General features: G+C 71.6%; 47 protein-coding genes and 1 pseudogene. 20 read left to right on the top strand and 28 right to left on the bottom strand.

Translation table 11 applies throughout. From position 1 onward, the window contains the following. The first annotated feature begins 51 nt into the window (after positions 1-51). Positions 52-417, top strand: a complete 366-nt coding sequence (locus ABZU99_RS31320; protein ID WP_356048257.1) for a DsrE family protein — start codon at positions 52-54, stop codon at positions 415-417. Positions 418-440: 23 nt separating this feature from the next. Here ABZU99_RS31320 and ABZU99_RS31325 read toward each other — a convergent pair whose 3' ends face one another. The 7 genes from ABZU99_RS31325 to ABZU99_RS31355 form a co-directional block, all read right to left on the bottom strand. Next, positions 441-698, bottom strand: a complete 258-nt coding sequence (locus tag ABZU99_RS31325) for a DUF3099 domain-containing protein (protein ID WP_355949622.1) — start codon at positions 696-698, stop codon at positions 441-443. Positions 699-886: 188 nt separating this feature from the next. Beyond that, positions 887-1,174 carry a DUF1416 domain-containing protein gene (locus ABZU99_RS31330; RefSeq protein WP_355949625.1) on the bottom strand — a complete coding sequence of 96 codons (288 nt, stop codon included), beginning with the start codon at positions 1,172-1,174 and terminating at the stop codon, positions 887-889. A gap of 38 nt (positions 1,175-1,212) precedes the next feature. After that, complete coding sequence (locus ABZU99_RS31335; protein ID WP_355949628.1) at positions 1,213-2,052, bottom strand: sulfurtransferase; 840 nt, start codon at positions 2,050-2,052, stop codon at positions 1,213-1,215. Positions 2,053-2,210: 158 nt separating this feature from the next. After that, entirely contained in the window at positions 2,211-2,291 is an 81-nt protein-coding gene (locus tag ABZU99_RS31340; protein WP_350203226.1) for a putative leader peptide, read from the bottom strand. A gap of 197 nt (positions 2,292-2,488) precedes the next feature. Continuing rightward, positions 2,489-3,175: a DUF2993 domain-containing protein gene (locus tag ABZU99_RS31345; protein ID WP_355949631.1), complete on the bottom strand. Its 687-nt coding sequence runs from the start codon at positions 3,173-3,175 to the stop codon at positions 2,489-2,491. A gap of 85 nt (positions 3,176-3,260) precedes the next feature. Continuing rightward, a complete protein-coding gene (locus ABZU99_RS31350; RefSeq protein ID WP_356048260.1) occupies positions 3,261-4,493 on the bottom strand; it encodes a hypothetical protein in 1,233 nt (410 codons plus the stop codon). A 10-nt stretch (positions 4,494-4,503) separates the two neighbouring features. Further along, a complete protein-coding gene (locus ABZU99_RS31355; RefSeq protein ID WP_355949636.1) occupies positions 4,504-4,779 on the bottom strand; it encodes a MoaD/ThiS family protein in 276 nt (91 codons plus the stop codon). A 122-nt stretch (positions 4,780-4,901) separates the two neighbouring features. Between ABZU99_RS31355 and ABZU99_RS31360 the strand changes: the two genes are divergently transcribed. Then, on the top strand, positions 4,902-6,644 hold the full coding sequence (locus ABZU99_RS31360; protein ID WP_355949639.1) for an ABC transporter ATP-binding protein: 1,743 nt from the start codon (positions 4,902-4,904) through the stop codon (positions 6,642-6,644). A 49-nt stretch (positions 6,645-6,693) separates the two neighbouring features. After that, positions 6,694-8,649 carry an ABC transporter ATP-binding protein gene (locus ABZU99_RS31365; protein WP_356048263.1) on the top strand — a complete coding sequence of 652 codons (1,956 nt, stop codon included), beginning with the start codon at positions 6,694-6,696 and terminating at the stop codon, positions 8,647-8,649. Between the two features lie 77 nt (positions 8,650-8,726). Here the strand turns inward: ABZU99_RS31365 and ABZU99_RS31370 are convergent, their stop codons facing one another. After that, positions 8,727-9,590 (bottom strand): alpha/beta fold hydrolase, encoded by an 864-nt coding sequence (locus ABZU99_RS31370; RefSeq protein ID WP_355949644.1) that lies wholly within the window; start codon positions 9,588-9,590, stop codon positions 8,727-8,729. 308 nt (positions 9,591-9,898) lie between these two features. On the opposite strand from ABZU99_RS31370, the gene ABZU99_RS31375 reads away from it, so the two are divergent. The 5 genes from ABZU99_RS31375 to ABZU99_RS31395 all read left to right on the top strand — a co-directional run bounded on the left by ABZU99_RS31375 (position 9,899) and on the right by ABZU99_RS31395 (position 15,422). Continuing rightward, complete coding sequence (locus ABZU99_RS31375) at positions 9,899-10,708, top strand: response regulator transcription factor (protein ID WP_355949646.1); 810 nt, start codon at positions 9,899-9,901, stop codon at positions 10,706-10,708. Between the two features lie 24 nt (positions 10,709-10,732). Beyond that, positions 10,733-11,755, top strand: coding sequence for a LacI family DNA-binding transcriptional regulator (locus ABZU99_RS31380; RefSeq protein ID WP_355949649.1), 1,023 nt, complete (start codon positions 10,733-10,735; stop codon positions 11,753-11,755). Positions 11,756-12,189: 434 nt separating this feature from the next. After that, entirely contained in the window at positions 12,190-13,191 is a 1,002-nt protein-coding gene (locus ABZU99_RS31385) for a trypsin-like peptidase domain-containing protein (protein WP_355949651.1), read from the top strand. An 84-nt stretch (positions 13,192-13,275) separates the two neighbouring features. Then, positions 13,276-14,019 carry a response regulator transcription factor gene (locus ABZU99_RS31390; protein ID WP_355949654.1) on the top strand — a complete coding sequence of 248 codons (744 nt, stop codon included), beginning with the start codon at positions 13,276-13,278 and terminating at the stop codon, positions 14,017-14,019. Further along, positions 14,016-15,422 (top strand): HAMP domain-containing sensor histidine kinase, encoded by a 1,407-nt coding sequence (locus ABZU99_RS31395; RefSeq protein WP_355949656.1) that lies wholly within the window; start codon positions 14,016-14,018, stop codon positions 15,420-15,422. The genes ABZU99_RS31390 and ABZU99_RS31395 overlap by 4 nt, the downstream gene beginning before the upstream one ends. Positions 15,423-15,632: 210 nt before the next feature. On the opposite strand, the gene ABZU99_RS31400 is transcribed toward ABZU99_RS31395, so the two are convergent. The 7 genes from ABZU99_RS31400 to ABZU99_RS31430 all read right to left on the bottom strand — a co-directional run bounded on the left by ABZU99_RS31400 (position 15,633) and on the right by ABZU99_RS31430 (position 21,671). Further along, positions 15,633-17,600: an ABC transporter ATP-binding protein gene (locus ABZU99_RS31400; RefSeq protein WP_355949742.1), complete on the bottom strand. Its 1,968-nt coding sequence runs from the start codon at positions 17,598-17,600 to the stop codon at positions 15,633-15,635. 109 nt (positions 17,601-17,709) lie between these two features. Further along, positions 17,710-17,838: a hypothetical protein gene (locus tag ABZU99_RS31405; protein WP_355949659.1), complete on the bottom strand. Its 129-nt coding sequence runs from the start codon at positions 17,836-17,838 to the stop codon at positions 17,710-17,712. A gap of 182 nt (positions 17,839-18,020) precedes the next feature. After that, the gene (locus tag ABZU99_RS31410) at positions 18,021-19,322 is read right to left on the bottom strand and encodes a DUF2993 domain-containing protein (RefSeq protein WP_355949661.1); all 1,302 of its coding nucleotides are present in this window, start codon (positions 19,320-19,322) and stop codon (positions 18,021-18,023) included. A gap of 77 nt (positions 19,323-19,399) precedes the next feature. Further along, positions 19,400-19,660 carry an RNA-binding protein gene (locus ABZU99_RS31415; protein ID WP_355949663.1) on the bottom strand — a complete coding sequence of 87 codons (261 nt, stop codon included), beginning with the start codon at positions 19,658-19,660 and terminating at the stop codon, positions 19,400-19,402. Between the two features lie 147 nt (positions 19,661-19,807). Further along, positions 19,808-20,314, bottom strand: coding sequence for a DinB family protein (locus ABZU99_RS31420; protein WP_355949666.1), 507 nt, complete (start codon positions 20,312-20,314; stop codon positions 19,808-19,810). After that, on the bottom strand, positions 20,304-20,510 hold the full coding sequence (locus ABZU99_RS31425) for a DUF397 domain-containing protein (RefSeq protein ID WP_355949667.1): 207 nt from the start codon (positions 20,508-20,510) through the stop codon (positions 20,304-20,306). Before ABZU99_RS31425 ends, ABZU99_RS31420 begins: the two co-directional genes overlap by 11 nt. A gap of 12 nt (positions 20,511-20,522) precedes the next feature. Further along, positions 20,523-21,671: a helix-turn-helix transcriptional regulator gene (locus ABZU99_RS31430; RefSeq protein WP_356048269.1), complete on the bottom strand. Its 1,149-nt coding sequence runs from the start codon at positions 21,669-21,671 to the stop codon at positions 20,523-20,525. Between the two features lie 333 nt (positions 21,672-22,004). Here ABZU99_RS31430 and ABZU99_RS31435 point away from each other — a divergent pair, with 333 nt between their 5' ends. Continuing rightward, entirely contained in the window at positions 22,005-22,598 is a 594-nt protein-coding gene (locus ABZU99_RS31435; protein WP_355949676.1) for a M23 family metallopeptidase, read from the top strand. Position 22,599: 1 nt separating this feature from the next. Here the strand turns inward: ABZU99_RS31435 and ABZU99_RS31440 are convergent, their stop codons facing one another. Next, positions 22,600-23,181, bottom strand: coding sequence for a helix-turn-helix domain-containing protein (locus ABZU99_RS31440; RefSeq protein WP_355949679.1), 582 nt, complete (start codon positions 23,179-23,181; stop codon positions 22,600-22,602). A 159-nt stretch (positions 23,182-23,340) separates the two neighbouring features. Between ABZU99_RS31440 and ABZU99_RS31445 the strand changes: the two genes are divergently transcribed. Next, the gene (locus tag ABZU99_RS31445) at positions 23,341-24,948 is read left to right on the top strand and encodes an MDR family MFS transporter (RefSeq protein WP_355949682.1); all 1,608 of its coding nucleotides are present in this window, start codon (positions 23,341-23,343) and stop codon (positions 24,946-24,948) included. A 180-nt stretch (positions 24,949-25,128) separates the two neighbouring features. Continuing rightward, positions 25,129-25,293, top strand: a pseudogene (locus ABZU99_RS31450) (AraC family transcriptional regulator); the annotation flags it as partial. An 18-nt stretch (positions 25,294-25,311) separates the two neighbouring features. On the opposite strand, the gene cseC reads toward ABZU99_RS31450, so the two are convergent. The 5 genes from cseC to ABZU99_RS31475 all read right to left on the bottom strand — a co-directional run bounded on the left by cseC (position 25,312) and on the right by ABZU99_RS31475 (position 29,820). Beyond that, entirely contained in the window at positions 25,312-26,610 is a 1,299-nt protein-coding gene (cseC, locus tag ABZU99_RS31455; RefSeq protein WP_355949685.1) for a two-component system sensor histidine kinase CseC, read from the bottom strand. A gap of 7 nt (positions 26,611-26,617) precedes the next feature. Next, entirely contained in the window at positions 26,618-27,325 is a 708-nt protein-coding gene (gene cseB, locus ABZU99_RS31460) for a two-component system response regulator CseB (protein WP_355949687.1), read from the bottom strand. 9 nt (positions 27,326-27,334) lie between these two features. Next, positions 27,335-28,051, bottom strand: coding sequence for a hypothetical protein (locus tag ABZU99_RS31465; protein WP_355949690.1), 717 nt, complete (start codon positions 28,049-28,051; stop codon positions 27,335-27,337). Beyond that, the gene (locus ABZU99_RS31470; protein ID WP_355949744.1) at positions 28,039-28,650 is read right to left on the bottom strand and encodes a SigE family RNA polymerase sigma factor; all 612 of its coding nucleotides are present in this window, start codon (positions 28,648-28,650) and stop codon (positions 28,039-28,041) included. Before ABZU99_RS31470 ends, ABZU99_RS31465 begins: the two co-directional genes overlap by 13 nt. Positions 28,651-28,899: 249 nt before the next feature. Continuing rightward, entirely contained in the window at positions 28,900-29,820 is a 921-nt protein-coding gene (locus ABZU99_RS31475; protein WP_355949692.1) for an A/G-specific adenine glycosylase, read from the bottom strand. A 239-nt stretch (positions 29,821-30,059) separates the two neighbouring features. On the opposite strand from ABZU99_RS31475, the gene ABZU99_RS31480 reads away from it, so the two are divergent. Further along, positions 30,060-30,917: a hypothetical protein gene (locus ABZU99_RS31480; protein ID WP_355949695.1), complete on the top strand. Its 858-nt coding sequence runs from the start codon at positions 30,060-30,062 to the stop codon at positions 30,915-30,917. A gap of 147 nt (positions 30,918-31,064) precedes the next feature. Here ABZU99_RS31480 and disA read toward each other — a convergent pair whose 3' ends face one another. Together disA and radA are read right to left on the bottom strand one after the other, a co-directional pair. Continuing rightward, positions 31,065-32,123, bottom strand: a complete 1,059-nt coding sequence (gene disA, locus ABZU99_RS31485; RefSeq protein ID WP_355949747.1) for a DNA integrity scanning diadenylate cyclase DisA — start codon at positions 32,121-32,123, stop codon at positions 31,065-31,067. A 257-nt stretch (positions 32,124-32,380) separates the two neighbouring features. Next, on the bottom strand, positions 32,381-33,802 hold the full coding sequence (gene radA / locus ABZU99_RS31490; protein ID WP_355949697.1) for a DNA repair protein RadA: 1,422 nt from the start codon (positions 33,800-33,802) through the stop codon (positions 32,381-32,383). Positions 33,803-34,014: 212 nt separating this feature from the next. Here radA and ABZU99_RS31495 point away from each other — a divergent pair, with 212 nt between their 5' ends. Beyond that, complete coding sequence (locus ABZU99_RS31495) at positions 34,015-35,916, top strand: sigma-70 family RNA polymerase sigma factor (protein ID WP_355949750.1); 1,902 nt, start codon at positions 34,015-34,017, stop codon at positions 35,914-35,916. Between the two features lie 112 nt (positions 35,917-36,028). On the opposite strand, the gene ABZU99_RS31500 is transcribed toward ABZU99_RS31495, so the two are convergent. Beyond that, positions 36,029-36,868, bottom strand: a complete 840-nt coding sequence (locus ABZU99_RS31500; protein ID WP_355949700.1) for a hypothetical protein — start codon at positions 36,866-36,868, stop codon at positions 36,029-36,031. Between the two features lie 83 nt (positions 36,869-36,951). Here ABZU99_RS31500 and ABZU99_RS31505 point away from each other — a divergent pair, with 83 nt between their 5' ends. The 4 genes from ABZU99_RS31505 to ilvD all read left to right on the top strand — a co-directional run bounded on the left by ABZU99_RS31505 (position 36,952) and on the right by ilvD (position 41,457). Beyond that, positions 36,952-37,881 carry a Ppx/GppA phosphatase family protein gene (locus tag ABZU99_RS31505; protein WP_355949703.1) on the top strand — a complete coding sequence of 310 codons (930 nt, stop codon included), beginning with the start codon at positions 36,952-36,954 and terminating at the stop codon, positions 37,879-37,881. A gap of 68 nt (positions 37,882-37,949) precedes the next feature. Next, on the top strand, positions 37,950-38,795 hold the full coding sequence (locus tag ABZU99_RS31510) for a sugar phosphate isomerase/epimerase (RefSeq protein WP_355949705.1): 846 nt from the start codon (positions 37,950-37,952) through the stop codon (positions 38,793-38,795). Next, entirely contained in the window at positions 38,792-39,427 is a 636-nt protein-coding gene (locus ABZU99_RS31515; protein ID WP_355949708.1) for a TetR family transcriptional regulator, read from the top strand. The genes ABZU99_RS31510 and ABZU99_RS31515 overlap by 4 nt, the downstream gene beginning before the upstream one ends. A 179-nt stretch (positions 39,428-39,606) precedes the next feature. Next, a complete protein-coding gene (gene ilvD, locus ABZU99_RS31520; protein WP_355949710.1) occupies positions 39,607-41,457 on the top strand; it encodes a dihydroxy-acid dehydratase in 1,851 nt (616 codons plus the stop codon). A 196-nt stretch (positions 41,458-41,653) separates the two neighbouring features. On the opposite strand, the gene ABZU99_RS31525 is transcribed toward ilvD, so the two are convergent. After that, positions 41,654-43,891, bottom strand: a complete 2,238-nt coding sequence (locus tag ABZU99_RS31525) for a protein kinase (protein WP_355949753.1) — start codon at positions 43,889-43,891, stop codon at positions 41,654-41,656. Between the two features lie 145 nt (positions 43,892-44,036). Here ABZU99_RS31525 and ABZU99_RS31530 point away from each other — a divergent pair, with 145 nt between their 5' ends. Then, on the top strand, positions 44,037-44,381 hold the full coding sequence (locus ABZU99_RS31530) for an SH3 domain-containing protein (RefSeq protein ID WP_355949712.1): 345 nt from the start codon (positions 44,037-44,039) through the stop codon (positions 44,379-44,381). 57 nt (positions 44,382-44,438) lie between these two features. Here the strand turns inward: ABZU99_RS31530 and ABZU99_RS31535 are convergent, their stop codons facing one another. Next, entirely contained in the window at positions 44,439-46,712 is a 2,274-nt protein-coding gene (locus ABZU99_RS31535) for a protein kinase (RefSeq protein ID WP_355949715.1), read from the bottom strand. A 265-nt stretch (positions 46,713-46,977) separates the two neighbouring features. On the opposite strand from ABZU99_RS31535, the gene ABZU99_RS31540 reads away from it, so the two are divergent. Continuing rightward, the gene (locus ABZU99_RS31540; protein WP_355949756.1) at positions 46,978-47,160 is read left to right on the top strand and encodes a hypothetical protein; all 183 of its coding nucleotides are present in this window, start codon (positions 46,978-46,980) and stop codon (positions 47,158-47,160) included. A gap of 169 nt (positions 47,161-47,329) precedes the next feature. Here the strand turns inward: ABZU99_RS31540 and ABZU99_RS31545 are convergent, their stop codons facing one another. After that, on the bottom strand, positions 47,330-48,892 hold the full coding sequence (locus tag ABZU99_RS31545; protein WP_355949718.1) for a SulP family inorganic anion transporter: 1,563 nt from the start codon (positions 48,890-48,892) through the stop codon (positions 47,330-47,332). Between the two features lie 850 nt (positions 48,893-49,742). Between ABZU99_RS31545 and proC the strand changes: the two genes are divergently transcribed. Next, positions 49,743-50,552 (top strand): pyrroline-5-carboxylate reductase, encoded by an 810-nt coding sequence (gene proC / locus ABZU99_RS31550; protein ID WP_355949722.1) that lies wholly within the window; start codon positions 49,743-49,745, stop codon positions 50,550-50,552. 144 nt (positions 50,553-50,696) lie between these two features. Here proC and trpS read toward each other — a convergent pair whose 3' ends face one another. Beyond that, the gene (gene trpS / locus ABZU99_RS31555) at positions 50,697-51,716 is read right to left on the bottom strand and encodes a tryptophan--tRNA ligase (RefSeq protein ID WP_356048277.1); all 1,020 of its coding nucleotides are present in this window, start codon (positions 51,714-51,716) and stop codon (positions 50,697-50,699) included. Positions 51,717-52,314: the final 598 nt, after the last annotated feature.

The following is a 52,314-nucleotide window of genomic DNA, read 5'->3' on the forward strand; positions in this document are numbered from 1 at the left end:
GGCGGGCGGCGCCGCGAGGTGGTGTGATGAACCCCGCCTACCCTTGGCCGCATGGCGAAGAAGCTGGTGATCAAGGTGACGGCGGGCGCGGACGCGCCCGAGCGGTGCTCTCAGGCGTTCACGGTGGCGGCGGTGGCGGTGGCCAGCGGGGTGGCGGTCTCGCTGTGGCTGACCGGGGAGTCCTCCTGGTTCGCGCTGCCGGGGCGGGCGGCGGAGTTCGAGCTGCCGCACGCGGCGCCGCTGCCGGAGCTGATCGAGGGCATCCTCGCGGGCGGCGGCGCGATCACGGTGTGCACCCAGTGCGCGGCGCGTCGGGACATCGAGGAGCAGGATCTGATCGAGGGGGCGCGGATCGCGGGTGCGCAGGTCTTCGTGAGCGAGATCATGCCGGACGAGGTGCAGGCGCTCGTCTACTGATCCGGCGCCGGTGGCCCCGCGGGTCAGTGGCGGTGGTTGTGCTCGTCAAGCTCCCGCCACCAGCGGTCGGACTCCTCGTCCCCCGACTCGTCCCACCAGCGGTCGTCGGGGCCCCGGCGATTGGCCACGATGGCCGCGAGGGGCGGGATCACCATGGCGATGATGCACATCACGACCGCGGCCGGCACGGACCACAGACGGACAAAGGCCCATGCCGAGATGAAGAGCGTCAGACACGCGCCCATCAGGAAAAAGTAGGCGTGGCGGCGTCGCGCGTACATGTGTCCAGCGTACGTCCGGGTCCGCCGCGCGGACAGACGGCGGCGCGGACAGCAGATGGCGGCGCGGACGACAGACGGAGGCGCGGACGACAGACGGAGGCGCGGACAACAGACGGAGGGCCGCACCCCGAGGCGTCCAACCCCGGGGTGCGGCCCTCCGGCCGTGTGTCACGACGCGTCGTGTGGCGTCAGACGGTGATGGCGACCTCCGCCAGCCCGCCCTTCTGGGCGACGACCGTGCGGTCCGCGGTGGCGCCGGGGACCAGGGCGCGCAGCGTCCAGGTGCCCTCGGCGGCGTAGAAGCGGAACTGTCCGGTCGCGGAGGTGGGGACCTCGGCGGTGAACTCGCCGGTGCTGTCCAGGAGGCGGACGTAACCGGTGACGGGCTCACCGTCGCGGGTCACCGAACCCTGGATGGTGGTCTCACCGGGCTTGATGGTCGAGGCGTCGGGGCCGCCGGCCTTGGCTCCACACATGTATGTCAGTCCTTTGCGTTCGGGGGAGGAGAGTGCGGTCAGCTGCCCGAGCCGAGCTCGACGGGCACGCCTACCAGGGAGCCGTACTCGGTCCACGAGCCGTCGTAGTTCTTCACGTTCGGCTGGCCGAGCAGCTCGCGCAGCACGAACCAGGTGAGCGAGGAGCGCTCGCCGATCCGGCACAGGGCGATGGTGTCCTTGGACAGGTCAACGCCTTCGTTCTCGTAGAGGGCCTTGAGCTCCTCGTCGGACTTGAAGGTGCCGTCGTCGTTGGCGTTCTTCGACCACGGGATGTTGCGCGAGGTCGGGATGTGGCCCGCGACCTGCGACTGCTCCTGCGGGAGGTGGGCCGGGGCGAGCAGCTTGCCGGAGAACTCGTCGGGGGAGCGGACGTCGACCAGGTTCTTGGTGCCGATCGCGTCGAGGACCTCGTCACGGAAGGCGCGGATCGAGGCGTCCTGCGGCTTGGCCTTGTACTCGGTCTTCGCGCGGGTGGGGACCTCGGCGACCAGGTCGCGCGAGTCGAGCTCCCACTTCTTGCGGCCGCCGTCGAGCAGCTTCACGTCCTGGTGGCCGTAGAGCTTGAAGTACCAGTAGGCGTAGGCCGCGAACCAGTTGTTGTTGCCGCCGTAGAGGACGACCGTGTCGTCGTTGGCGATGCCCTTCTCCGACAGCAGCTTCTCGAAGCCCGCCTGGTCCACGAAGTCACGGCGCACCGGGTCCTGGAGATCCTTCTTCCAGTCGATCCGGATGGCGTTCTTGATGTGGTTCTTGTCGTAGGCCGAGGTGTCCTCGTCGACCTCGACCAGGACGACCTTGGGGTCATCGATGTGGGCCTGTACCCAGTCGGCGTCCACCAGGACGTCACTGCGGCTCATGTTTCTCTCCTCCGGGGCAGTTGCGGCGGTACGGGGCACGCTCGGGACGTGGCGCTGCGCGAGGCTGGGTGGCCAGCGTACGAGCGGAGTGCGGGGAGGGCCCGGCTGACGGGCCCGAAGAGGTGCCGGCCCGGTCGGATGCGGGCCGCGTCCTCATCTCAGACGGTGCGACAGAGCATGGCGGCGACGCGGCACAGGTCTACTGCCCGCCGCTTCGTGAGATCCGCCTGTCGCTTCATGGGTCCGATCGTAGGGACGGACAGGCGGGCGTGTCACCGGCGTGTCGGATGGTGAGACATGATTGTCCGCTATCTGGGATGAGGGAAGGGTGGGCGCCCGGGGAGAGCGGGCGCCCGGGCGCCCGGCGACAGCGGGCGCCCCTTCCCGTGGACGAGATGGTCTCAGTTGATGGACCCACGGCCCCGGAGGCCGGTGATCAGCCCGCCAGTGCGACGTTATTACCCGCGACCGACACCTCTATGCCGTCCTTGTCGGTCACCAGCTTGTCCAGCCGCATGCCCTGCGGCAGCCCCTCTATTTTGCGCTCGATATCGGTCCGCTCGCGGACCTTCCCCTCCCAGCCGGGGATGTTGCCGCCCGGGATGGTCTCGGCGTGCATCCGGATGGTGTCGCCGTTGACGATGGTGACCTTGGAGCGTGCGGAGAGGCTGAGTCCCAGCAGATTGCCGGTGACCTTGACCTGGTTGCCGCCGGCCGGGTCGTAGCCGACCGTTACTCCCTCGCCCGCGGCCTGGGAGAGGTCCGCGTAGCTGATGTGCGCCGAGCCGGTGGCGCGGTCGGCGGTCGCCGAGGAGAAGTCGCTCGAGATGCTGACGTTGTGCAGCTGGGCGTCGAGCTCGGTGACGCGGACGCTGCGGCCGCCCCCCGCGTCCGTGGTCAGCCCGTCCAGGCCGACGTCCACCTCGTCCAGCTCCTTGCCCACGACCTGGGTGAGGAACGGAAAGCCCTTGATCGAGACGTGGGGTGTGCTGGTCAGCCCCTGAGAGCTCTTGATCTTATCGGCGGCCTTGGACTCGGCCATGTTCACGGCGATGCGGTCGGCGGCCACGAAGAGGCCGCCGAGTATCACGACGATGATCAGTGTGATGCGTAGTGCGCGCATGTGCGTCGGTCCCCCAGGCTCACAGCCCCAGGCGCTCGCCTGGGGCTGTGAGCCTAACCGGAGACCGGACCCCGGGGCCGGGCGGTCAGACCAGTGCGCGGCCGATCACATAGACGACGGGCGCGGCCGCCACCAGCGGCAGCGCCACGCCGGCCGTCATATGGACGAACCGCGACGGGTAGTCGTAGCTCGCCACCCGGTGGCCGATCAGCGCGCACACGCCGGACGCGAACCCCAGCAGGGCGGCGGTGGAGGTGCCGGTGCCGGTGACGTGCCCGGCCCCGATCCCCGCGCCCGTGGTGGCGGCGACCGCGACGACGACGGCCGCGGCGGTCGGCAGCGGCAGCGCCCGGACCAGCACGGCCACCGCCACGGCGGCCGCGCCCACCATGACGGCGTCGGAGGATTCGGCGGCCGCCGCCAGATAGCCGGTCGCGAGCACGGTGACGGCGGTCGAGGCCACGGCGGCCGTCAGCCCGTACAGCCGCTCGTCCGCGGAGGCGTGGCTGCGCAGCTGGAGGACCAGCACCAGCAGCAGCCAGACGCCGAGCGTGCCGATGACGACCGTCGGGGCGTGCCCCCGCCCGGTGGTGAGCAGGCCGATGTCGGCGGCCAGACCGCCGGCGTAGGCGAGCGCGATGCCCTGCCTGGCGGGCCACATCCCGTTCAGCCGGAACCAGCCGGCCGCCGTGACCGCCTGCAGCACCGCCACGACGACGGCGACCGCCGGGCGGCCGAGCGGCGCGGTGGCCGCCAGGAGCGCGGCGATGACGGCGGTCAGGGCGGCGGGGACCAGCCCCGGGTGGAGGATCTGGGGGCGGCCCTCCAGGCGGGCCTTCTCGGCCGCGGTGAGGGGCTTGCCGCTCTCCGGGGCGGCGGGCCCGGGCGAGGGCGCGGCGGCCGTGGCCGCCGTACTACGGTCGGCCGGAGCCGGCCCGGCGGGCCGGGAGTGCGGCTGCTGCTGGTGCTGCTGCTGAGGCTGCTGGTGCTGCGGTTGTGGGTACGGTTGCTGGTGCTGCTGGTCCCAGCCGGGGGCGTACGGGCCCTGCCCGCCCTGCTGGGCGGCGTAGGGGTCCGCGTACGGCTGCTGCTGATACTGCGGCTGCTGGTACTGCTGCGGGAACTGCGGCGTCTGGGCGTAGCCCTGCTGCCCCTGCTGCTGCGGATAGCCCTCGTACCCGGACCAGTCGGCGGGCTGCTGGGCGCCCTGGTCGTATCCGCCGTACGGCGTCTCGTGCGACCCGTACGGGGGATGGGGCTCGTACGGCTGCTGCTGCGGATGATGCGCGTCGTGCGGCTGGTGCGGCTGGTTGCTCATGACCCTGGGGTCACCCTCCTGCGAACGGCGGGAGCACCTCGACCGTGCCGCCCTGGGCCAGTTGGATCGTCTTGTGGTCACGGGTGCCGACGGGGGCCCCGTCGACCAGGAATGAACAGCGCAGCAGCATCCGCGCGAACTCCGGGCGCTCGATGCGCCGCTGCCGGGCCGCGTCGAGAGCCTCGGCCAGTGTCGTCGCGGCGTACGGCTCCTCGGCGGTACCGGCCGCCGCGCGTGCCGCGGCCCAGTACCGGATGGTGCCGGCGGGTGTGTTCCTCATCGCCATCGCGATCCCTTTCCCGTCATCTGCCGCCTCCATGATGACGGGTGCGGGCGGGAGCCGGGGACCATGCGCGCCACGCCGAAAAATCGGGGCGGTTCCGACAGGCGTTCCCTTAATGTTTCGGTGTGCTGGTCCGACTCATACGGGCGTACCTGAGGCCCTATAACCGAACGATCACTCTGATCGTGCTCCTGCAGCTGGTGCAGACACTGGCCACGCTCTATCTCCCGACGCTCAACGCGGACATCATCGACAACGGTGTCGTCGAAGGTGACACCGGCTACATCCTGCGTATCGGCGCTCTGATGATCGCCGTCACACTCGTTCAGATCGTGTGCGCCGGCGGTGCCGTCTACTTCGGCGCGCGCACCGCCATGGCCCTCGGCCGCGATGTGCGCGCGGCGGTCTTCGACCGGGTGCAGTCCTTCTCCTCCCGCGAGCTGGGCCACTTCGGTGCCCCGTCGCTGATCACCCGCACCACCAATGATGTGCAGCAGGTGCAGATGCTGTGCCTGATGGCCTTCACGCTGATGGTCTCGGCGCCGATCATGTGCGTCGGCGGCGTCATCATGGCGCTCAACCAGGACGTCCCGCTGTCGGGGCTGCTCCTGCTCATCGTCCCGACCCTGGGCATCCTCGTCACGCTCATCGTCCGCCGGATGCGGCCGCTGTTCCGCGGGGTCCAGGAGCGCATCGACACCGTCAACCGCGTGCTGCGCGAGCAGATCACCGGCATCCGGGTCATCCGCGCCTTTGTACGCGACACCCATGAGCGCGACCGCTTCACCGGCGCCAACACCGAGCTGCTGGACATCTCGCTGCGCGCCGGGCGGCTGATGGCGCTGATGTTCCCCGCCGTGATGCTGGTGGTGAACCTCTCCAGCGTCGCCGTCGTCTGGTTCGGCGGGCACCGGATCGACGGCGGCGGCATGCAGATCGGCGCGCTCACCGCGTTCCTCAGCTATCTGATGCAGATTCTGATGTCCGTGATGATGGCCACCTTCATGTTCATGATGGTGCCGCGGGCCGAGGTGTGCGCCGAGCGGATCCAGGAGGTCCTGGAGACCGAGACCAGCGTCGTGCCGCCGCTCGTACCCGTCTCCGCCGAGCCCACCGGCGCCGGGCGCGGCCTGCTGGAGCTGCGGGGCGTGGAGTTCCGCTACCCGGGGGCCGAGGAGCCCGTGCTGCGCGACGTCTCGCTCGTCGCCCGGCCCGGCCAGACGACCGCCGTCATCGGCTCGACCGGCAGCGGCAAGTCCACCCTCATCGGGCTGGTGCCGCGGCTGTTCGACGCGACCGACGGCAGCGTCCACATCGACGGGGTGGACGTACGCGACCTCGATCCGGAGGCCATGTCCCAGACCATCGGGCTGGTCCCGCAGAAGCCGTACCTCTTCTCCGGCACCGTCGCCTCCAACCTGCGGTACGGCAAGCCGGACGCCACCGACGAGGAGCTGTGGCGGGCCCTGGAGACAGCCCAGGCCCGGGACTTCGTGGAGTCCATGGAGGGCGGTCTCGATGCCCCCATTTCCCAGGGCGGCTCCAATGTGTCCGGCGGTCAGCGGCAGCGGCTCGCGATGGCCCGCGCCCTGGTGCGCAAGCCGTCCGTCTATCTGTTCGACGACTCCTTCTCCGCGCTCGATTACGCCACCGACGCCCGGCTGCGGGCGGCGCTCGCGGACCAGACGGAGAACGCGACCGTCGTCATCGTGGCCCAGCGGGTGTCCACCATCCGGGGCGCCGACCGGATCGTGGTCCTCGACGCGGGGCGCGTCGTCGGCACCGGCACCCACACCGAGCTGATGGAAGCCAACCAGACCTACCGCGAGATCGTGCTCTCCCAGCTCACCGAGCAGGAGGCCGCGTGACCGGCACAGCCGCGGCCACCGGACCGCGGACGCGAGAGAAGGGCAGCGTATGAGTACCCCGGCGCCCCGCAGGGGTCCGGCGCCCGCCGCCGGGCCCGCCCGGTTCATGGGCGGCCAGCCGACCGAGCGGTCCATGGACTTCCGCGGCTCCGGCCGCCGGCTGCTGGCCATGCTGCGCCCCGAGCGCGGTATCGCGCTGGTGGTGCTGGCCCTGTGCGCGGTCAGCGTCGCGCTGACGGTGGTGGGTCCGAAGATTCTCGGCCATGCCACCGACCTGATCTTCGCGGGCATCATCGGGAGGCAGCTGCCCGACGGCGTCACCAAGGCGCAGGCCGTCCAGCGGCTGCGCGACGACGGCCGGGGCACGGTCGCCGACATGGTCGCCTCGATGGACGTCACCCCCGGCCAGGGCATCGACTTCGACGCGGTCGGCGTGGTGCTGCTGTGGGTGGCGGCGATCTACCTCGCCGCCTCGCTCCTGGGCCTGATCCAGGCCAGGGTGGCCACGGTCGTCGTCCAGCGCGCGGTCTTCCGGCTGCGGGAGGACGTCGAGCACAAGCTGGCCCGGCTGCCGCTGTCGTACTTCGACAAGCAGCCGCGCGGTGAGGTGCTGTCCCGGGCGACCAACGACATCGACAACATCCAGCAGACGCTGCAGCAGACACTCAGTCAGATCATGGCCTCGCTGCTGACCATCGTGGGCGTGCTGGCGATGATGATCTGGATCTCACCGCTGCTGGCGCTGGTGGCGCTGATCACCGTGCCGGTCTCGGTGGTGGTCGCGACGCGGATCGGCAAGCGCGCCCAGCCGCAGTTCGTCGACCAGTGGAAGACCACGGGCAAGCTCAACGCCCATATCGAGGAGATGTACACCGGCCACTCACTGGTGAAGGTCTTCGGGCGGGAGAAGGAGTCCGCGGAGCTCTTCCGGGAGCAGAACGAGAAGCTGTACGAGGCGGGCTTCAAGGCCCAGTTCATCTCGGGGCTGATCCAGCCCGCGATGATGTTCATCGGCAACATCAACTATGTGCTGGTCGCCGTCGTCGGCGGGCTGCGGGTGGCGAGCGGGGCGCTGTCGATCGGCGACGTCCAGGCGTTCGTCCAGTACTCCCGGCAGTTCAGCCAGCCGCTCACCCAGGTGGCCTCCATGGCCAACATGGTGCAGTCCGGCGTCGCCTCGGCCGAGCGGGTCTTCGAGCTGCTGGACGCGCCGGAGCAGACCCCGGACGCGGCCGAGCCGCGGCGGCCGGAAGTCGTGCGGGGGCAGGTCGAGTTCGAGGACGTCTCCTTCCGCTACCTGCCGGACAAGCCGCTCATCGACGAGCTCTCGCTCTCGGTGCGGCCCGGCCAGACCGTGGCCATCGTCGGCCCGACCGGGGCAGGGAAGACCACCCTGGTCAATCTGCTGATGCGGTTCTACGAGGTCAGCGGCGGGCGAATCACCCTGGACGGGGTGGACATCGCCGAGATGGGCCGGGAGGAGCTGCGCTCCCACATCGGGATGGTGCTCCAGGACACCTGGCTGTTCGGCGGGACGATCGCCGAGAACATCGCGTACGGCGCGCAGGGGGCCACCCACGAGCAGATCGTGGAGGCGGCGAAGGCCACGTATGTGGACCGCTTCGTACGGACCCTGCCGGACGGCTACGACACGGTGATCGACGACGAGGGCTCCAACGTCAGCGTCGGCGAGAAGCAGCTGATCACCATCGCCCGCGCGTTTCTCTCCGAGCCGTCGATCCTGGTGCTGGACGAGGCCACCAGCTCGGTCGACACCCGCACCGAGGTGCTCATCCAGCACGCGATGGCCTCGCTGCGGACGGGCCGCACCAGCTTCGTCATCGCGCACCGGCTGTCCACCATCCGCGACGCCGACGTGATCCTGGTGATGGAGTCGGGCCGGATCGTCGAACAGGGCTCCCACGACGCGCTGCTGGCGGCCGACGGGGCGTACGCCCGGCTGTACGCGGCCCAGTTCGCGGAGCCGGTGGCCGAGGCCGAGTAGCCGGCGACGGCGCTGCCCCGTCCTCCCTCGCGTCGAGGGGGACGGGGCAGCGCCGTTTCGTCATGCGTGGGCCGGCGTCATGCGTGGGCCACGGCCCACTCGGCGATGCGGGTCAGCAGGGCGGGCGACGCGGCCGTCTCCGCGTGGCCGTAGCCCGGCTCGATCCACAGCTCTGTGGACGACGGATCCGCCGCCGACGCCAGCATCCGGGGGTGGTCCAGCGGGAAGTACCCGTCCCGGTCGCCATGCACGATCAGCAGCGGCCTCGGCGCGATCAGCGGTACCGCCGCCACCGGCGGCAGCGGCTCCGCGTCCCACCCGGCCCCGTCGATCCGGGTACGCAGCCCGTAGCGGGAGACCAGACGGCCCGCGGGCCGGGTGATCGCCCAGTGCACCCGCCGCATCGGCGCCGTACCTCGGTAGTACCAACGGGCGGGCGCGCTCACCGCGACCACCGCATCGGCGTGCGCCGCCGTGCGTTGCGTGCGCCCCCTGCGCTCCTTGCGCTCCCCGTTCTGTCGGCCGTGCCCCGGCTGATTCTCACCGCTCGGTCCGTACAGCGCCGCCTGCCGGAGCACCACCGACCCGCCCATCGAGAAGCCGACCGTGGCGACCCGCCGATGGCCGAGCCGGCGCGCCCAGCGCACCGCCGCCGTCAGGTCCAGGACCTCACGGTCGCCGAGGGTGGACCGGCCGCCGGACCGGCCGTGGCCCCGGAAGGAGAAGGTGATCACGGCCGTGTGCTCGCCGAACGCCGAGGCCACCCGGCGCAGCGGCGGGCGCTCCAGGGCGCCGGTGAACCCGTGCGCGACCACGATCGCGAGCGCCTCCGACGGTTCGGCGCCGGATACGGGGGAAGGTACGGACGAAGGCTCGTACCGCGCCTCGATCGGCACGCCGTCATCGGTGAGCAACGTGGCTCTCCGGTCGCGCGGAGTCATCAAGGTGAGGTAACGAGGAGCAGAATCGGCCTCTCCATCGGGTGTCATGTGGGTTATTCTGCTGTGAAGAGGATCCGGGCAACGTGGCCCCCGGGTCCTTTTGTGCTTTCAGGGCAGTGTGCGCGGATGAGCACGCACTCGCTCCAAGGGTGCGGAAGGCCACCGACCACCGTACGAGGATGTAGCCGCAGACTCCCCCAGGCTCAGCCTGGGAGGTTGCCTCTCGCAAGGGACCGAGGAGGAACCGAGGTAATGGGCGAGCGAAGCGTGCACGACGTCGAGATCACAGCCAGGGCGGGTGACGGACGATGAGTTCCCTCCTGCTGCTGACCAACGCACTCCAGCCCTCGACGGAGGTGCTCCCCGCCCTCGGCCTGCTGCTGCACAACGTGCGGGTCGCCCCGGCGGAGGGACCGGCCCTCGTGGACACCCCCGGCGCCGACGTCATCCTCGTCGACGGCCGCCGCGACCTGCCGCAGGTGCGCAGCCTGTGCCAGCTGCTGCGGTCGACGGGACCCGGCTGTCCGCTGGTCCTGGTGGTGACCGAGGGCGGGCTCGCCGCCGTCACCGCCGACTGGGGCATCGACGACGTCCTCCTCGACACCGCGGGCCCGGCCGAGGTCGAGGCCCGGCTGCGGCTGGCCATGGGCCGCCAGCAGATCACCACCGACGACAGCCCGACGGAGATCCGCAACGGCGACCTCTCGGTCGACGAGGCCACCTACAGCGCCAAGCTCAAGGGCCGTGTGCTCGATCTCACATTCAAGGAGTTCGAGCTGCTGAAGTACCTCGCCCAGCACCCCGGCCGGGTCTTCACCCGCGCACAGCTGCTGCAGGAGGTCTGGGGCTACGACTACTTCGGCGGCACCCGCACGGTCGATGTGCACGTGCGGCGGCTTCGCGCCAAGCTCGGCCCGGAGCACGAATCCCTGATCGGAACCGTGCGCAACGTGGGCTACCGCTTCGTGGCGCCCGAGAAGGTCGAGCGCGCCGCGGAGGAGTCCATGGCCAAGGCGACCGCGCGCGACACGGACGGCGCCCCCGCCGGCTCCGGCCCGCGCGGGGACGGCGCGCGGCCCGCGGCGAAGGCCGGTGCCGTACGACCCGCCACTGGCTAGCTCGACCCGCGTAGACTGCCGCGCGTGGCCAAGGTGACGCGGGATGATGTGGCAAGACTGGCGGGTACCTCGACCGCGGTCGTCAGCTATGTCATCAATAACGGACCAAGGCCGGTCGCCCCGGCCACGCGCGAGCGGGTGCTTGCCGCGATCAAGGAGCTCGGCTACCGGCCGGACCGGGTCGCGCAGGCGATGGCGAGCCGCCGGACGGACCTGATAGGGCTGATCGTCCCGGACGCCCGCCAGCCGTTCTTCGCGGAGATGGCACACGCCGTCGAGCAGGCCGCCGCCGAGCGCGGAAAAATGGTGCTGGTCGGCAACTCCGACTACCTCGACGAGCGCGAAGTGCACTACCTGCGCGCCTTCTTGGGGATGCGGGTCTCCGGCCTGATCCTCATCAGCCAGGGCCCCAGCGAGAACGCCGCGGCCGAGATCGAGGCGTGGGACGCCCGGCTCGTGCTGCTGCACGAGCGGCCCGAGGCCATCGACGACGTGGCGGTGGTGCTGGACGACATCGGCGGCGCGCAGCTGGCGGTGCGGCATCTGCTGGAGCACGGCCACGACTACATCGCCTGCCTCGGCGGCACCGAGATAACCCCGACCGTCGGCGACCCGGTCACCGATCACGTCGAGGGCTGGCGCCGGGCGATGCGAGAGGCCGGGCGCTCCACCGAGGGACGGCTCTTCGAGGCCCCCTACAACCGGTACGACGCCTACAAGGTCGCCCTCGACCTGCTCGCCGGGCCCGACCGGCCCCCGGCCATCTTCTGCGCCACGGACGACCAGGCGTTCGGGGTGCTGCGGGCCGCGCGCGAGCTGCGCATCGAGGTGCCCGGGGAGCTCGCGGTCGCCGGCTTCGACGACGTGAAGGAAGCCGGGCTCACCGACCCCCCGCTGACCACGGTCGGCTCCGACCGCCCCGCGATGGCGCGGGCGGCGGTCGATCTGGTCCTGGACGACGGCGTACGGCTCACGGGCTCGCGCCGTGAACGCGTCAAGCAGTTCCCGTCGGCGCTGGTCGTACGGCGCTCCTGCGGCTGCGCGTAGCGCGGAGCGCTGTGGCCCGGGTCGTGGCCCTCAGGGCCCCGGCGCCCCTGTTTCCGGGCCGCCCTGCCGGCGGTGAACCGCACCCCGACGCCCCTGTTTCCGCGCCGCCCTGCCGGCGGTGAACCGCACCCCGACGTTTCCGCGCCGCCCTGCCGGCGGTGAACCGCACCCCGACGTTTCCGCGCCGCCCTGTCGGCGGTGAACCGCACCCCGATGTTTCCGGGCCGCCCTGTCGGCGGTGAACCGCGGCCCGACGCGCCTGCGGCCCCCCGGCGCGTGCGGTGCCACTCGCGCGCGGTGACTCTCCTCCCGGCGGTGCCCCGCCGATGGGGATGAGGGCGCGTCGCGGGGCTTATGTCGGGCATACCGACTTCTGGCCTGGTTCTCAGCAGACACTCAGCGGAGTCTCATACTTCGGCCGCACAGTCATCTCCATGACGGACAGCACCCTCCGCAGCGGCGGAGACGAGCCTCATCCCTTCTCGTACGGCGGCGTGGTGGATCCTCCCGCCGTGCCGCCCCCGGTCGGTGGCCGCCGCAGGCGGCGGGTTTCGCGGCCGGCTGGGCTGATCGCGGCCATGGCAGTGGTCTCGGCGCTGGTCGGCGGCGGTACGGCGGCGCTGGCCACCCGGGCCACGGAGAAGTCGGACAGCGCGATCTCCACCCCGGTGGTCAACGCGGGCTCCACGGGCTCCAGCGGGGTCTCCGCCGTCGCGGCGGCCGTCAGTCCGAGCATCGTGGAGATCGGCGCCACCGGCACCAGCGGTAAGTCCACCGGCTCCGGTGTGATCATCACCAGCGGCGGCGAGATCATCACCAACAACCATGTGGTCTCCGGCGCCGACTCGATCACAGTGACCTTCAGCGACGGCAGCAAGAAGACCGCGACCGTCGTGGGGACCGACAGCAAGAAGGACCTCGCGCTGATCAAGGTGCAGGGCGCCCACGGGCTGAAGCCCGCCACGCTGGGTGACTCCAGCCAGGTCAAGGTGGGCGACCAGGTCGTGGCGATCGGCTCTCCCGAGGGGCTGACCGGCACGGTCACCAGCGGTATCGTCTCCGCGCTCGACCGCGACGTCACCGTCTCCACGGACGAGAACCAGGGACAGGGACAGGGACAGGGCAACGGAGGGGGCGGCGGAGGGGGCGGCGGTCAGTGGCCGTTCGAGTTCGGCGGCGGCCAGTACAACGGCGACGTCGGCTCCTCGAAGACGACCTACAAGGCCATCCAGACCGATGCCTCGCTCAACCCCGGCAACTCCGGCGGCGCCCTCATCAACATGCGGGGCCAGATCATCGGCATCAACTCCGCCATGTACTCCTCGGCTACGGGTCAGGGCTCCGGCAGCGCGGGCAGTGTCGGCCTCGGCTTCTCGATTCCCATCAACACCGTCAAGGCCGACCTCGGCACGCTGCGCGGCGGCGGCGACAGCTGACCCGGCCCTCCCGCCGGGGTAGGCGTGCGACGCTGGCAACAGCGTCCCGCCCCGCCGCCCCACCGCCTGTGAGGGAGCCGATCCATGAGCCCCGCCGACCACGACGATCAGCCCGCCCGCATCCTGATCGTCGACGATGAGCCGGACGTGCGCGAGGCCCTGCGGCGCAGCCTCGTCTTCGAGGGCTACGCGACCGAGACCGCCGTCGACGGCCTGGACGCGCTGGAGAAGGTCGGCGTCCACCGCCCCGAGCTGATCGTGCTCGATGTGCTCATGCCGCGGATGGACGGGGTGACCGCCGCCCGGCGGCTGCGGGCCGCCGGGGTGACCGTGCCCGTGCTGATGCTCACCGCACGGGACACGATCGGCGACCGGGTCACCGGGCTCGACGCGGGCGCAGACGACTATCTCGTCAAGCCCTTCGAGCTGGAGGAGCTGCTGGCCCGCATCCGCGCCCTGCTGCGCCGCAGCTCGTACGCGGCGGCCGTGGGCGGCGGGCCGGTCGCCGGGGACGACGCGTTGACCTTCGGCGATCTGCGGATGGACCTGGCGACCCGCGAGGTGACCCGGGGGACGCGCCGCGTCGAGCTGACTCGCACCGAGTTCACCCTGCTGGAGATGTTCCTCGCGCATCCGCGCCAGGTGCTCACCCGCGAGCAGATCCTCAAAACGGTCTGGGGCTTCGACTTCGAGCCGTCGTCCAATTCGCTGGATGTGTATGTGATGTATCTGCGCCGTAAGACGGAGGCGGGCGGCGAGCCGCGGCTCGTGCACACCGTGCGCGGGGTGGGGTACGTCCTGCGGCCGGCGGACGGCGAGCCCTCGTGAGCAAGCGCAGACTGGCGCTGCGCACCCGGCTGGCGCTGTTGACCGCGGTCGCGGTCGCCGTGGCGGTCGCGGCGTCCGCGTTCGCGTGCTGGTTCGTCACCCGGGAGCAGCTGACCAGCGCGCTCGACAACAAGCTCCAGGACGTCTCCGGCGTCTACTACCGTGATCTGGTCGACGCGCAGGCCAATTGCTCGCCCGACTCCCAGCCCGCGGGCGCCGGCTCACGCCCCGGCGCGTCCAACGTCCAGCTCGTCCTGCCGGACGGCAGCCGCTGCGTCGCCCACAACTCCCGCGCCGTCAAGGTGACCCCCGCCGATGTCGCCGTGGCCGCCGGCCGGCGCAGCGAGACCACGCACGACGGCACGGCGGTGGACGGCACCGCGATGCGCGTCCACACCTTTGTGACCGCTCCCCAGGGCGGCATTCCCCCCATGGCCGTCACCGTCTCCCGCCCCCTCGAGGAGGTGACGCATCCGCTCTCCACCCTCGCCCTGCTGATGCTGGTCGTCGCGGGCCTCGGCGTCGTCGGCGCCGGCGCCGCGGGCCTGTGGATCGCCCGGACCGGACTCAAGCCGGTCGACGGGCTGGCCGAGGCGGTCGAGCACGTGGCCCGCACCGAGGATCTGGCCGTCCGTATCCCCGCCGAGGGCGACGACGAGATCGCCCGGCTGTCCCGCTCCTTCAACTCCATGACCGCCGCCCTCGCCTCCTCCCGCGACCGTCAGCAGCAGCTGATCGCGGACGCCGGGCATGAGCTGCGCACCCCGCTCACCTCGCTCCGCACCAATATCGAGCTGCTCGCGCGCAGCGAGGAGACCGGGCGGGCGCTGCCGCCCGCCGACCGCAAGGCGCTACTGGCCAGCGTCAAGGCGCAGATGACCGAGCTGGCCGCGCTGATCGGAGACCTGCAGGAGCTGGCCCGTCCGGACGCGCTGCCCGGCAGCGGCCTCCCCCAGGTGGTCGCCCTGCACGAGGTGGCACGCGCCGCCCTGGAACGGGCGCGGCTGCGCGGTGCGCGGCTGACCATCGACGCCGCGCTCGACCCCTGGTACGTCCGGGGGGAGGCCGTGGCGCTGGAGCGGGCGGTGGTCAACCTGCTCGACAACGCGGTGAAGTTCAGTCCTCCGGCCGGGGTGATCGACGTCGTGCTCACGGGGGGAGAGCTGACCGTACGGGACCACGGCCCCGGCATCCCGGCCGATGAACTCCCGCATGTCTTCGAGCGATTCTGGCGCTCCCCGTCCGCCCGCAGTCTGCCCGGCTCCGGTCTCGGCCTGTCCATCGTGGCCCGTACGGTCCAGCAGTCGGGTGGCCAGGTGGGACTCCAGCCGGCGCCGGGCGGCGGCACGGTGGCCTGGATCAGGCTTCCGGGCGGGCCCACGGAGCCGCCCGAGCGCGGCTGACACAGCCGCCGCCTTGGCACGGGTCAGGAGCCTTGGCACGGGTCAGGAGGGGCCCAGGCGAACGGTCGGCTGGGGGCCCGTGTCCGCGGGCGAGCCGTTCTGGGAGCCGTGCAGCCCGCGGGCCCACGGAGCCGCCCGAGCGCGGCTGACACAGCCGCCGCCTTCGCACGGGTCAGGAGCCTTGGCACGGGTCAGGAGCCTTGGCACGGGTCAGGAGGGGCCCAGTCGAACGGTCGGCTGGGGGCCCGTGTCCGCGGGCGAGCCGTTCTGGGAGCCGTGCAGCCGGGCGTAGGCCCCGCCCAGGGCCAGCAGCTCGCGGTGGGTGCCGGTCTCCACCACCCGCCCGTGGTCCAGCACCACGATGCGGTCCGCGTCCGGCGCCAGGTTCAGATCGTGGGTGATCATGATGGTCGTACGGCCGGACATCAGCCGCCGCAGCGGCCTGACGACCCTCCGCGCGGCCAGCGCGTCGAGCCCGGTGGTGGGCTCGTCCAGGACGAGGACGGGCGCGTCGCGGAGCATCGCGCGGGCTATGGCGATGCGCTGGAGCTGCCCGCCGGAGAGCTGTGCGGTGTGGGGGTCGACGGGCGTGTCGTACCCCTCGGGCAGGGCCGAGATGAAGTCGTGCGCGGCGGCGTCCCGCGCCGCCTGGACGATCTCGTGCCCGGGGGCACCCGGCCGCCCGCAGGCGATGTTCTCCCGGATGGTGTCGTGCAGGATCAGCGTCTCCTGCGGCAGCAGGGTCACGTTCTCGCGCAGAAAGTCCAGCGGCATGGCGTACAGCGGTGTGCCGTCGAGCCGTACGCACCCCTCCGCCGGGTCGTAGAAGCGCAGCAGCAGCTTGGAGACGGTCGACTTGCCCGCCCCGCTGACCCCGGTGATCAGTACGAACTCACCGGGCTGGGCGATGAAGGAGACCTCGGTCAGGGTGCGCTGGTCGTTGCCGGGGTAGCCGAAGCCGACCCCGTCGAACTCCACGCCGCCGTGCACCCGCCATCCCGCGACGGCTGCCCCCGGAGCCGGATCGCCGACGGCGGGCTCGGCGGCGAGGATTTCCAGCAGCCGCTCCGCGCCGGCGGTCGCGGCGGTCAGGGTGAGGCCGAGCTGCCCGAGATTGCGGACGGGCGGATAGAGGTAGCCGAGGAAGGCGGCGAAGGCGAGCAGCTGTCCGATGGTCATCCGGCCCTGGGAGATCTCCCAGGCGCCGAGCCCGATGACGGCGAGCACGCACAGCGTCTCGATGACTTCGACCAGCTGCTCGTACAGTTCGCTCATCCGGGCGCCGGCCACTGAGGCCCGCATCCACGCACCTGCCTCGCGGCGCAGCCGCTTCTCCTCGGCGGCCTTGCGCTGGTACGCCTGGGTGAGCACGACATTCCCGAGCGACTCCGCCACGACGGAGGTGATCGCGCCGTCGGCGACCCGCTCCTCGCGCGCGACGGACTTGATCCGCCCGGAGAAGCGCCGGGCGGCCAGCCAGAAGAGCGGTGCGAGCATGAAGGTGGCCAGCGCCAGGTCCCAGCGCAGCTCGAAGGCGGCGAAGGAGAAGAAGACAGCGCTGAAGACGGCCGAGACGGTGCTCACCACCCCGGAGACCACCATCTGCTCGATGGACTCGACGTCCCCGGTGAGCCGTTCGACCAGATCGCCCGTGCGGTGGCGTTGGAAGAAGTGCGGCGGCAGATCCTGGACATGCCCGAAGACCTGGGCGCGCAGCCGCAGGACGAACCGCTCGGCGGTCCAGACGGCGAGCGAGTTGCCGAGGTAGCCGACGGCGGCGCCGAGGACCGCGACCGCCAGCCACTGTGCGGCGGGCGTCCAGAAGGCGTTGAGCGAGCCCTGGCGCAGGGCGTTGTCGGTCAGATCGGAGAAGAGAAGGATCGCGGCGGTCTCGGCGAGCGCCGCGGCGATCACGCAGGCGCAGATCACCACCAGCCATCGGCGATCCCCCTTGGTGAGGGGCCAGAACCGGCGGAATGCCTCGCGCGCGGCGAGCCGTGGGGCGGTGCGCTGCGCCTCCTCGCCGTCCTCCCCCGTGACGGGGGCGTACGCGCCCTCGTGCGCCTGGGGGAGCCGAGGGGCCTTCGGCTGGTGCCGGCCGTACGGGCGGAGCCGTCCGGGACGCCGATGTCGGCCGCGGCCGGCGGCGAGTCCGGCGCCGATCGCGCGCAGCTGCATGGTGGGCTGGTCTTCGTACGACGTCACTGTCTCTCCCGCTCGGGTCCGGACAGGGGACGGGCCCGCGGCGCGATGCCGCGGGCCCTACTCCGACAAGGATCAGCGGGGATCAGCCGCCGATGGGGCGGCGCGGGGCCCGCGGGGCCCGCGGGCCCGGCTGGGGGCGGCGCGGCCCGGCGTTGCGGTCGGGCTTGGCGGGGGTGATCTTGCGGAAGCTCATGAATGTCCCTCTTTCCATTTCTCTTTCCTTTGCCGGAGCCGTTCGGCTGCGACATGGAAGACGTTAGGAGGGCTTTCCGTGAGCGAGATCGGATTGAGCTGTGTGCTTGCCCAGAGCGGTCCGGTCCGGACCCGGGCGGCATGCGAAAGGGGCCGGTGGCGTGTTGCCACCGGCCCCGGTGAGCGACCCGGTGAGGCTGTTCAGCCGGTCTTGCCGACGGACAAATCGTTCCCCGTGAGATCGGCGCGGATGCCGTCCGGCTCGACGCCGATGTTCTTCAGCTTGATGCCCTTGGCCTTCTCCGGCAGCTGGAAGGAGAGCTCCAGCTTGTCCGACAGCTCCGGCAGCTTCATCCTCGCCAGGGCGGCGGCCACCGTCGGGTCGATGCCCAGCTTCCTGGCCAGCTGCGGGTGGTCGTTGACCGCGTGGACGAGGTCGGTCCCCATCAGCGTCGGGACGAACCGCGGCGACCCGGTGACCCGGTCCGTCTCCCGGTCGTCAGGCTGCGTCTTACCGGCGTCCTTGGACGGCACCCCGAGCTTCTCCGCCACCGCCGGCACCGACAGCAGCGCCTGCGCCTTCCCGTTGTCCTCGCTGATCTGCCGGGCGGCCTTGCGGTGCAGGTACAGCCCGGCGTGCGGGCCCGGACCCGGCCGGTAGGTGGCGACCCCGGGGATGTCCAGCCGCATATCGGTGACGCTGGTGGAGATGCCCCGGTCGCCCTGACGCCGGATATGCGCCGTGGCGTGCAGACCCACCTGCTGCCCGGCGACCGGTAGCTTGCCGTCCGCGCGCACCGAGCTGGGGCCGTACGCCCTGAAGCGCACCTGGGACGCGCCCAGTTCGCGGTTGAGGTCCTCGAACGCCAGCAGCACATCCCCCTTCATCCTCGTCGCGATGGCGCCGTCGAGGGAGCTGGGCAGATCGCCGTGGATCCGGATGTCCTGCGCCTGCGCGCTCACCTCGGCGAGCGAGACGCGGTCGGCCGCCACATCGGGCACGGCGACGTCGACCTGGTCCAGATGCTTGTCCAGCAGCTGGGTGACGAACGGGAAGCCGTGAATCGTCACCTTCGGCGCGGTGGCGAGCTTCAGCTTCTGCTGCAGCGTCGCCTCGGCCTTCCGCTCGGCGTACATCACGGCCCATCGGTCGCCCAGCACCAGCAGCGTGGCCGACACCAGCAGGCCGATGAGCACCTTAGCCGTGAGCGGCACGGCCGTGAACCGCCCGCGCCCGCGGCCGCGCCCGGAGCGGCGGTGATTGGGCGGCGACCATGGCTCGCCGTCGTCCGTGGAGCCGGAGGTGGCGTCCTTGCCCCGACGTCCGCCGAGGTCGGCGTCGTCGTCATCCGGTTTCAGCCCGGGACCGAGGGGATCGTCCGGGTCGTACGGCTCGGCCGGCTCGGCGAGCTCTTCGTACGGATTGTTGTACGGAGCGGGCTCATTCTGGGGATTTCGGGGACGTGAGGTACCTGGCGGAGATATGCGTGCGGGGGATCGCATCAGTCAATCCCAACACGTCACACCGCTCCACCCGCAAGTCCTAGCACCGATACGTGGCGAACCGCACGCTGCCGCCCTCACCTGCCCCCACGCGAGACCGCCCGCGCCTCGGTGACGGTGACGGCCCGTCCGTTCATCTCCGAACCGTCGAGCTGCGCCATGGCCTTCTCCGCCGCCATGTCATCCATCTCGACAAACCCGAACCCCCGCGACCGCCCGCTCTCCCGGTCGGTGATCACGGTGGCGTCCAGCACCTCGCCGATCTGCCCGAACAGGGTCGCCAGGTCTTCCTTCGTCGTTTGGTAGCTCAAATTGCCCACGTGCAGTCGTTTGGACATGACCGGCTCTCCTTGTTCTGTACGGCGCGAACCGGGTCAATCGTCTCAGCGTGGTGTGGAACGGGCCATTGCGTATGGGCTGAACCGGTGAGGAGCGGGCGGTGGGATGTATGGCCGCACGGGGCACGTCGAAGGGGACACCGTCTGTCAGGCTCCGACGGTCCCGTCGATGCCCTCCCGGAGGAAGTCGGCGTGACCGTTGTGCCGGGCGTACTCGAGCGTCACGTGCAGCATCACCAGGCGCAGTGAGACGTCCTCGCCCCACCTGGCGTTATGGGCGGTGACGTCGAGCGACTCCGCCTCCCGCTCGATCCGGCGAGCGTGCTCGACCTCCGCCTGCCAGGCGGCGAACGCCTCGGACCGGCCGGCCGCTGTCGCCTCGTAGGCCGCTTGGTAGTCGCCCTCGTCCGACCACACCAGCGGAATCTCCTCGCCGTTGATCACCTTGCGGAACCAGGTGCGCTCCACCTCCGCCATGTGCCGTACGAGGCCGAGCAGCGAAAGCGTCGAGGGCGGCATGGACTGCCGCCGCAGCTCCTCGTCGGAGAGCCCCTCGCACTTCATGGCGAGCGTCGCCCGGTGAAAGTCGAGAAACCCCCGCAGTGTCTCCCGCTCACCCGCCGTCAGCGGCGGGCCGATGCGCTCAGTGGTCATGGCGGAGGGTGTGGTCCAGGCGGCCGGACTTCACGGCCCGTATGAATGCGCTGAGCGCGGCCGGGTGGGTGCGGATCACCGCCCCGGGTTGGTCGCTTTCGCGCATGCGTATGCCGTCGGGGGCGGTGGCGAGTTCCACGCAGTTCGGCCCCGCGCCGTCGCTGAACGAGGACTTGCGCCAGTTGAGATCGGACATGACGCCCTTCACTTAATAGGTGTACAGGATGTGCTGGATCAGGCCCCATGAGTCGCGCTTCTCGTGGCGGTCCGGAGACTCGTCCGTCACCACTGACGGCAGCGCGCTCTTGCTGAGACCTTCGAACGTCTTCCCGTAGTGGGCAATTGATTTGTCGTCGTCCAAGCGCAACGATTCCACCGGGTGCTCAAGCACGACCGTCTCCAGCCCGGGCACGCCTGGCCCGAGGATCAGGAACGGCGTACCGAACCAGGCCCGCGCCCCGCTTTCGAACGGCAGGATCTGGACCTCTGTTCCCGGGCGCTCCGCTGCTCGGATGAGGTGCGCGAGCTGTCCTCGCATGACGTGCGGGCCGCCGACCGAGATGCGCAGAGCGGCCTCGTGGATCACCGCGTGAAAGGTCATGGATGGGGACGCGAGGATGTCCTGGCGCGCCAGCCGGAAGCATACTGCGGTTTCGATCTCATCCTGCGACGCGTCGGGGAGCGAGCTGCGGAAGAGGGCGCGCATATACGACTCGGTCTGCAGCAGACCGGGAATGAGGAGCGTCTCGTGGCTTTGCATGTGGATCGCGCGGGATTCGAGTTCGGCGAGGTCGAGCGTGAACTGCGGGAAAGACTTGCGGTAGGCCGACCACCAGCCCTTGCCGCTGCTCTCGGCCATGCTGATGAGCTCGTCAATGTAGGGTTCATTCTTGCACCCGTAGGCGTCAACGAGTGCGCGCAGTCGGTCGGTTGGGATGGCAGTCCGCCCGGCTTCGATGTGGCTCAGGTGCGGCGCGCCCATGCCGATCAGCTTGCCGCCGTCAGCGATCGACAACCCTGCCTGTACTCGTAACTTCTTGAGCTCCGCGCCGAGTCGACGTTGTCGTTCGGTGATGAGAGTTCGCAGCGCCACGGACGGTCCTCCAGGGATTCGGTGGTGGACCGGCCGCTCGCCCGGCCCCGCGTCGCGCACCGCGTGCTCGACCAGCGTGGTGGCGAGCTTGCGCAGGTCCTTCTCCGTCAGTGTCCGCTTCTCGCCCCGGAACGAGACGAGGGACGCGATACGGACCGGCTTGTCCGCCAGCCCGGCGCCAGGCGCCTCCTGCGCGAACAGCTTCTTGATGAGCGGTGCGACGACGCTGGACGCGAGACGCGCGCCGATGACTGCGGGATCCACGTCCCGTCCCCCCGGTAGTTGTGTCCCTGGCCGGGCAGCGTACAGCCGGGTATGGACCTTGGTCCCGAAACGGACGTCCGAAAGTCCCTGCGGAACGAGAATCGATCTCGCCACCGGGTGATATGCCACACAGGCCGTCCACGGTCTACTAAGGGCATTAGGGGACTCCCGGGCAGGTGAGAGGTCCATGTCCGGGCTCCCTGGCATCCCGCTGAGAAGGCTCCTCAGGGCGGCTTTCGTTACGAAGGTGCCTAGTAGAACCGAATCTTGGTCATATCGCGCGGACGGGATAACAAGGGGCGTCTCATCTGATGCCTCTGGAGGTACTTCCCTATGGCTCCGCGCGCCACCACCCGCCGGTTTTCGCTTTCGTCCGTTCGGCGGGTTCGCACCGCTGTGATCGCCGCGGGCGTGGGGGCCTCGCTCGCGCTCGGCGCCGGGGCGGCGTTCGCCGCGGCCCCCTCGCAGGCTCCGCAGGCCGCCGTGCAGAAGGCCGCCCCCAAGGCGGACGCCTGGGAGACGCCGGTCGCCAAGTACGCAATCGGCTCCGCCTTCGGTCTGGCGGGCAACCTGTGGGCGCACAACCACAGCGGCCAGGACTTCGTCGTGCCGTCGGGCACCCCGGTGCGGGCGGCGCACAGCGGTGTGGTCGTCAAGGCGGGCCCGAACGGTGGCGGCGACGGCCCCGCGTACGGCAACGCGATCGTGATCCAGCACGACGACCGGACGTACACGCAGTACGCGCACCTGTCGGAGATCAAGAAGTGGATAGGCCAGCGCGTGACCACCGGTGATGTGATCGGTCTGTCCGGCAGCACCGGCAACTCCACCGGTCCGCACCTGCACTTCGAGGTCCGTACGACCCCGAACTACGGTTCCGCCGTCGAGCCGCTGAAGTTCCTGCGCGACCACGGCGTGAAGGTCTGAGTCAGGACTCCGTCGGCTCCGCCGCGTGAGCCTGCGTCAGCAGGTCGAGGGCGACTTCCAGGACAGCCTCGCGCTTGTCCTCGGGGTCGCCCTCGATCGTCTGCAGCGCGAGCAGCCCGGCGTGCATGCTGAAGAGCGCGGTGACGCAGCGGACCTGGTCGACGAGGGGTGCCCGCGGGTCCCGGACCAGGTCGGACATCGCGAACATCCGCTGCTTGAAGCTCTGGCCGATGCTCAGCTCACGCACCGTCGCCTGGTTCTCCTGCATGAAGCGGAAGAGCGGGGCGGCGTTGTCCAGGGCGGCGCTGTAGCGGCGCAGCAGCTCCAGCTTGGTCTCCAGGGTGCGGGGCTGTTCCTTGCCCCAGGCGAGAAGCTCGTCGAGTGGCTGTCCCAGGTCCTGGAACAGGCTGATGACGATGTCTTCCTTGGTCTTGAAGTGGTAGTAGAGCGCCGCCTTGGTGACCTCGAGGTGCTCGGCGATCTCGCGTAGCGATGTCTTCTCGTAGCCGCGCTCGGCGAAGAGTGCCAGGGCCACGTCCTGGATGCGCTGACGGGTGTCGCCCCGCCGCGGTGTGCTGCCCATGGTCTTCTCCCGTGCTGCTGGGGCGTGATGGGTGCGCCCGATCCAAACTTACTTGACGCCCGGCTAGTTGGCGCTTACTGTCTCCACTGTACTCAACTAGCCGGGCGGCAAGTAAGTAGCGCGTCGTGGCCTCTCATCGTCACCAGGGGGAGTGGGATCATGTCCAACAACGAATCAGCACGAGAAGCGCCCGCCGCTTCGCCGCCGTCCCCGGACAAGGCGGGGCCGAAACCCCGCAGCACCGGTGTGGTGATCTTCGCACTGATGATCGCGATGCTGCTCGCCATGCTCGACAACATGATCGTAGGCACCGCGATGCCCACGATCGTCGGCGACCTCGGCGGACTCAACCACCTCTCCTGGGTGGTCACGGCCTATACCCTCACCACCGCCGCCTCTACCCCCATCTGGGGAAAGCTCGGCGACATGTACGGCCGCAAGGGCATCTTCCTCACCTCCATCGTGGTCTTCCTGGCCGGTTCAGCGCTGTCCGGTCTGGCCCAGTCCATGGGGCAGTTGATCGGCTTCCGGGCCCTGCAGGGGCTGGGCGCGGGCGGCCTGATCGTCGGCGTGATGGCGATCATCGGTGATCTGGTGCCGCCGCGGGACCGCGGCAAGTACCAGGGCATGATGACCGCCGTCATGGGCGTGGCCATGATCGGCGGGCCGCTGGCCGGCGGCAGCCTCACCGACCACCTCGGCTGGCGCTGGATCTTCTACATCAACCTGCCGCTCGGCGTGGTCGCCCTGGCCGCCGTCACCGCGGTGCTACACCTGCCCAAGAAGCGGACCGAGGCGCGGATCGACTACGCCGGGGCCGCGCTGCTGACCGCCGGCATCACCGCGCTGGTGCTCGTCACCACCTGGGGTGGTACCGAGTACGCCTGGGGGTCGGGCCAGATCATCGGGCTCGCCGCCGGAGCGGTGGTCGCGCTCGTCGCGTTCCTCGCCGTCGAGCGGCGGGCGGCCGAGCCGATACTGCCGCTGCACATCTTCCGCAGCCGCAACTTCTCGGTCATCACCGTGATCGGCTTCCTGGTCGGCTTTGTGATGTTCGGTTCGCTGACCTTCCTGCCGCTGTACCAGCAGACCGTGCAGGGCGCCTCGGCCACCAACTCCGGGATGCTGCTGCTTCCCATGCTGCTGTCGATGATGGTCGTCTCGCTGGTCGTGGGCCGGATCACCACCGCGAGCGGCAAGTACCGGATCTTCCCGATCGTCGGCGGGGTGCTGATCACTGTCGGGATGTATCTGCTGTCCACGATGGACATCGGCACCAGCCGTCTCACCACCGGCCTCTACATGGCGCTGCTCGGCGCGGGCATGGGCTTCCTGATGCAGCTGACCATGCTGATCGCCCAGAACAGCGTGGAGATGAAGGACATGGGCGTCGGCTCCTCCTCCGCCACGCTCTTCCGCACCCTCGGCGGCTCCTTCGGCGTCGCGACCCTCGGGGCGCTGTTCACCAACCATGTGCAGGACACCATGGTCGAGCGGGCCGGGCCCAAGGGCAAGGAGATCACCTCCGGCGGCGCCCAGCTCGAACCCTCGCAGCTCGACAAGTTGCCGGCCGCGGTCAAGGACGCCTACGCCCACGCGGTCTCCGACGGCACGCACCAGGTCTTCCTGTGGGGCACCGCGATCGCGGTGATCGCGTTCGTCGCGTCCTGGTTCATCAAGGAGATCCCGCTGCGCGGAGCCGGCCCGGCGTCCGCCGCCGAGGACGGAGCCCCGGCCGACCGGGCCCCGGTGGCCGAGACGGTCTGAGGCGAGACGGTCTGAGGCGAGACGCTCTGTGCCGGGAGGGTACGGGCCGGGACGGCGGCGGGAAGTCCGTCGCCCGGCGGCCCCCTGTCAGTGGGCCGTGTCAGCATCGGGCCCATGGTGACCACACCGGGCGAGGCGCGGCCGGCGCAGCTGCGCAGGCTGCGCCTCGCCAAGGACGCGATGGACCACGACGGGGCCGAGCCGCGCGACCTGGACGCGGTCGCCGCGCACGCCGGGTATGCGCGCTTCCACTCCATCCGCGCCTTCAAGGCGGTCTACGGGGCCACGCCCGGCCAGTATCCGAGCTGTCGCCGGATCCAGCGGGCCGAGGAGCTGCTGCGCTCGGGTGCTCGGTCCGAGCGCTCAGTCCGGCACTTCGATGATCGGGAAGCTGCCGGTGTTGGTGGGCGCCGACTCCGGCAGCCAGAGCACCGCGACCGCGCCGTCCTTGCCCTCGGCCGTCGGCTCCGCGTTGCGGAAGGTCAGCCGGGCGCCCAGGACCCGGGCCTGGCCCGCGGCTATGGTCAGGCCCAGCCCGTGGCCCTTGCCCGCGCGATCCTTGCTGCCGGTGCGGAAGCGGCTCGGCCCGTCCTTCAGCAACGTCTCCGGGAAGCCGGGACCGTGGTCGCGGACGCGCAGCATCCGCCCTTCGACGGTGACCTCGAAGGGCGGTTTGCCGTGCCGGGCGGCGTTGGCGAGGAGGTTGCCCAGGATCCGCTCCAGCCGGCGGGGGTCGGTGGAGACATGGGCGTCACGCAGCACGGTGATCACGGCCTCGGGGGCCACCGCCCGCACCCGGCGGGTGATGAACTCGGCGAGGTCGATCTCCTGGAGCTCGGCGCGCTCCGCGAAGCCGTCCAGCCGGGCGACCTCCAGCACGTCCTCGACGAGGGTGCGCATCGCCTGGGCCCGGTCCCGTACCAGCTCGGTCGGGCGGCCCGGCGGCAGCAATTCGGCGGCGGTGAGCAGCCCGGTGACCGGGGTGCGCAGCTCATGGGCGATATCGGCGGTGACCCGGCGCTCCGCCTCCAGCCGTTCCTGCAGCGCCTCGGCCATACCGTCGATCGCGCGCGCGAGATCATCGGTCTCGTCCCGTACCCGGCCGCCGATCGCGTCCCGCACCCGGACCTCGGAGTCGCCCTCGGCGAGCTTGCGGGCCGCGGTGGCCGCCTTGCGCAGCCGCCGGGAGAGCTGATCGCCGATGAGCATGCCGAGCGCGATACCGCCCAGCACGACCGAGACCGAGCCGAGGATCAGCACCCGGTCCAGGTCGGCGAGGACGGCGAAGCGGTCCTTGAAGCGGGTGTGGACGGAGAGCACTTTGCCGTCGCGCAGCGGCACCGACGCCCACACCTCGGGGGTGCCGGTGCCCGAGTCCTCCAGATAGGTGGCCCGCTGCCCACGCCAGGCCTGCTTCCTCAGGTCCTCGGGCAGCCGCGGGTCGTCCATCTTGGCGCCGAACCCCAGCACCCGGGACTGCTCGTACCACTTCTGGGCGGCCTGCACCCGCTCGTCCATCACATTGCGGCTGTTGTTCAGCATCGAGACCCGGGCCGCGTTGTGGACGACGAGGCTGAGCGCGACCGCGACCAGCGCGCTCACCGCGGCGATGGCCAGGCTGACCTTCCAGCGCAGTCCGGTGCGCAGCGCGCGCCTCATCACGGGCCGCTCAGCCCTTGAGCTTGTAGCCGAAGCCACGGACCGTCTCGATCCGGTCCTGGCCTATCTTGCCGCGCAGCCGCTGGACATGGACGTCCACTACCCGGGTGTCCCCGCCCCAGCCGTACTCCCACACCCGCTCCAGCAGCCGGTCGCGGGAGAGCACGGTGCCGGGCGCGGCGGAGAACTCCAGCAGCAGCCGCATCTCGGTCGGCGTCAGCGCGACCTGCTCACCGCCCTTGCGGACCTCCATGCCCTCCGGGTCGACCTCCAGGTCGCCGAAGCGCAGCACCCCGCCGTCGGGCTCCTCGGGGCCGGACTCGCCGGCCCGGCCGCCGGGGCCGCTGGCGTGGCCGAAGCGGCGCAGCACGGCGCGGATGCGGGCGACCAGCACGGCGCCGTCGAACGGCTTGGTCACATAGTCGTCGGCGCCGGCCTCCAGGCCCAGCACCACATCGATGGAGTCGGAGCGCGCGGACAGCATGATCACGGGCACGGTGGACTCGTCGCGGATCCGCCGGCACAGGCTGACCCCGTCCAGGCCCGGGACCATCACATCGAGCAGTGCTATATCGGGGCGGTCGGCGCGGAACCTCTCCAGGCCGGTCAGTCCGTCGGGCGCGGCCGTCACCAGAAAGCCGTCGCGCTCCAGGGCGAGCTGGGTGGCCTCACGGATGACGTCGTCGTCCTCGACGAAGAGCACATGGGTTTCGGCCACAGCCTCGGTTCAGCCTTCCGTTCCGTCGGCGCTCGGGGCCGGATCTTCCGTGGGCAGGTTCTCGCTGTAGTCGGTGTGCGTACGGTCGACCACCGTAAACGTCCGGCGCTGCCCGGCCCAACGGTAGGTGATCACGTCCTCCCACGAGGGGCAGCAGACCGCGTCCCCCGAGGCGTAGGAGAGCTTCGTCACCCGCAGAGCGCCCTTGGCGATGTCGGCGTAAACGGGCGGCTGCTCATCGCTGAAGACGTTCTCGTACCGCTGGCCCACCTTGCGGTACACATACGATCCGATGCCGAAGCCGTCGGCACAGGTCATGACGTTGACGACCAGGTCGGAGGTCGCGGAGCCGGTCAGCCGGCCGTGCGCCACGTCCACCGGGTAGCCCTCGATCAGCTCCTTGCCCTTCGACTCCTTCGCCACCTTCGGGCACGGCTTGAGGCTCGCCTTCAGGTCCTCGCTGACCTTGGGATCCGCCTTGACCAGCCGGATCGCGTCTTCCTTCTGCGCGGCCGGTGGCCGCGCGGAGGCGGTACCGCCCGCGTACGAGCCCGAGTCCGCGGCGGCAGAGGCCCACTCGGTACGCGCCGGGCCCTCCTTGCGTACCCCCTGGCTGCTGGTGCCGCACCCGGCCAGCAGCCAGCCGCCCGCGGCCGCGAGGCCCACGAACGCGCCGCCGGTGAGCATGGCGGTCCTGCCGGGAGAGGCCTTGGTCAGGCCGCGCACCGTTCCTGCCCCCGCTCCTGGCGGCCGCGCCGGACCTGACCCGTGTGCCGGACCGGGGCAGCCGGCATGCCGTCGCTCTTCCCGCGCCGGAGCGCGCGGGCGTCCAGATCGCGACTCTCCAGCTCCTGCCGCAGCCGGGCCAGCGCCCGGTGCAGCGTGCTCTTGACCGTGCCGGTCGACATTCCGAGCGCCTCCGCGGTCTCTTCCGTCGTCATCTGCTCCCAGTGTCGCAGCACCACGACACTGCGCTGCTTGGGAGCCAGAACTCCGAGGATGTCCATGAGGAGCGCGCGGTCGGCGTGCTGCTCGGTGCCGTCCTCGACGCTGGCCTCCGGCAGTTGCTCGGTCGGCACCTCCTCCAGCTTGCGGGCGCGCCACCACTCGGTACGGGTGTTGATCATGACGCGGCGCAGATAGGCGTCGGCCAGCGACTTGTCGGCTATGCCGTCCCAGCGGCCGTAGGTGCGCACCAGCGCGGTCTGGAGCAGGTCCTGCGCCTCGATCGGGTCGGGGACCAGGCGGCGGGCGCTGCGCAGCAGCGCGTCCTGCCGATTCCGTACGTACTCCTCAAAGTCCAGAACCTTGCCGCTGCCACACATCACAGCCTCCATCCCCGTTGTCTTCCCCACCTGGTGTGCCGGCTCGTCCAGCACGTGAAGGGACGCTACGGAGGCGCTGTTGCGGCACCATGTGCATCCGCACCTCGGCGAATGCACAGCTACCCATAGGTTGTGTAACAGGCAGGCCCGGTTCGACGGAGTGTCAGAACCGGGTCCTGGCCATGTCACAGGTCTGTCACAGACGGAGCTTCGAAGGCGGCGGAAGGCGATGCGGCGCGCGGTCGCACCTCACGTCAGCGGCAGCCGGTAGAGCCCTCCCGCGAGCGGCTCCACCAGTCCGTCGGAGACCAGGCCGTCGAGCGCCCGGGCCCGCTGCACCGGCTCGTCCCACATCTGGTCCAGCACCGCCTGCGGCACCGGCGCGACCGCCTCCCGCAACACGGCGAGCAGCTTGCCGCGCACCTGACGGTCCGTACCGGCGTAGGTCTGGCCACGGCGCGGCGGCCCGTCGTGCGCCGGGGTCCCGGCCTCGCGCCAGGCGCACTGCGCGGCGATGGGGCAGCGCGCGCACTCGGGGGAGCGGGCCGTGCAGACCAGCGCGCCCAGCTCCATCGTGGCGGCCGCCCAGCGCGCCGCGGTCGGCTCGTCCGCGGGGAGCAGGGTGCGGGCCAGCCTGCGCTCGGCGGCGGTCGTGGCGTTCGGCGGGTACTGGGCGCCGCCGATCGCGCGGGCGAAGACCCGGCGGACATTGGTGTCCAGGACCGCGTGGCGCTGTCCGTACGCGAACGAGGCCACGGCCGCCGCCGTGTACTCGCCCACCCCCGGCAGCGCGAGCAGCTGGGCGTGATCGCTCGGTACGTCACCGCCGTGCCGCTCCCTTATGGCGACCGCCGCGCCGTGCAGCCGCAGCGCGCGGCGCGGATAGCCGAGCCGGCCCCAGGTGCGGACCGCCTCACCGGGCGGCTCCGCGGCCAGGTCGGCCGGGCGCGGCCAGCGCGCGAGCCACTGCTCGTACACCGGGAGCACCCGGCTCACCGGCGTCTGCTGCAGCATGAACTCGCTGACCATCACGCCCCAGGCGCCGGCCTCCGGGCGGCGCCAGGGAAGGTCGCGGGCGTGAGCGTCGAACCACTCGATGACGGGCCGGTGCAGGGCGGCTCCGTCGGGGGGCGGGGATACGGCGGCCGGGGCGGCGGGATTGGCAGTCATCACTGACGATCCTGGCACGCCCGGGCGCCCTGCGGTGGCCGAGGGCGCGGGCGTTCGGGTCGAGCTGGTCGGCACCCGTACGAAAAAGTGCAATCCGGGCGGCTGTGCGGGAACGGATGGCCGCTTGCCGTGCCCGGGTGCGGCCCCCGGTGCCGGATCCGGTCCGATCATGAGAAAAGTAGGGGCGCCGACGGCGGTTATTGGCTGGTAGCGCTCCCGATCTCTCGTAGAGTTTCCGCGTGGGATCTCTGCGCAATCCGATCGGGCCGCTCCCCTCCTCCATCTACTGGCGGCGGAGGGCCGTTGCGCTGGCCCTCCTCGTCGCCATCGCGCTTCTCGTCATCTGGGCCTTCGGCTGGGGTGGTTCGGGCGGCGGCGGAAGCGATGAGGGCAAGGGCCCCGGCGGCGGGCCCGCGAGCACCATCACCCCCGGGCCCTCCTCGTCCGGGCCGGTGAACAGTCAACGGCCGGGCGGGCGCGACGAATCGGACAACGGCGGCACCGGGTCCGGCGACACCGGCGGTTCCGGCAGCGGCGGTTCGGGCGGCGGCGCCGAGGAGAGCGGCGGCGGCGCGGGCGGCGGCTCCGGCGGGGCGAGCGGCTCCGGCGGCGGTTCGGGCGGTGGCGCCGACGGCATCGGCACCGGGACCGGGCAGAGCCTGCCGGTCGGATCGAGCCTGCCGGACTGCACGCGCGGGGACGTCGAGCTGACCGTGCGCAGCGTCAAGGACTCGAAGGCCAAGAACACCTACGCCCCGGGTGAGAAGCCCACGTTCGAGATCGTCGTGAAGAACTCCTCCAAGAGCTCCTGCAAGGTCGATTTCGGCCGCGCGGCGGCCTCACTGACCATCACCGACGCGGACAACGCCCACATCTGGGCCTCCGGCGACTGCCCGGAGGGCAGCGCCACCGCACTGGTCGAGGTGCCGGGCTCGGGCGAGACCAAGCGGACCGTGCGCTGGGACCGCAAGCGCAGCGCCGAGCACTGCGCGACCCCGAAGGGCAGCACGTCGGCCGAGCCCGGTACGTACCTGGTGGAGGCGGAGCTCGACGGGATCGGTACGGCCCAGGTGTCATTCGTCCTCGAGAAGGACTAAGCGGATGCGGTGAAGTTCGCCGCTGATCCCTCGCCGTTCGGCCTGGCCGAGGGCTTGGACGCCGAGAAGGATCAGCACTTGACTTCGCCGTAACCGCTTAGAGAAGGCCCGGATTCCGGGGCGCCGCCCCGGAATCCGCCGCCCGGCTCAGACGTACCGCTCCAGAATCGACGACTCGGCCAGCCGCGAGAGGCCCTCACGGACCGAGCGGGCCCGGGCCTCGCCCACGCCGTCCACCATCTGGAGATCGTCCACGCTCGCCGCCAGCAGCTTCTGCAGGCCCCCGAAGTGCTCGACCAGCCGCTCGATGATGGCACCCGGGAGCCGGGGGACCTTCGCCAGCAGCCGGAAACCGCGCGGCGAGACCGCTGAGTCGAGGGTCTCCGGCGAGCCCGTGTAGCCCAGCGCCCGTGCCACGATGGGCAGTTCGAGCAGCTCGGCGTGGGAGAGCCGGTCCAGCTCGGCCAGCGCGTCCGCGACCGTGCGGCTGCGCTTGGCGGTCGGCTCGGGGACGTAGTCCCGTGCGACCAGCTCCCGCTCCGGCTCGACGCCCGCGATCAGCTCGTCCAGCTGGAGGGAGAGCAGTCGCCCGTCGGTGCCCAGTTCGACCACGTACTCGGCGATCTCGGTGGCGATGCGCCGCACCATCTCCAGCCGCTGCGCGACCGCGCTCACATCCCGGACCGTGACCAGATCCTCGATCTCCAGCGCCGAGAGCGTGCCCGCGACCTCGTCGAGGCGGAGCTTGTAGCGCTCCAGGGTGGCCAGCGCCTGGTTGGCGCGGGAGAGGATCGCCGCCGAATCCTCCAGCACTCGCCGCTGCCCGCCCACATACAGCGCGATCAGCCGCATGGACTGGCTGACGGACACCACGGGGAACCCGGTCTGGATGGAGACGCGCTGCGCGGTGCGGTGCCGGGTGCCGGTCTCCTCGGTGGGGATCGCCGCGTCCGGGACGAGCTGCACCCCCGCCCGCACGATCTTGGTGATGTCCTTGTCGAGGACCAGCGCGCCGTCCAGCTTGCACAGCTCGCGCAGCCGGGTCGCGGTGAACTCCACATCGATGACGAAGCCGCCGGTGCACAGCGACTCGACGGTCTTGTCCGTGCCGAGCACGATGAGCCCGCCCGTATTGCCGCGGAGCACGCGCTCAAGGCCATCACGCAGCGCCGTACCGGGCGCGACCGCGCTCAGGGAGGCACGCATCAGACCGTCGGCCTTGCCGGGAGCCGATGCCCGGTCGCCTGCTGCCACTGCACTCCTCCGTCGCAAGGTCTGTCGGTGCCGCCAGTCGCCCTGCCGCGCCGGTGTCCGAGGCCACGTACGGGCGAGACCAGGGCAAAGTCTACCGGCGGTCACCGGCCTCCCGTGGGGGCTCCCGGCGTACGCCCGAACGCGCGAACCGGAGTGCGGCTCCCCCTGTCCCACACCCCGCCCCGCTCACCGCCCGGCCGGCCGCGCCCTCACCCGGCCGCCTCCGCGCCCGCCCGGCCCCGTTCGCCCCGCTCACGGCGGGGCAGCACCCGCAGCGCCTCCCCGATGTCCGCGACCTCCAGCACCCGCATCCCGTCGGGGATCCGGCCCGGGTCGGCCGGCACCAGGGCGTGGGTGAAGCCGAGCCGGGAGGCCTCGGACAGCCGCCGCTGCACCCCCGTGACCCGCCGGACCTCACCCGCGAGCCCCACTTCGCCGATCGCCACCAGATTCTTCGGCAGCGGGGTGTCGCTGGCGGCGCTGGCCAGCGCGAGCGCGACGGCGAGGTCCGCCGCGGGCTCGGAGAGCTTCACCCCGCCGACCGTCGCGCTGTAGATGTCGCGCTTGCCGAGCGCGCTGATCCGCCCGCGCTGCTCCAGCACGGCCAGCATCATCGACACCCGGGAGGTCTCCAGACCGGAGGTGGTGCGGCGGGGCGAGGGGATCTGGGAGTCGACGGTGAGCGCCTGCACCTCGGCCACCAGCGGCCGGCGGCCCTCCAGGGTGACGGTCAGACAGGTGCCCGGCACCGGTTCGGCACGGCGGGTGAGGAAGAGCCCGGAGGGGTCGGTGAGGCCGGTGATGCCCTCGTCGTGCAGCTCGAAACAGCCCACCTCGTCCGTCGCCCCGTAGCGGTTCTTCACGCCGCGGACCAGCCGCAGCCGGGCGTGCCGGTCGCCCTCGAAGTGCAGGACGACATCGACGAGGTGCTCCAGCAGCCGCGGGCCCGCGATGGCGCCGTCCTTGGTGACATGGCCCACCAGCAGCGTGGACATGCCGCGCTCCTTGGAGGCGCGGATGAGCGCCCCGGCGACCTCGCGAACCTGGGCCATCCCGCCGGGCGCGCCGTCGATCTCGGGCGAGGCGACGGTCTGGACGGAGTCCACGACCAGCAGCGAGGGCTTGACCGAGTCAAGATGGCCGAGGACCGCGGAGAGGTCGGTCTCGGCGGCGAGGTAGAGATGCTCGCTCAGCGCGCCGATGCGGTCGGCGCGCAGCCGCACCTGGCTCGCCGACTCCTCACCCGTGATGTACAGCGTCCGGTGGTCGTCGGACGCGGCCTTGGCGGCGACGTCGAGCAGCAGCGTGGACTTGCCCACCCCGGGCTCCCCGGCGAACAGGACGACGGCGCCGGGGACGAGCCCGCCGCCGAGCACCCGGTCCAGCTCGTCCACCCCGGTGGACCGGGCGGTGGCCTGACGGCCGTCGACCTGGCCGATGGGCAGGGCGGCCGAGGTGACCCGGCCGGGCGCGGTGGTCCGCACCGCGGGCGCGCCGTACTCCTCGACCGTGCCCCACGCCTGGCACTCCGGGCAGCGGCCGAGCCACTTGGCGGTGGTCCAGCCGCATTCGGTGCAGCGGTAGGAGGGCCGGTCCTTGGCGGATGTGCGGGAGGAGCTACGGGCAGCCATGCCGTAACGCTAGCGTCGGCCACCGACAGCGGACCGAGCGCCCCGGAGGCGAACCGGGCGCTGTGGTGACGTACAGCCCCGGGGCGCATAGCAGGTTGGGGACGACGGAGCAGGACACCTGTCCCCTTATGAGGGAGATGGTCACCCGTAAGGGTTAAAACTGCGCAAGTGGCGCGAGGAAGTCTGCATCATCCGCCTACGGTCGCCGAGTGATGAGCAGCAGGCCCGAGCACTCGACACACGCCACCGGCGCACACCGGGCGCAGCGCCGTGCGCCCCGCGTCACCACCACGCGCCCCCAGCGGCCTCCCGAGCGCTACGAGCCATATCTGGACGGCCTGTTCACCTACTGCCTGTCGGTCCTGTGCGAGCACGACGCCGCGGCCGCCACCGTCGGCGATGTGCTGGCCGTGGCCGAGCGCCGGCGCGGCCGGGGGCGGAAGCGCGCCCCGGCCGAGGGCGAGCTGAGCCGCCCCTGGCTCTACGCGGTCGCCCGCTGGGCCTGTCTGCGCAAGCTCGCCGAGTTGAGGGAGCGGCAGGAGCACCGGGGGCTGCGGGACCGAAAGGGCGTCAGGGCGCGCGAGGCCGGTCACTACGGTCAGGTCGGTCAGGTCGGTCAGGTCGGTCAGGTCGGCCAGGACGGCCACTACGGACAGGACGGTCAGGTCGGCCAGGAGAACGACCCGCGGGGCCGGACGGGGAGCCGGACGGGGGCGGACACCCCGCCGGGCACCGCGCGGCACGGCGCCGAGGCCGAGCTGCCCGAGCCCATCGCCGCCCAGCGCCGCCGTGAACTGGCCGCGCTCGCCTGGCCCGAGGCAGCCGGCACCACCGCCGAGCAGCGCGAGGCGCTGGAGCTCGCCGTGCGCCATCAGCTCACCCCGCCCGAGGTGGCCGCCGCGCTCGGCAAGGACCACGACGAGACCCGCGCCCTGCTCGCCAGCGCCGCCTGCGAGGTGGAGCGGACCCGCGCCGCGCTCGCCGTAGTCGAGCTGGGCCACTGCCCGGTGGTCGCGCGACTCGCGGGCGACACCCAGGTGCTGTTCTCCGCCGCCCTCCGCCGTGAGCTGGTGCGCCATGTGGACGACTGCCGGGAGTGCCGCCGGATGGCCGAGCGGGCCACGGCGGACGGCCCCTGGCCCGGTACGGCGGCGGCGCCCGCCGCTCTGCCGGTGCTGGAGGCGCCGCGTGCCGAAGTGCACGCCGCGATGCTGTGCGCGCTCAGCGGCCGCCCCGCGCGCGTCGGCTCGGGTCCGCGCTTCGACCGGCGCGGCTTCCCGCTGGACCCCCAGGACCGGGTCGCGCGCCGTAGCCGGATGCGCAGCCGCGCGCTGACCACGACGGTGGTCGCCACGGTCGTGGCGGCGCCCGTGCTCGCCCTGTGGGCCGCCTACCGGGGCGCGCCGCTCGCCGGTGACGAGCACGACACGGACTCGGTGGCCGCCGCGGGCGTGGACGGCGCGGACCAGGCCCCGGCCGGTCAGGACCGGCCGGCCCGGCGCTCGTACGAGCAGGCGGGCAGCGCGCAGGACCGTTCCGGCGCGCGAGTCGGCCCGGGCCGGGACGCCAAGGCCGGCAAGCGGGGGCCCGATGTGTCGGTCGAGGTCATCGCCGCGGACGGCGCGGTGGAGCGGCCGGACGGGAAGGACGGCAAGGGCGGTGAGGCGCCACGGCCGGACGGTTCTCCCGGCGGCAGCCGCTCGGGAGGCCGCTCCGGGCCCACCCGGCCGACGCCCGGCCCGGGGCGGCTGACAGTCGAGGCCCAGCCGCGTGGCGATGTGACGGTCATCACCCTCACGGCGTCGGGTGGCGCTCCGGTGCGCTGGTCGGCGTCCACCGGGGCGGCGTGGCTCCAGCTGAACCACACGGCCGGGGTGCTGCGCCCCGGAGAGTCCACGACCATCACGGTGTCGGTGGACCGCGACCGGGAGCCGGCCGGGCACTGGAGCGCCCGGGTCACGGTGGCGCCGTCGGGCGCGATGGTGGTGATCGAGGGCCGGGGCGCGGCCCCTGCGCCGACGCCGACCCCGAGCGGCCCCTCCGGCAGCCCCAGCCCCACGCCGGGCGACCCGTCCCCCGCGCCGTCGGGCTCGCCCGCCGCCAAGGGCCGGTGAGGGCTGGAGCGCTAAGCGGTTACGGCGAACCCAAGTGCTGATCCTTCTCGGCGTCCAAGCCCTCGGCCAGGCCGAACGGCGAGGGATCAGCGGCGAACTTCACCGCATCCGCTCAGACCGGGTCGGCCGGGTGCGGCGCCACCAGCGGGAGCGAGGACGCCAGTCGCTGCCCGCAGATCTCGGCCAGCCGGTCATATCCGGCCTTGCCCATCAGCTCCGTGAGCTCCGGCCGGTAGGACACGTACACCGGCTCGCCGCCCCCGTGCGCCGAGGTCGCCGAGGTGCACCACCAGTGCAGATCGTGGCCGCCGGGGCCCCAGCCGCGGCGGTCGTACTCGGCGATGGTGATCTGGAGCACCCGGGTCTCGTCCGGCCGGTCGATCCAGTCGTACGACCGCCGGATCGGCAGCTGCCAGCAGACGTCCGGCTTGGTCTCCAGCGGCTCGCGCCCCTCCCGCAGGGCCAGGATGTGCAGGGCGCAGCCCGCCCCGCCGGAGAAGCCCGGGCGGTTCTGGAAGATGCACGAGCCCTCGTACCGCCGGGTCTGGCGCTCCCCGTCGTCCTCGTCCTCCTGCACCCAGCCCGAGGCGTGGCCCACGTCGTGGAACTGCCAGATCTCCGGGGTGAGCCGGGCCATCTCGCGCGCGACGCGCCGCTCGTCGTCCTCGTCCGAGAAGTGCGCGCCCAGGGTGCAGCAGCCGTCACTGGCGCGCCCGGCCTGGATCCCCTGGCAGCCCTGGCCGAAGATGCAGGTCCAGCGGGAGGTCAGCCAGGTCAGGTCGCATCGGAAGACCTGTTCGTCGTCGGCCGGGTCGGGGAATTCGACCCACGCGCGGGCGAAGTCCAGACCGGTCTCGTCGTCCTCGGCGGGGGAGGGGATCGGCTCCTCGATCCCCCGCTCCGGGGCGCCCTTCCGGGTTTTGTCCTGCTTCGCCTTTTTCGTCTTAGCCACGGTGCAAGCGTATGCCCCATGGCCAAAAGCGGGAGGCCGGGACCCGTGCATGACGTCACACCCCGCGCAGTAGCGTTCCGGCCATGAGACTCGGTGTCCTCGATGTGGGTTCGAATACGGTCCATCTACTGGTGGTGGACGCACACCGCGGCGCGCGCCCGCTGCCCGCTCACTCGCACAAGGCGGAGCTGCGGCTGGCGGAACTCCTCGACGGCGACGGAGCCATCGGCTCCGAGGGCGTCGACCGCCTGATCGCGGTGGTCAAGGAGGCGCTGCAGGCCGCCGAGGACAAGGGCGTGGAGGACGTCCTGCCGTTCGCGACCTCCGCCGTCCGCGAGGCGGCCAACGCCGATGACGTCCTCGCCCGGGTCACCGACGAGACCGGCGTACGGCTCCAGGTGCTCAGCGGCGAGGACGAGGCGCGGCTCACGTTTCTGGCCGCCCGCCGCTGGTACGGCTGGTCGGCCGGAAAGCTGCTGGTCCTGGACATCGGCGGCGGTTCACTGGAGATCGCGTACGGCATCGACGAGGAGCCCGACGCGGCCGTCTCGCTGCCGCTGGGCGCCGGCCGGCTGACGGCCTCCTGGCTGCCCGGCGACCCGCCCGACCCGGCGGACGTACGGGCGCTGCGGCGCCATGCGCGGGCCGAGATCGCCCGGACCGTGGGCGACTTCAGCCGCCATGGCACACCCGACCATGTGGTCGCCACCTCCAAGACCTTCCGCCAGCTGGCCAGGATCGCGGGCGCCGCCCGCTCCGGCGAGGGGCTGTACGTCCAGCGCCGGCTCACCCGGCGGGCGCTGGAGGAGTGGGTGCCCAAGCTGGCCGCCATGCCCGCGCACGAGCGCGCCGGGCTGCCCGGGGTGTCCGAGGGGCGGGCGGGGCAGCTGCTGGCCGGGGCGCTGGTCGCCGAGGGGGTGATGGATCTGTTCGGCGTCGATGAGCTGGAGATCTGCCCGTGGGCGCTGCGCGAGGGGGTCATTCTGCGCCGCCTGGACCACCTGCCGACGTGACGGGAGGACGTGACGTGACCAGTGGTGCTGGTTTAGCGACTCCGGGCAGCCGCCGTACGCTGTCCTTCGTGACAGAGCCAGTGGTGCGCATCCCGGATGCGAAGGTCGCGCTGTCCACGGCCTCGGTCTATCCGGAGTCGACGGCGACGGCCTTCGAGATCGCCGCACGGCTGGGCTACGACGGTGTCGAGGTCATGGTGTGGACCGATCCGGTCAGCCAGGACATCGAGTCGCTGCGTCGGCTCTCGGACTACCACGGGGTGCCGATCCTCGCCGTGCACGCGCCCTGCCTGCTGATCACCCAGCGGGTGTGGTCGACCGACCCATGGGTCAAGCTGCAGCGGGCGAAGGCGGCGGCCGAGCGGCTCGGCGCGTCCACCGTCGTGGTCCATCCGCCCTTCCGATGGCAGCGGAACTATGCCCGGGAGTTCGTCAGCGGAATCTGGCGGATGGCGGACGAGACCGATGTGCGGTTCGCGGTCGAGAACATGTACCCGTGGCGGTATCGCGACCGCGAGATGCTCGCGTACGCCCCGGCCTGGGACGTCACCCAGGACGACTACCGCCACTTCACGATCGATCTGTCGCACACCGCGACCGCCCGTACGGACGCGCTGGACATGGTGGGCCGGATGGGCGACCGGCTCGCCCATATCCACCTCGCCGACGGCCAGGGCTCCAACAAGGACGAGCACCTGGTCCCCGGGCGCGGCTCCCAGCCCTGCGCCGAGCTGCTGGAGCGGCTGGCGGCGACCGGGTTCGACGGCAATGTGGTGGTCGAGGTCAACACCCGGCGGGCGATGTCCACGGCCGAGCGCGAGGCCGACCTGGCGGAGGCCCTGGCCTTCACCCGGCTGCATCTTGCCTCGCCGGCCCCCGCTTCCCGGAAGCGCGGGAGGGTGTCCGGCTCATGACCTCCGCGACGCCTCCGCCCCCGCCCGCCGCCGGTCCGCGCAGGCGCGGCCGTCCGCCTCGGGCCGACTCCGCCGACGGGCCCGCCGCCCGTGACCGGATCCTGACCGCGGCGCGCAACGAGTTCGCCGAGCGCGGCTACGACAAGGCCTCGATCCGCGGTATCGCCAAGGCGGCGGAGGTCGACCCCGCGCTGGTCCACCACTACTTCGGCACCAAGGAGCAGGTCTTCGAGGCGGCCGTCGAGCTGAGCATGGCGCCCGCCATGGGAGTCCCGGACGCGGTGCACGGCGACCGGGAGGGTGCGGGGGAGCGCCTGGCCCGCTATATGTTCTCCATCTGGGAGAACCCCGTCACCCGGCTGCCGGTGCTGGCCGTGATGCGCTCCGCGCTGACCAATGAGACCGCCGCCGCGGTGCTGCGCGGCATGATCGAGCGGCGGGTGCTGGTACGGATGGCGGGGGAGCTGGACGTCCCCGACCCAGAGTTCCGGGCGCAGCTGGCGGCCGGGCACATGATCGGGATCGCGATGCTCCGCTACGTGATCAAGATGGAGCCGATGGCCTCGGCGACGGTGGACGACATCGTCGCCATGGTGGCCCCCGCCCTCCAGCGCTATCTGACCGAGAGCTGACCCGAGAGCTGACCCGAGAGCTGACATAGCTGACACAGAGAGCTGATCGGGCCCTTCCGGGGAGTGAGCCACCCGTCCCGCGATCCGGACGCACCGTCCGGATCGCGGATTCCAGGCGTAGAGTCAGAAGACTCCGAGCTGATTCCACACGATCCACTCCGACGAGGGAGCCGAGCACCGTGCCCGAGCTGAGGTCTCGCACCGTCACCCATGGCCGCAATATGGCGGGCGCGCGCGCCCTGATGCAGGCATCCGGCGTAGCGCGCGAGGACTTCGGCAAGCCGATCATCGCCGTGGCCAACAGCTTCACGGAGTTCGTGCCCGGCCATACGCACCTCCAGCCGGTCGGCCGGATCGTCAGCGAGGCGATCCACGCGGCGGGCGGCATCGCGCGCGAGTTCAACACCATCGCGGTGGACGACGGCATCGCCATGGGCCACGGCGGGATGCTCTACAGCCTCCCCTCCCGCGACCTGATCGCCGATTCCGTCGAGTACATGGTCGAGGCGCACTGCGCGGACGCGCTGATCTGCATCTCCAACTGCGACAAGATCACGCCCGGCATGCTGATGGCCGCGATGCGCCTCAACATCCCGGCCGTCTTCGTCTCCGGCGGCCCGATGGAGGCCGGCCGGGCCACGCTCGTCGACGGCACCGTCCGCAAGCTGGACCTGATCAACGCGATCTCGGACGCGGTCAACGAGAACGTCTCGGACGAGGACATCCTCCGGATCGAGCAGAACGCCTGCCCCACCTGCGGCTCCTGTTCCGGCATGTTCACCGCCAACTCGATGAACTGCCTGACCGAGGCGATCGGCCTCTCCCTGCCGGGCAACGGCTCGGTGCTGGCCACCCACACCGCCCGCAAGGCGCTCTACGAGACGGCCGGCCGTACGGTCGTGGAGATCACCAAGCGCCACTACGAGCAGGACGACCACACCGTTCTGCCGCGCTCCATCGGCACCCGCGCCGCCTTCGACAACGCCATGGCGCTCGACATCGCCATGGGCGGCTCGACCAACACGATCCTGCATCTGCTGGCCGCCGCCCAGGAGGCCGGTCTCGACTACGACCTGAAGGACATCGACGAGGTCTCCCGCCGGGTGCCCTGCCTGGCCAAGGTCGCCCCGAACGTCGCCCCCGGCGGCACGTACTACATGGAGGACGTGCACCGCGCCGGCGGCATCCCGGCGATCCTCGGCGAGCTGTTCCGCGGCGGGCTGCTGAACGAGGACGTCCACTCCGTGCACAGCTCCTCGCTCGCCGACTGGCTCAAGACCTGGGACGTGCGCGGCGGTTCGCCGTCGGCCGAGGCCGTCGAGCTGTGGCACGCGGCCCCCGGCTGCAAGCGCTCCGCCACCGCCTTCTCGCAGTCCGAGCGCTGGGACTCCCTGGACACGGACGCCGCCGGCGGCTGCATCCGCGACCTGGAGCACGCCTACTCCAAGGACGGCGGGCTCGCCGTCCTCAAGGGCAACCTCGCCGAGGACGGCTGCGTCGTGAAGACCGCGGGCGTCGACGAGTCCATCTGGACCTTCGAAGGCCCGGCCGTGGTCTGCGAATCGCAGGAGGAGGCCGTCGAGCGCATCCTGAACAAGCAGGTCAAGGAGGGCGACGTCGTCGTCATCCGCTACGAGGGCCCCAAGGGCGGCCCCGGCATGCAGGAGATGCTCTACCCCACCTCCTTCCTCAAGGGCCGGGGCCTGGGCAAGGCCTGCGCGCTGATCACCGACGGCCGCTTCTCCGGCGGCACCTCGGGCCTGTCCATCGGCCACGCCTCGCCCGAGGCGGCGTCCGGCGGCACCATCGCCCTCGTCGAGGAGGGCGACCGGATTCGCATCGACATCCCCGGCCGCACCATCGAACTGCTGGTGAGTGACGAGGAGTTGGCGGCCCGCCGCGAGGCGCTCGGCGGCGTCCACGCCCCGAAGAACCGCGAGCGCAAGGTCTCCACGGCGCTGCGCGCCTACGCGGCGATGGCCACCAGCGCGGACAAGGGCGCGGTGCGGGACATCAGCCGCCTCGGCTGACACGTCGCCCTTCGGCTCGGTCGCCGGTTCTCTCCCCGCCGCGGCAGTCGCCCGGCACCCGGGGCTTCTGCCACCAGGGGCCGCCCTGTGCGCCGGTCCTCCATGGCCCGACCGGGAGCACTCGGAGTGGGGCCCGTCCCCTGGCGCGGCCGGAACAGCGGATTGACGGGAAGCCGGAGCGGGCCCGGCCAGGCGGCTACCAGGCGGCCGGGTTCCGGGTGGCCACGGCGAAGACCGTGCCGTCCGGGGCCGTCGCGAACACCTTGCCGTCCGCCGTCACCGGCGCGGGCACCAGGGCCAGAAAGCCCTGGTCGGCACGGCCCGTGCGCGGCCGGGTCTGGCCGAGCAGCTCGCCCCGGTCGGCGTCCACGGCCAGCAGCCGGCCGTCCGCCGCCGAGAAGTAGAGCCGACCGCCCTCGGCCACCAGCGGTGAGGCGTTCGCCACCGAGGTCTCCAGGCGCCAGCGCTGCGGCTTCGCCGCGCCCTCGCGGCCGGTGTCCACGGCCACCAACCCCCCGTCCGCGCCCAGCAGATACACCTGGTCGCCCAGGCTGACGGCGCTGGCAGCGGAGACCGGAACGGTCAGCGCGGCCCGCCGCACGGCGCGCCGCGCCGGGTCGTAGCGGACGACGGCGGTGGTCTGGGTCTGCAGGTCGGTCTCGGTCAGCAGAAGGCCGGTCCCGGGGCCGGGGCCGACCGGGGTGAGGTACCCGTCGAGCGAGCGGTGCCAGCGCGTCGTACCGCGGACCGTGTCGACCGCCGTGACCAGGGTGTGCGAGCCGTCGCCGGAGGTGGTGACGGCGTAGGCGGTGTGGCCGTCGCCGTACGAGAAGAAGACGGGCCGGGCGTGGCCGGGCAGCGCATGGTGCCAGCGCTCCCGGTTGGTCGCGCCGTTCACCGCCGTGACGGTGCCGTCCGGCGCGACCAGCAGCACGCTGTCGCCCGCGGTGTAGACCCCGCCCTCGTATCCGGACACATCGCGGCTCCAGCGGACGCGGTGGGTCCGGGGGTCCAGCGCCTTCAGCCGCTTCCCGTCCGGCGACACCATCCGCACCAGACCGCCGGAGAGCTCGGGCGCCGTGATGACCCCCTCGCCCTTGCTCCCGCCCGAGGGGCCCGCCGCGGACGGCCGCGACCAGGCCACCCGGCCATCGGCAGGATCGACCCGGGCGGCCTCGACGCCGCGCCGCGCGCAGTACAGGGCGCCGTCGCCGTAGGAGCAGTACGCGGGCCGCGCCCCCTCGCCCGATCGCTTGCCACCGCTCAGCCGGATCTGCCAAGGCCGCCACGCCGCCGTGGTCGCCGCGCTGATCCGCGGCTGCCGACCGCCGGACGAGTCCGGTTGCTCGAGCCGGCTCAGCGCCACGCCCGTGCCCGCGCCCAGCACGACGACGGCCGCGAGCCCGGCCAGCGCCCACCGCCGCATGCCGCGGCGCCGCGCCACCGGCTCGGCGGCGGGCGCCGCCTTCTCATGCGTCCGCGCGTCGTCGGCACCGTCCGGTACGGGGTCGCTCACCGCGCCGCCGCCACCGGGCAACGAGTGCGGATCCGGCGTCCGTTGCTGCGGTACGAGCGCGACGGGCCCGCGCTCGACGGGCGGCTGGGGGCCGCGGACCGTGTGCAGCTCCGTCATCAGGGCGTCGGGGGTGGGGCGGTCGTCCGGGTCCTTGGCCAGGCAGCGCCGGATGAGCGGCAGCAGCTCATCCGGTACTCCCGCCAGATCCGCCTCGTCGTGCACCACCTGGTACGCCACGATGTACGGACTCTCGGACTCGAATGGTCCGCGCCCGGTGGCCGCGTGCACCAGCACCGAGCCCAGCGTGAACACATCGGCGGCCGGTCCCACCGCGCGCGGTCGCTGGAACTGCTCGGGCGCCATGAACGGCGGCGTACCGATCAACTTGCCGGTCTCCGTGCGCAGTTCACTGTCGGAGGCCCGGGAGATACCGAAGTCGATGACCTTCGGGCCGTCCGCCGCGAGCAGCACATTGCTCGGCTTGAGATCGCGGTGCACCACGCCCGCCCGATGGATGTCGCGCAGCGCCTCCGCGAGCCCCGCCGCCAGCCGCACCACCTCATCCGACGCCAACGGGCCGCTCCGCTTGACGTGTTCGGAGAGGGTCGGGCCGGGGATGTAGAGGGTGGCCATCCAGGGGCGGCCGGCATCCGGATCGGCGTCCACGACGGGTGCGGTGAACGCTCCGCTGACCCGCCGCACGGCCGCCACCTCCTGCCGGAACCGCGCCCGGAACTCGGGGTCTTCGGCGTATGCGGCATGCACGACCTTGACCGCGAGCCGTCGTCCCGACGGTGAGCGGGCCAGATGGACAACGCCCATGCCCCCGGAGCCGAGGCGCGCCTCGAGCCGGTACTGCCCGGCGTATTCCGGATCCTCCGCTTCCGGGCCTGTCCCGGCACTGCGCAGCGGCGGCATTGCCCACCCCCGTGAATTCGGCCGCAGTCGCGACTCGGCGAGCCTAGTCGATGACATGTGCGAGCCTTGTTAGCCTCCGCATGTCGTGCCACTTCACACGACATGTGCACAACTTCGGAAAGAAGTTCAACGGGGGAGGGGCCACATGGCCATCGAAGAGACCGCTGTGCCCACCGAGACCGCTGTGCCCACCGAGACCGCGGAGGCCGTCGGGGCCGCGGAGGCCGTCGGGGCCGCCGGTGCGGCCACCTATCCGACCGCGCCCGGCTACCGGGTGAACGTCCGCAGCGGGCCGGGCACCAACCACCGGCTCGTCAAGGTGCTGCCGGCCAACACCCGCGTCACCATCCGCTGCCAGCAGCGCGGCCAGAAGGTGTCGGGTCCCTACGGCACCACGGACATCTGGGACCGCATCGCGCCGGGCCAGTATGTCTCGGACGCGTATGTGAAGACGGGCAGCGACGGCTTCGTCGCAGGCGCCTGCGGCTGAGCGCTGCGGCTGAGCGATTCGGCTGAGCCCCGCGGCCGGCCGCTCTGCGGCGACGGCTCAACGGCGCCCGCTCGCGGGGGACTTCACCGGCGGGCCGCCCCTGGTGGGCGGCGCGCCGGGGAGGGGCTTCGCGTTCGGATGCAGCGGGTCCACCGAGAACAGCGTCCCATCGCTGGCCAGCGCCACCACCGCGCCACCCATCCGCAGCACCTGCGTCGACTCCAGACCGCCGCCCGAGCCGCTGGACCCGCTGCGCGCGGCGGTCTGCCACAGCTCCTCGCCGGTGCGCAGATTCAGCGCGAGCAGCCGTCCGCTGCCGCTGCACAGATAGACCGCGTTCTCGGGTGCCGACACCCGCGGCGCCCCGAGCCGCTCCACAGTCGTCGGCCGGCTCCACACCTGCCGCCCGCTGCCCGCGTCGACCGCCGTGACCCGGCCGCTCTCCTGCACGAAGTAGAGCCGGCCGTCGATGAGCGTGGCCGTGCCCTGGGCGTTGCGGGGGAGCTTCACCTTCCGCTGGGCGCCGGTGCGGGTGTCCACCCGGATCACATACGGGTAGGGCTTGCCTCCGTAAGCGGCGCCGTCGCCGTCGCCGGCCGGCAGTATCAGCAGATCCCGGCCGTCCACGCCCAGCGTCTCCTCGGGGTTCGCCAGCCGGGCCAGCCGGGTCGGGGTGCCGTCGCGCGGGTCGAGCCGCAGCAGGGTGGCGCGCGGATCCTTGGCGTCCGGGTCCACGCACTCGGCGTACGGCACCCCGTCGTACGCCTCGGCCGCGCAGCTCTGTCCCTTGGGCGCGGGCATTGTCCACAGCTTCTCGCCCGTGGTCGTCCGCCAGGCGGTCAGTGAGCGGTCGCCCCGGTCGCTGTCCAGCACCGCATGGCCGAACAGGACCGCGTCGGCGCCATCGCTCACCTCGCGCGACCATGTCTTCCGGCCCGAATCCGCGTCCAGCGCGATCACCCGGGTGGGCCCGTCGGACGGGCTGTCGTGAACGAGCACGCGTCCGTCCCGTATCCCGATCGGGCCACTGGTGAGCAGCCCGCTCTCGTCACTGGTCGGCAGGTCGGGGGTGTGCCAGTCGACATGGCCCGTGACCCCGTCGACCCGGACCGTCGGGAAGCCGCTGCCGCCGCAGTAGAGCTTCGTACCGGCCCGGGCGCACTGTCCGGCGACATCGTCACCCACGAACGGCAGCCCGTCCGACGGCGTGGGGACGGGGCCCGCCGCCTTGACGAGCGAGATCTGCCACGGCTGCCACCCGTCCGGGAGCGCGATCGCCCGCCCGGAGCCGGCCGGCTCGCCGCCCGTCCCGGCCGAGCCGGTCGTACGGACCCCACTGCTGTGCGACGCGACCAGCGCGAGCGTGCCGCCGCCGAGCGCGAGCGCGCCCGCGACGGCCACCGTGGCGAGGACGGGACGGCGCCGGTGGATCCCGCTGAGCGTGGTCGACCAGGTGCGCTCACCGCGCCAGGTCCGCCTCCCCTTCCGGCCCGCGCCGCCGGCCGCCCGGACCTCGCCGCTCTCCGGCAGTCCGGCGAACAGCCGGCCCAGCTCGGCGAGGCCGGGCCGGGCGTCCGGATCCTTGGCCAGACAGCGCTCGACGATGCCCCGCAGCGGCTGGGCGACCTCCTCCAGCGCGGGCGGTTCATGGACCACCTGGTACGCCGTCATATACGGCGACTCGGCGTCGAAGGGGCTGCGCCCGATCGCCGCGTACACCAGCAGCGCGCCGAGCGAGAAGACATCCGAGGCGCCGGTCACCTCGCGCGGCCGGCTCAGCTGCTCGGGCGACATGAACGGCGGGGTGCCCATCACCCGGCCCGTCACGGTGAGCGCCTGGTTGTCCGCGGCCCGGGAGATCCCGAAGTCGATCACGCGCGGACCGTCGTCCGCCATCAGCACATTCGCGGGCTTGAGATCGCGGTGCACCACACCCGCCCGGTGGATGTCGCCCAGTGCCTCGGTCAGCCCCAGCGCCAGCTGCCGCAGCTCCGCAGCGTCCAGCGGCCCGCCGTCCGTCAACCGCTCGGAGAGGGTGGGCCCGGGGACGTAGAGCGTGGCCATCCAGGGGCGCTCGGCATCAGCGTCCGCGTCCACGACGGGTGCGGTGAACGCCCCGCTGACCCGCCGCGCCGCCGCGACCTCCTGCCGGAAGCGGGTCCGGAACTCCTCGTCCTCCGCGAACTGCGCATGGACGACCTTGACGGCCACCTGTCTGCCCGAGACCGAGCGCGCCAGATAGACGACGCCCATGCCGCCGGAGCCCAGCCGGTCCCGCGGCTCGTAGTCGCCGATCGTCTTCGGATCCCCGGCGCTCAGCGGCACCGTCATCCCTCCCCTCGGCCCCCCGTCCCGTGGCCTCAGCCTAAACGGCGCGTCCGGGGGAGGAGCAGGGCGACCCCGGGCCCGGCGTACGCACCGTCCGCGTCCCCAACGGGCAGGCCCCCGGCGCCAGTAGGGGCGCCGTTGGTTGATTCGGGGCTCGCGTGACGCCGGCCTTCAAGACCCGGTTGTGGTCTTGAAGGCCGACGTTGTCGTACGGGGTGGGTGCGGATGTCGGCAGCCGAGCGGGCCGAGTGAGGTTCCGGCGGAGACGGTGCGGGTAGCGCGGGCCGCGTTTTCCGAAGGGCGGTCCGGCGATCCGCACCAGCTCACCGGCGCCGCGATCAACCTCGCCCGCATCGACGCCCACCTCACCGGCACACCCCGGGCCCGCACCCGCACCAGCCACTTCGCAGCACTCGGCCCCGCTGAGCCGAAGCCCAGCGGGGCCGAGTAACAGCCCCCCCTAATTAACCAACATTTCGTCCCAGTAGGCGCCGGGGGCCGATGACCTGGGAGGGGCGGCTGAGCGGATGCGGTGAAGTTCGCCGCTGATCCCTCGCCGTTCGGCCTGGCCGAGGGCTTGGACGCCGAGAAGGATCAGCACTTGACTTCGCCGTAACCGCTCAGGCCGGGATCCGCTCCTCGGTGGCCGCCGCATGGCTGACCACCGCGTTGTGCCGCTCGGCCCAGGTGGCCAGCGCCATACCGCAGGCGTGGTCCACATGGCGCAGCCCGCGCAGGTCCAGCTCCACGGGGCGCTCCCGGGGCAGCGCCTCCAGCTCGTCCAGCAGCTTGGGCAGCCGCAGGAAGGTGGCGTTGCCGAGCACCCGGACGCGCAGCGGCTTCTCGTCCTCCCCGGCGCCCTTGGCCGCCTCGTTGCCGAGTTCGCCGGCCTCCACCTGGCTGACCTCGACATGAACATGCGAGGTCGCCCAGGCGGTCTTGGCCACCGCCATCAGCAGCCCGATGATGACGCCCTCGAACATATTGGTGATCACGATCGCGCCGGCGGTCACGATCAGCACCACGGCCTCGCCCCGGTGCTCCCGCCACAGCGGGCCCAGGTCCTTGACCGGAATCAGCTTCCAGCCCGCGTGCACCAGCACACCCGCCAGCGCCGCCACCGGGATGACACCGAGGGCGGCCGGGAAGAGCACCGCGAAGACCAGGAGCCACACACCGTGCAGCACCCGCGAGACCTTCGTCCTCGCGCCCGCCTGCACATTGGCCGCACTCCGTACGATCACCGCAGTCATCGGCAGCGCGCCGAGCACACCGCACAGCGCGTTGCCCGCGCCCTGCGCCATGAGCTCCTTGTCGTAGTCGGTGCGCGGACCGTCGTGCAGCCGGTCCACGGCCGCCGCGCTGAACAGGGACTCGGCCGAGGCGATCAGTGTGAAGGCGACGATGGTCCCGATGACTCCCACCTCGGCCAGCGCCGTGAATTCACTGCCGCCGGGCGGCTGCACGGCGTCCAGCAGGCCCTGCACCTCGACCCGGGCCACCGGCAGATCGAGCGCCGCGGTGGCGAGGGTCGCGAGCGCGACCGCCACCAGCGGCGCGGGCAGCACCTTGGCCCCCCGGCGGAAGCGCGGCCACAGCACCAGTACCGCGATCGTTCCGGCGCCCACGGCGACGGCCTTCAGCGCGCCGGCCGAACCGGCCACGTCCCCGATGAGCCCCGGCATCCCGCCGAGTTTGTCGAGGCCGCTGCTCGGCGCCTTGGCGTCGGCGAGCGCGTACAGCTGTCCGGCGATCAGCACCAGGCCGATGCCCGCGAGCATGCCCTGCACCACGGCGACCGAGATCGCGCGGAACCAGCGGCCCAGGCGCAGCGCGCCCATCGCCAGCTGGAGCAGTCCGGCCGCCAGGACGAGGACGCCCAGTGCCGCGAGGCCGTATTTCTCCACCGCCTCGTAGACGAGCACCGTCAGGCCCGCGGCGGGGCCGCTCACCTGCAGGCTGCTGCCCGGCAGAAAGCCGGTGACCAGCCCGCCGACGATGCCGGTGATCAGGCCGAGCTCGGCCGGCACACCGGAGGCGACCGCCACGCCCACGCACAGTGGCACGGCGACGAGGAAGACGACGAGAGAAGCGGTGAAGTCGGCGCGGAGCGTCCCGGCGCCGTGGGATGAACCTGAGGTGCCTGCGGCACCCCGGAAACGGTCGAGAAGAGTGTTCTGCATGAGGGTTGCCTCCAGTGCGCCCCGTCGCCGGCTCATGGGCAGGCGAGGGCATGGCATAGCGCTACGTCAGTGGGATCGATGGAATCGGTCGCTGGCGGTTGAGATCGCTTGCTGATGAGCACCGTGAGATGCGCGAGGGGACCGCCGGGCTACGACGGTGTAGCTCTCAGCAGCGGAAGACCTGGAGGACGAGGGGCACTTCGCCCGATCTCGACACGGGAACGGCCTGGCGTTCCGTGAGGGATGTGGTGATGGCGGTACGCCGCACCGGCAGACCGGAATCGCAACCGCACACACATCCGTATTTGCCGCTCGGGGTGGGAGCGGTGAGGGGGGCCCGCCCGCCGCGGAGCCCCTGGCAATCCTCTGCCCCGGCGTCGTGGTGCGGGGAGGCGGCCTCGACGACGAGGCGCGGATCGGCGGATGCGGTTGCGCTGATCGCCTCGGGGTGAGTGACCTGCGCGGACGCGCAGTCCGCCGCGATGAAGAGGGCGAGTAATACGGATACCGTGGCTAACAGGGCGCGAGCGGTATGCCGGATCGTCCTCACCATCGCCCCCCTCCTGCACGTATCGACACCTGATCCCATTCTGTCCAGATCACCGTGACCATTTGCAAGTCGATATGTGACCAACTTGTGAACTCGGAGTCACCGAAGAGGAGCCGTCGGCTCCGATCGCCCCGGCGGACGCGGGCGCGGACGGCCCCGGGGGTCACGCTGGGCACTCGGGTGAAATTTAAATCGTCGGGTGATGAATAAAGCGTGGACAGAGCAGGCTGCCGGAGGGCCGCCATGCGAGGATGGCGGGGGTAACCGCTCCACGCAGCGAGGCACGAGGAGAGCCACACCATGACGGAGAAGGTCGCCGTGCTCGGCACGGGAAAGATCGGCGAAGCCCTTCTCAGCGGAATGATCAGAGGCGGCTGGGCGCCGTCCGATCTGCTGGTCACCGCCCGCCGGCCCGAGCGGGCAGAGGAGCTCCGGACCCGCTACGGCGTCGAGGCCGTCTCCAACGCCGAAGCCGCCAAGATCGCCGACACCCTCATCCTCACCGTCAAGCCCCAGGACATGGGGACGCTCCTCGACGAGCTCGCCCCGCACGTCCCCACCGACCGGCTGGTCATCTCCGGTGCCGCCGGCATCCCCACCTCCTTCTTCGAGGACCGGCTGGCCGCGGGCACCCCGGTCGTCCGGGTCATGACCAACACCCCCGCGCTGGTCGACGAGGCCATGTCCGTCATCTCGGCGGGCAGCCACGCCACGGAGGAGCACCTCGCCCACGCCGAGCGGATCTTCGGTGGCGTCGGCAAGACCCTCCGCGTCCCCGAGTCGCAGCAGGACGCGGCGACCGCGCTCTCCGGCTCCGGCCCGGCGTACTTCTACTTCCTCGTCGAGGCCATGACCGACGCGGGCATCCTGCTCGGCCTGCCCCGCGACAAGGCCCATGACCTGATCGTCCAGGCCGCCATCGGCGCGGCGGTGATGCTGCGCGACAGCGACGAGCACCCGGTCAAGCTGCGCGAGGCCGTGACCTCCCCGGCGGGCACCACCATCAACGCCATCCGCGAGCTGGAGAGCCACGGGGTGCGCGCCGCGCTGATCGCCGCCCTGGAGGCGGCCCGCGACCGCAGCCGCGAGCTCGCCTCCGGCAACAGCTGACCGCCGCGGCGCGCCTGCTCCCCGCCCGGCTTCTCCCGATCCGGCGGCCAAGGGGGCGGCCTTCCTACGCGGCGGGGCCGCGTAGGAAGCGGGAAGGACCGGAGCGGGGACGACCGGAGCGGGGACGAACCCCGGCGGCAGAACTCAGGCGGGCGGCAACAGCCCGGCCGCCTCATACGCCGCGTCCACCCGGGGCCGGGCCAGCCCCCGCGCCCGCTCCGCCCCGGCCCGCAGCACCCCGTCCACATACGACGGATCGGCGCACAGCTCGGCATGCCGGGCCCGGACCGGCCGCAGCAGCTCCACCACCGCCTCGGCCGTCGCCCGCTTCAGGGCGCCGTACGAGGCGTACTCCCCGGCCAGCACCTCCGGCTTGCCGCCCGTGCACGAGGCCAGCACATCCAGCAGATTCGCCACGCCCGGCTGCTCCGTCCGGTCGTACCGGACCTCGCTCCCGCTGTCCGTCACCGCCCGCAGGATCTTCCTGCGCACCGCGTCCTCCTCATCGAGCAGATAGACGATCCCGGCCGTCTCGGCGTGCGACTTCCCCATCTTCGCGGCCGGATCCCGCAGATCCATCACCCGCGCGGCAACCCCCGGAGGTGTCGCCCGCGGCACGGTGAAGACCGACCCGTACCGCTGGTTGAACCGCTGCGCCAGATCCCGGGTCAGCTCGACATGCTGCGTCTGATCGTCGCCGACCGGCACCTCATGCGCCCCGTACGCCAGGATGTCGGCCGCCATCAGCGCCGGATAGGTGAGCAGCGACAGCCGTACGCTTCCGCCCCGCGCCGCCTCCCGCGAGGCCTTCTCCTTGTACTGGATCATCCGCCGCAGCTCGCCGTCGGTGGCCGTGCACTCCATAAGAAAGGACAGCCGGGCATGCTCGTCCACATGGCTCTGCACGAAGACCGTGCACCGCGCGGGGTCGAGACCGCAGGCCAGCAGTAGCGTGGCGGCCTGACGGGTGAGCCGCCGCACCCTGGCCGGATCGTGCTCCACGGTGAGCGCGTGCAGATCGACGACGCAGAACAGCGCATCGGCCCGGTGCTGGTCCTCCTGGACCCACCGGCGGATGGCACCGAGGTAGTTGCCGAGCGTCAGATGCCCGGTCGGCTTGACCCCGCTGAAGATCCGGGGCCGCGACGTCTTCGTATGTCCCATGTCTCTGTCATCTCCCGCTGTCAGGGACCGCCGGTCCGGCCGGCCGGGCTTCGCGGGGGAGGGGATACGCGAACGGCCGCCGGAGCGGCGGCCGTGGTGGATGCATGCGCTGATCGGCCGCCGTCAGGCGGCCCACCACTGTGGGTGTGCGCATGGGTACGTCATGACACAGACGGTACGCCCGGAAATATCTTTTCGCCAGAGGTTGCCACCCCCCGGAGCGCCGTGTAAGGTTCTTCGAGTTGCCACGGAGCCCGCAGGGTCCGGGGCGACCTTCACGCCGCACCGGCGGCACACCACTACTGCACGGCCCCTCATCGGGATGGATTTCGGTATGCCGAAATTCGGAACGGAAGCTCGATTATGAGCATCGGAGGGAATCCGCTAAAGTAGTGGACACGCCAGAAGGCGCGAAAGACCCCGCTCCAACAGGGGGCCGGAAACGGAATTCGGACCGGAAACGGAACGGAAAACGGATCTGGTAAGGTTGGAAACACGAAGAACGAAGGGAAGCGCCCGGAGAAACCGGTGAAACGGTTTCGAAGGAAGCGTCCGTTCCTTGAGAACTCAACAGCGTGCCAAAAGTCAACGCCAGATA

The sequence above is a fragment of the Streptomyces sp. NPDC005266 genome (assembly GCF_040607655.1).
GTDB lineage: Bacteria > Actinomycetota > Actinomycetes > Streptomycetales > Streptomycetaceae > Streptomyces.

What these genes read in the sequence shown, in the direction of transcription:
- ABZU99_RS31320 (WP_356048257.1), top strand. Translation starts at nt 52, where the DNA reads ATGGCGAAGAAGCTGGTGATCAAGGTGACGGCGGGCGCGGACGCGCCC.
- ABZU99_RS31325 (WP_355949622.1), bottom strand. Translation starts at nt 698, where the DNA reads ATGTACGCGCGACGCCGCCACGCCTACTTTTTCCTGATGGGCGCGTGT.
- ABZU99_RS31330 (WP_355949625.1), bottom strand. Translation starts at nt 1,174, where the DNA reads ATGTGTGGAGCCAAGGCCGGCGGCCCCGACGCCTCGACCATCAAGCCC.
- ABZU99_RS31335 (WP_355949628.1), bottom strand. Translation starts at nt 2,052, where the DNA reads ATGAGCCGCAGTGACGTCCTGGTGGACGCCGACTGGGTACAGGCCCAC.
- ABZU99_RS31340 (WP_350203226.1), bottom strand. Translation starts at nt 2,291, where the DNA reads ATGAAGCGACAGGCGGATCTCACGAAGCGGCGGGCAGTAGACCTGTGC.
- ABZU99_RS31345 (WP_355949631.1), bottom strand. Translation starts at nt 3,175, where the DNA reads ATGCGCGCACTACGCATCACACTGATCATCGTCGTGATACTCGGCGGC.
- ABZU99_RS31350 (WP_356048260.1), bottom strand. Translation starts at nt 4,493, where the DNA reads ATGAGCAACCAGCCGCACCAGCCGCACGACGCGCATCATCCGCAGCAG.
- ABZU99_RS31355 (WP_355949636.1), bottom strand. Translation starts at nt 4,779, where the DNA reads ATGGCGATGAGGAACACACCCGCCGGCACCATCCGGTACTGGGCCGCG.
- ABZU99_RS31365 (WP_356048263.1), top strand. Translation starts at nt 6,694, where the DNA reads ATGAGTACCCCGGCGCCCCGCAGGGGTCCGGCGCCCGCCGCCGGGCCC.
- ABZU99_RS31370 (WP_355949644.1), bottom strand. Translation starts at nt 9,590, where the DNA reads ATGACTCCGCGCGACCGGAGAGCCACGTTGCTCACCGATGACGGCGTG.
- ABZU99_RS31375 (WP_355949646.1), top strand. Translation starts at nt 9,899, where the DNA reads ATGAGTTCCCTCCTGCTGCTGACCAACGCACTCCAGCCCTCGACGGAG.
- ABZU99_RS31385 (WP_355949651.1), top strand. Translation starts at nt 12,190, where the DNA reads ATGACGGACAGCACCCTCCGCAGCGGCGGAGACGAGCCTCATCCCTTC.
- ABZU99_RS31390 (WP_355949654.1), top strand. Translation starts at nt 13,276, where the DNA reads ATGAGCCCCGCCGACCACGACGATCAGCCCGCCCGCATCCTGATCGTC.
- ABZU99_RS31400 (WP_355949742.1), bottom strand. Translation starts at nt 17,600, where the DNA reads ATGCAGCTGCGCGCGATCGGCGCCGGACTCGCCGCCGGCCGCGGCCGA.
- ABZU99_RS31405 (WP_355949659.1), bottom strand. Translation starts at nt 17,838, where the DNA reads ATGGAAAGAGGGACATTCATGAGCTTCCGCAAGATCACCCCCGCCAAG.
- ABZU99_RS31410 (WP_355949661.1), bottom strand. Translation starts at nt 19,322, where the DNA reads ATGCGATCCCCCGCACGCATATCTCCGCCAGGTACCTCACGTCCCCGA.
- ABZU99_RS31415 (WP_355949663.1), bottom strand. Translation starts at nt 19,660, where the DNA reads ATGTCCAAACGACTGCACGTGGGCAATTTGAGCTACCAAACGACGAAG.
- ABZU99_RS31420 (WP_355949666.1), bottom strand. Translation starts at nt 20,314, where the DNA reads ATGACCACTGAGCGCATCGGCCCGCCGCTGACGGCGGGTGAGCGGGAG.
- ABZU99_RS31425 (WP_355949667.1), bottom strand. Translation starts at nt 20,510, where the DNA reads ATGTCCGATCTCAACTGGCGCAAGTCCTCGTTCAGCGACGGCGCGGGG.
- ABZU99_RS31435 (WP_355949676.1), top strand. Translation starts at nt 22,005, where the DNA reads ATGGCTCCGCGCGCCACCACCCGCCGGTTTTCGCTTTCGTCCGTTCGG.
- ABZU99_RS31440 (WP_355949679.1), bottom strand. Translation starts at nt 23,181, where the DNA reads ATGGGCAGCACACCGCGGCGGGGCGACACCCGTCAGCGCATCCAGGAC.
- ABZU99_RS31445 (WP_355949682.1), top strand. Translation starts at nt 23,341, where the DNA reads ATGTCCAACAACGAATCAGCACGAGAAGCGCCCGCCGCTTCGCCGCCG.
- ABZU99_RS31470 (WP_355949744.1), bottom strand. Translation starts at nt 28,650, where the DNA reads ATGTGTGGCAGCGGCAAGGTTCTGGACTTTGAGGAGTACGTACGGAAT.
- ABZU99_RS31475 (WP_355949692.1), bottom strand. Translation starts at nt 29,820, where the DNA reads ATGACTGCCAATCCCGCCGCCCCGGCCGCCGTATCCCCGCCCCCCGAC.
- disA (WP_355949747.1), bottom strand. Translation starts at nt 32,123, where the DNA reads ATGCGTGCCTCCCTGAGCGCGGTCGCGCCCGGTACGGCGCTGCGTGAT.
- radA (WP_355949697.1), bottom strand. Translation starts at nt 33,802, where the DNA reads ATGGCTGCCCGTAGCTCCTCCCGCACATCCGCCAAGGACCGGCCCTCC.
- ABZU99_RS31495 (WP_355949750.1), top strand. Translation starts at nt 34,015, where the DNA reads ATGAGCAGCAGGCCCGAGCACTCGACACACGCCACCGGCGCACACCGG.
- ABZU99_RS31505 (WP_355949703.1), top strand. Translation starts at nt 36,952, where the DNA reads ATGAGACTCGGTGTCCTCGATGTGGGTTCGAATACGGTCCATCTACTG.
- ABZU99_RS31515 (WP_355949708.1), top strand. Translation starts at nt 38,792, where the DNA reads ATGACCTCCGCGACGCCTCCGCCCCCGCCCGCCGCCGGTCCGCGCAGG.
- ABZU99_RS31525 (WP_355949753.1), bottom strand. Translation starts at nt 43,891, where the DNA reads ATGCCGCCGCTGCGCAGTGCCGGGACAGGCCCGGAAGCGGAGGATCCG.
- ABZU99_RS31530 (WP_355949712.1), top strand. Translation starts at nt 44,037, where the DNA reads ATGGCCATCGAAGAGACCGCTGTGCCCACCGAGACCGCTGTGCCCACC.
- ABZU99_RS31535 (WP_355949715.1), bottom strand. Translation starts at nt 46,712, where the DNA reads ATGACGGTGCCGCTGAGCGCCGGGGATCCGAAGACGATCGGCGACTAC.
- ABZU99_RS31545 (WP_355949718.1), bottom strand. Translation starts at nt 48,892, where the DNA reads ATGCAGAACACTCTTCTCGACCGTTTCCGGGGTGCCGCAGGCACCTCA.
- proC (WP_355949722.1), top strand. Translation starts at nt 49,743, where the DNA reads ATGACGGAGAAGGTCGCCGTGCTCGGCACGGGAAAGATCGGCGAAGCC.
- trpS (WP_356048277.1), bottom strand. Translation starts at nt 51,716, where the DNA reads ATGGGACATACGAAGACGTCGCGGCCCCGGATCTTCAGCGGGGTCAAG.